The 57,671-nt window shown below is 34.0% G+C and carries 45 protein-coding genes and 1 riboswitch (1 of these 46 running past the window's edge); of the genes, 42 read left to right on the top strand and 3 right to left on the bottom strand.

The window, feature by feature from the left end:
- The 24 genes from PHE88_07920 to PHE88_07805 form a co-directional block, all read left to right on the top strand.
- Positions 1–327, top strand: the final stretch of a protein-coding gene (locus PHE88_07920) for an aspartate aminotransferase family protein (protein MDD5687740.1). Its footprint begins 879 nt before the window's first position; the window shows 327 of its 1,206 coding nt (coding positions 880–1,206); its start codon lies off the left edge, out of view; it ends in the stop codon at positions 325–327.
- 143 nt (positions 328–470) lie between these two features.
- Entirely contained in the window at positions 471–893 is a 423-nt protein-coding gene (folK, locus tag PHE88_07915) for a 2-amino-4-hydroxy-6-hydroxymethyldihydropteridine diphosphokinase (GenBank protein MDD5687739.1), read from the top strand.
- A 107-nt stretch (positions 894–1,000) separates the two neighbouring features.
- Positions 1,001–2,158 (top strand): sensor domain-containing diguanylate cyclase, encoded by a 1,158-nt coding sequence (locus tag PHE88_07910; protein ID MDD5687738.1) that lies wholly within the window; start codon positions 1,001–1,003, stop codon positions 2,156–2,158.
- A gap of 63 nt (positions 2,159–2,221) precedes the next feature.
- Positions 2,222–3,427, top strand: coding sequence for an argininosuccinate synthase (locus tag PHE88_07905; GenBank protein MDD5687737.1), 1,206 nt, complete (start codon positions 2,222–2,224; stop codon positions 3,425–3,427).
- A 100-nt stretch (positions 3,428–3,527) separates the two neighbouring features.
- The gene (gene argH / locus PHE88_07900; protein ID MDD5687736.1) at positions 3,528–4,838 is read left to right on the top strand and encodes an argininosuccinate lyase; all 1,311 of its coding nucleotides are present in this window, start codon (positions 3,528–3,530) and stop codon (positions 4,836–4,838) included.
- On the top strand, positions 4,835–6,121 hold the full coding sequence (locus tag PHE88_07895) for a TolC family protein (GenBank protein ID MDD5687735.1): 1,287 nt from the start codon (positions 4,835–4,837) through the stop codon (positions 6,119–6,121). Before argH ends, PHE88_07895 begins: the two co-directional genes overlap by 4 nt.
- Positions 6,114–7,079: a patatin-like phospholipase family protein gene (locus tag PHE88_07890; protein ID MDD5687734.1), complete on the top strand. Its 966-nt coding sequence runs from the start codon at positions 6,114–6,116 to the stop codon at positions 7,077–7,079. Before PHE88_07895 ends, PHE88_07890 begins: the two co-directional genes overlap by 8 nt.
- Complete coding sequence (locus PHE88_07885; protein ID MDD5687733.1) at positions 7,076–7,942, top strand: tetratricopeptide repeat protein; 867 nt, start codon at positions 7,076–7,078, stop codon at positions 7,940–7,942. The genes PHE88_07890 and PHE88_07885 overlap by 4 nt, the downstream gene beginning before the upstream one ends.
- A gap of 242 nt (positions 7,943–8,184) precedes the next feature.
- On the top strand, positions 8,185–9,396 hold the full coding sequence (gene lysA / locus PHE88_07880) for a diaminopimelate decarboxylase (GenBank protein MDD5687732.1): 1,212 nt from the start codon (positions 8,185–8,187) through the stop codon (positions 9,394–9,396).
- A gap of 86 nt (positions 9,397–9,482) precedes the next feature.
- Positions 9,483–10,292: a diaminopimelate epimerase gene (gene dapF, locus PHE88_07875; GenBank protein MDD5687731.1), complete on the top strand. Its 810-nt coding sequence runs from the start codon at positions 9,483–9,485 to the stop codon at positions 10,290–10,292.
- Positions 10,293–10,368: 76 nt separating this feature from the next.
- Positions 10,369–10,905, top strand: coding sequence for a nitroreductase family protein (locus PHE88_07870; GenBank protein ID MDD5687730.1), 537 nt, complete (start codon positions 10,369–10,371; stop codon positions 10,903–10,905).
- A 148-nt stretch (positions 10,906–11,053) separates the two neighbouring features.
- Complete coding sequence (locus PHE88_07865; GenBank protein MDD5687729.1) at positions 11,054–11,311, top strand: YbaB/EbfC family nucleoid-associated protein; 258 nt, start codon at positions 11,054–11,056, stop codon at positions 11,309–11,311.
- Positions 11,312–11,393: 82 nt separating this feature from the next.
- Entirely contained in the window at positions 11,394–11,924 is a 531-nt protein-coding gene (locus PHE88_07860) for an O-acetyl-ADP-ribose deacetylase (GenBank protein ID MDD5687728.1), read from the top strand.
- A 223-nt stretch (positions 11,925–12,147) separates the two neighbouring features.
- The gene (dapA, locus tag PHE88_07855) at positions 12,148–13,026 is read left to right on the top strand and encodes a 4-hydroxy-tetrahydrodipicolinate synthase (GenBank protein MDD5687727.1); all 879 of its coding nucleotides are present in this window, start codon (positions 12,148–12,150) and stop codon (positions 13,024–13,026) included.
- Entirely contained in the window at positions 13,023–14,417 is a 1,395-nt protein-coding gene (locus tag PHE88_07850; protein ID MDD5687726.1) for an ArsB/NhaD family transporter, read from the top strand. Before dapA ends, PHE88_07850 begins: the two co-directional genes overlap by 4 nt.
- A gap of 135 nt (positions 14,418–14,552) precedes the next feature.
- Entirely contained in the window at positions 14,553–15,311 is a 759-nt protein-coding gene (dapB, locus tag PHE88_07845; GenBank protein ID MDD5687725.1) for a 4-hydroxy-tetrahydrodipicolinate reductase, read from the top strand.
- Between the two features lie 43 nt (positions 15,312–15,354).
- Complete coding sequence (locus PHE88_07840; GenBank protein ID MDD5687724.1) at positions 15,355–16,011, top strand: fumarylacetoacetate hydrolase family protein; 657 nt, start codon at positions 15,355–15,357, stop codon at positions 16,009–16,011.
- Between the two features lie 69 nt (positions 16,012–16,080).
- Entirely contained in the window at positions 16,081–16,458 is a 378-nt protein-coding gene (locus PHE88_07835; GenBank protein ID MDD5687723.1) for a hypothetical protein, read from the top strand.
- Between the two features lie 2 nt (positions 16,459–16,460).
- A complete protein-coding gene (locus PHE88_07830) occupies positions 16,461–17,474 on the top strand; it encodes a PDDEXK nuclease domain-containing protein (protein ID MDD5687722.1) in 1,014 nt (337 codons plus the stop codon).
- A gap of 49 nt (positions 17,475–17,523) precedes the next feature.
- Positions 17,524–18,594, top strand: coding sequence for a tetratricopeptide repeat protein (locus PHE88_07825; GenBank protein MDD5687721.1), 1,071 nt, complete (start codon positions 17,524–17,526; stop codon positions 18,592–18,594).
- A gap of 149 nt (positions 18,595–18,743) precedes the next feature.
- Positions 18,744–19,457 (top strand): hypothetical protein, encoded by a 714-nt coding sequence (locus PHE88_07820; protein ID MDD5687720.1) that lies wholly within the window; start codon positions 18,744–18,746, stop codon positions 19,455–19,457.
- Positions 19,458–19,535: 78 nt separating this feature from the next.
- Positions 19,536–20,702 carry an LL-diaminopimelate aminotransferase gene (locus PHE88_07815; protein ID MDD5687719.1) on the top strand — a complete coding sequence of 389 codons (1,167 nt, stop codon included), beginning with the start codon at positions 19,536–19,538 and terminating at the stop codon, positions 20,700–20,702.
- A 187-nt stretch (positions 20,703–20,889) separates the two neighbouring features.
- Positions 20,890–23,517: a GH116 family glycosyl-hydrolase gene (locus tag PHE88_07810; protein MDD5687718.1), complete on the top strand. Its 2,628-nt coding sequence runs from the start codon at positions 20,890–20,892 to the stop codon at positions 23,515–23,517.
- Between the two features lie 104 nt (positions 23,518–23,621).
- Positions 23,622–24,155, top strand: a complete 534-nt coding sequence (locus PHE88_07805; protein MDD5687717.1) for a biotin transporter BioY — start codon at positions 23,622–23,624, stop codon at positions 24,153–24,155.
- Here PHE88_07805 and PHE88_07800 read toward each other — a convergent pair.
- The gene (locus PHE88_07800; protein ID MDD5687716.1) at positions 24,127–25,506 is read right to left on the bottom strand and encodes an ATP cone domain-containing protein; all 1,380 of its coding nucleotides are present in this window, start codon (positions 25,504–25,506) and stop codon (positions 24,127–24,129) included. The genes PHE88_07805 and PHE88_07800 overlap by 29 nt on opposite strands.
- Positions 25,507–25,692: 186 nt before the next feature.
- On the opposite strand from PHE88_07800, the gene PHE88_07795 reads away from it, so the two are divergent.
- The 13 genes from PHE88_07795 to PHE88_07735 all read left to right on the top strand — a co-directional run bounded on the left by PHE88_07795 (position 25,693) and on the right by PHE88_07735 (position 47,036).
- The gene (locus PHE88_07795) at positions 25,693–26,958 is read left to right on the top strand and encodes a zinc ribbon domain-containing protein (GenBank protein ID MDD5687715.1); all 1,266 of its coding nucleotides are present in this window, start codon (positions 25,693–25,695) and stop codon (positions 26,956–26,958) included.
- A 164-nt stretch (positions 26,959–27,122) separates the two neighbouring features.
- Complete coding sequence (locus PHE88_07790) at positions 27,123–28,151, top strand: Fic family protein (GenBank protein MDD5687714.1); 1,029 nt, start codon at positions 27,123–27,125, stop codon at positions 28,149–28,151.
- A gap of 82 nt (positions 28,152–28,233) precedes the next feature.
- Complete coding sequence (locus tag PHE88_07785) at positions 28,234–29,760, top strand: bifunctional UDP-sugar hydrolase/5'-nucleotidase (protein ID MDD5687713.1); 1,527 nt, start codon at positions 28,234–28,236, stop codon at positions 29,758–29,760.
- A 118-nt stretch (positions 29,761–29,878) separates the two neighbouring features.
- Positions 29,879–30,838, top strand: a complete 960-nt coding sequence (locus PHE88_07780) for an ATP-dependent 6-phosphofructokinase (protein MDD5687712.1) — start codon at positions 29,879–29,881, stop codon at positions 30,836–30,838.
- A gap of 126 nt (positions 30,839–30,964) precedes the next feature.
- Entirely contained in the window at positions 30,965–31,684 is a 720-nt protein-coding gene (locus tag PHE88_07775; protein ID MDD5687711.1) for an isoprenylcysteine carboxylmethyltransferase family protein, read from the top strand.
- 114 nt (positions 31,685–31,798) lie between these two features.
- Positions 31,799–32,653, top strand: coding sequence for a radical SAM protein (locus PHE88_07770; protein ID MDD5687710.1), 855 nt, complete (start codon positions 31,799–31,801; stop codon positions 32,651–32,653).
- Positions 32,654–32,698: 45 nt separating this feature from the next.
- A complete protein-coding gene (locus PHE88_07765) occupies positions 32,699–34,852 on the top strand; it encodes a YfhO family protein (GenBank protein MDD5687709.1) in 2,154 nt (717 codons plus the stop codon).
- A 56-nt stretch (positions 34,853–34,908) separates the two neighbouring features.
- Entirely contained in the window at positions 34,909–36,660 is a 1,752-nt protein-coding gene (locus PHE88_07760; protein MDD5687708.1) for a tetratricopeptide repeat protein, read from the top strand.
- Between the two features lie 103 nt (positions 36,661–36,763).
- Complete coding sequence (locus tag PHE88_07755) at positions 36,764–38,719, top strand: tetratricopeptide repeat protein (GenBank protein ID MDD5687707.1); 1,956 nt, start codon at positions 36,764–36,766, stop codon at positions 38,717–38,719.
- 132 nt (positions 38,720–38,851) lie between these two features.
- Positions 38,852–41,518 carry an Ig-like domain-containing protein gene (locus PHE88_07750; GenBank protein MDD5687706.1) on the top strand — a complete coding sequence of 889 codons (2,667 nt, stop codon included), beginning with the start codon at positions 38,852–38,854 and terminating at the stop codon, positions 41,516–41,518.
- Positions 41,519–41,622: 104 nt separating this feature from the next.
- Positions 41,623–43,530 carry a PorV/PorQ family protein gene (locus PHE88_07745; protein MDD5687705.1) on the top strand — a complete coding sequence of 636 codons (1,908 nt, stop codon included), beginning with the start codon at positions 41,623–41,625 and terminating at the stop codon, positions 43,528–43,530.
- 114 nt (positions 43,531–43,644) lie between these two features.
- A complete protein-coding gene (locus tag PHE88_07740; GenBank protein MDD5687704.1) occupies positions 43,645–45,093 on the top strand; it encodes an ATP-binding protein in 1,449 nt (482 codons plus the stop codon).
- A gap of 11 nt (positions 45,094–45,104) precedes the next feature.
- A complete protein-coding gene (locus tag PHE88_07735) occupies positions 45,105–47,036 on the top strand; it encodes a response regulator (GenBank protein MDD5687703.1) in 1,932 nt (643 codons plus the stop codon).
- Positions 47,037–47,162: 126 nt separating this feature from the next.
- Here the strand turns inward: PHE88_07735 and PHE88_07730 are convergent, their stop codons facing one another.
- Positions 47,163–48,176, bottom strand: coding sequence for a PorV/PorQ family protein (locus PHE88_07730; GenBank protein MDD5687702.1), 1,014 nt, complete (start codon positions 48,174–48,176; stop codon positions 47,163–47,165).
- Between the two features lie 226 nt (positions 48,177–48,402).
- Positions 48,403–53,166, bottom strand: coding sequence for a T9SS type A sorting domain-containing protein (locus PHE88_07725; GenBank protein ID MDD5687701.1), 4,764 nt, complete (start codon positions 53,164–53,166; stop codon positions 48,403–48,405).
- A 130-nt stretch (positions 53,167–53,296) separates the two neighbouring features.
- Positions 53,297–53,376: riboswitch (cyclic di-GMP riboswitch) on the bottom strand.
- 225 nt (positions 53,377–53,601) lie between these two features.
- On the opposite strand from PHE88_07725, the gene PHE88_07720 reads away from it, so the two are divergent.
- The 5 genes from PHE88_07720 to PHE88_07700 all read left to right on the top strand — a co-directional run bounded on the left by PHE88_07720 (position 53,602) and on the right by PHE88_07700 (position 57,323).
- A complete protein-coding gene (locus PHE88_07720) occupies positions 53,602–54,504 on the top strand; it encodes a hypothetical protein (GenBank protein MDD5687700.1) in 903 nt (300 codons plus the stop codon).
- Positions 54,505–54,524: 20 nt separating this feature from the next.
- Positions 54,525–55,130 carry an HAD family phosphatase gene (locus PHE88_07715; GenBank protein ID MDD5687699.1) on the top strand — a complete coding sequence of 202 codons (606 nt, stop codon included), beginning with the start codon at positions 54,525–54,527 and terminating at the stop codon, positions 55,128–55,130.
- 91 nt (positions 55,131–55,221) lie between these two features.
- A complete protein-coding gene (locus PHE88_07710; protein ID MDD5687698.1) occupies positions 55,222–55,602 on the top strand; it encodes a PilZ domain-containing protein in 381 nt (126 codons plus the stop codon).
- Positions 55,603–55,637: 35 nt separating this feature from the next.
- Positions 55,638–56,117, top strand: coding sequence for a prepilin-type N-terminal cleavage/methylation domain-containing protein (locus PHE88_07705; GenBank protein MDD5687697.1), 480 nt, complete (start codon positions 55,638–55,640; stop codon positions 56,115–56,117).
- 27 nt (positions 56,118–56,144) lie between these two features.
- Positions 56,145–57,323, top strand: coding sequence for a hypothetical protein (locus PHE88_07700; protein ID MDD5687696.1), 1,179 nt, complete (start codon positions 56,145–56,147; stop codon positions 57,321–57,323).
- Positions 57,324–57,671 lie beyond the last annotated feature (348 nt).

The raw sequence follows: 57,671 nt of genomic DNA, 5'->3' as shown, positions 1-57,671 counted from the left end.
ATTGAAGTTTTAAAAATTGTAAGTAACAAGAAATTACTGAAAAACATCAAAGAAGTCGGGGAATATTTTATATTAAAACTAAAAGGGCTTCAGAATAAACATAGTAGTATCATAAAAGATGTCAGGGGCATCGGGTTAATGATTGGGATTGAGCTTAAGATTGAAGGTAAGGGAATTGTTAGTAAATGTCTGGAAAAAGGGCTTCTAATAAATTGTACGCAGGATAAGATTCTTAGGTTTTTACCGCCGCTTATAATTAATAGAAAAGATGTAGATACAGTCATAGATATTCTTGATGATGTATTAAATGCACAGACGTCTGTTTAACCCCTCACCTCTCTCCTCTCCCCATAGGGTAGAGGAGGAAAAGCGAGGTGCCTTCTCCCCTGTGGGGAGAAGATGAAAGATGAGGGGTTAATAATAAGGTTTTTAGCGTACGGGACTGTTATCCAACTATTTAATAAATACTAATGGCGAATGTTTTTTTAGGACTTGGTTCGAATAAAGGGTATAGAAAGAGGAATATTTTAAAAGCTATAGAACTTCTAAAGAAAAGCGGGCAGAAAGTATTGAAAACATCTTCAATATATGAAACTAAACCTTACGGTTATAGAAAACAAAAGAAATTTTTAAATGCAGTTATAAAATTGAAAACGGTGTTATCGCCCGGATATTTTCTAAACCTTTGTAAAAGAATTGAAAAAGAAATCGGCAGGAAAAAAAGTTTCAGGTGGGGACCGCGGGAAATTGATTTAGATATTTTGTTTTTTGATAATAAAATTATAAAAAGTAAAAAACTTACAATTCCACATAAGGACTTATATAACAGAGATTTTGTTCTAATTCCCCTATCAGAAATTGAACCCAAATTTGCAAAACTACGCAAATTTTGAAAACCGGTTGCATAGATATGTCGTAAGATTTTAACCTGCCTACCGTCAGGCAGGTTTATGAAATCATAGTTTTTGTATTTCTTCAACAAAAACTAATTAAAAAATATATGAGCATGATACCATATTGGTTACAAAATGTCGTTTTAATATGTATAGCTGCCTCCGTTGTATATATATTATGGCTTTCCATTCTTTTCTTTAAAAAGAAAGCAAGAGAACTCGAACGGCTGAATAGCGATTTAAAATTAATACAGAATCTTTCAAAGGATATTACAGCTACACTCGAAATGAGAGACCTTTTGCCTCAGATAATGGATGCATTTGCTAAAGCAAGCAATGTAACCAAAGGCTCGATAATGCTCATGAACGAAGAAACACAAACATTGGAAATAAAGGCAGGTATTGGGCTGTCACCGCATGCTTATGATGTTGTTAAAATGAGACTTGCCGAGGGAGTAGCAGGTGTAGTTGCTGCAACTTGTGAATCAATACTTATTGATGACACAAGCAAAGAAAAATATCTTTATATGGATTTTAAATCAGATGAACAAAAACCCCGCCCAAAAGAGACGCTTTTATGTTTGCCGTTAATTTTTAAGGGACATGTCTTAGGGGTCGTATCGCTTGATAAAAAAATAGGCGGAGAGAAATTTTCAGAATATGATAGGAGGATAACAGCAATACTTGCTAACCAGGCAGCCGTTGCAATCCAAAATGCGAGATTATATGAAAACGCGATTACTGATGGTCTGACAGAACTTTATATACACAAGTATTTCCATAACCGTCTTGAGAAAGAAATGGATCGTGCCAAAAGGTTTAACCAGACAATTTCGTTAATTATGTTTGATATAGATTATTTTAAAAATTTTAATGATGTTTATGGTCACCAGGTTGGCGATCTTGCATTAGTTCACTTGTCTAAAATATTAAGAAATACAATGCGATTAAGCGATATATTAGCAAGATATGGCGGAGAAGAATTTGCAGTTATACTTATTCCTGACCCTAAAATGGAACAGACAGTTGAACTTGTAAAAAGTATTGCAGAACGGCTTAGAAAAAATGTTGAAAATTCACCGCTCGAGATTAAAGGTCAAAAACTTAAAATTACCATAAGTATTGGTATTGTTTCCTGGCACGGGGAAAAGAGGATTGATAAAGACAAACTGATAAAAATGGCGGATGATGCTCTTTATACTGCAAAGAGAAGCGGTAGAAACCGTGTTTGTGTTTGGGAAGAAATGATTGTAAATATGCCCTAACCGGCAGTTTTTCATTGTTTTTTATGGTTTTTTTGATATAATATCAAAGATATTTGGAGGATTATCGTGAAAATCGTTCTTGCATATTCAGGCGGGTTGGATACATCTATTATTATAGAGTGGCTGAAAGAAGTGTATAATGCTGAAGTAATTGCCTGTATTGTTGATGTGGGGCAAACAGATGAAAAGCTTTCAGAAATCAAGAAAAAGGCAATAAAAACCGGTGCTTCAAAAGCATACATTATTGATGCTAAAAAAGAATTTGTTGAAAAATACATTTTTAGAGCGGTAATGGCAAATGCAATTTATGAAGGCAAATATTATCTTGCCACCTCGCTTGCAAGACCCCTAATTGCAGAAAAAATTATAGATATTGCTAAAAAAGAAAATGCAGGTGCAGTCGCTCATGGTGCAACAGGTAAAGGTAACGACCAGGTAAGATTTGAACTTACATTTAAAGCATTAATGCCTTCAGTGAAAATTATTGCTCCATGGAGAGAGTGGGAATTGAAATCAAGACAGGATGAAATAGATTATGCAAAAAAGCGCGGTATTCCGGTTCCTGTTTCTAAAGAAAAACCATATTCTTCTGATGCAAATATCTGGCATATTTCATATGAAGGCGGAATTTTGGAAAACCCGGACAATTCGCCGGATGAAAATATGTTTCAAATGACAGTTTCACCGGAAAAAGCGCCTGATAAACCTACTATAATTGATGTTTATTTTGAAAAAGGTGTTCCTGTGAAAATTGACGGTAAAAAGTATGGTCCGGTTGAAATTGTGGAAAAATTAAATTTACTCGGTGGCAAAAATGGTGTCGGCAGGTGCGATATTGTTGAAAATCGGCTTGTCGGTATAAAATCCAGGGGTGTTTATGAGTCACCGGCTGCGGTAATACTTTATACTGCGCACAAGGAAATAGAATCGCTGGTTTTAGACAGAGAAACCGCTCATTTTAAGGAGATTTTAACTCAAAAATACTCTGAAATAATATATTATGGTTTATGGCACTCGCAATTAAAGAAAGCGATAGATGGATTTATAGACCAGACACAAAAGAATGTTACCGGTTCGGTCAGGTTAAAACTTTATAAAGGTAATTGTATTGTAATGGGAAGGACTTCCAAGAACTCGCTTTACTGGGAGAAACTCTCAACATTTGAAGAAGAAGATATTTATAACCAGAAAGATGCAGAAGGATTTATAAATCTTTTCGGTTTGCCGTTAAAGGTAGAAGCAATCCTAAGAAAAGGCGCTCAGAAGTAAGAATCGTCGTAGAGTCATAGAGTCGTAGCGTCATAAGATCGAAGACGCAAAGACTCAACGACACTAAGACCCAACGACCCTATGACGCAAGAGGTTTTTTATGGATTTCAAAAACTTTGTTTCGTCTATTAGTTATGATGTTAAGCTTGCTAAATATGATATTTTAGGGAGTGTTGCTCATACAAAGATGCTTGCCAAGTGCAGAATTATATCTCAAAAGGATTCTGCAAAAATAGTTAAGGGGCTTCTTTCAATATTGAATGATTATGAGAAGGGGAAGGTAAAATTTACCGGCGAAGATATTCATACTTCTATTGAAAGTGAACTTAAAAAAAGAATCGGTGAAATTGCCGGAAAAATGCACACTGCAAGAAGCAGAAACGACCAGGTAGTGCTTGCTGAGCGGTTATATGTTAAAGATGAAATAAAAATAATTATTGGAAAGATTGATAATTTAATAGAAGTTGTTAAAAAAGTTGCAAAAAAATACCAGAATGTGATTATGCCGGGTTTTACACACATGCAAAACGCCCAGCCGGTGCTTTTTAGCCATTGGTTTTTGGCATATGGATGGATGTTGAAAAGAGATAAAGAGCTGTTGTCTGATTGTTATAAAAGAGTGGATGTTCTTCCGTTGGGTTCGGCTGCTTTCGCTGGGACGGAATTTCCGATTGATAGAAATTTTACAGCAAAACAGCTTAATTTTTCAAAAATATCCCAAAATTCAGTGGATGCTGTTTCAGATAGGGATTTTATAATTGAATTTTCATTTGACTGCGCGTTGTTATCAATGCACTTATCAAGACTTGCCGAGGAAATTATAATCTGGTCATCACAGCAGTTTGGATTTATTGAGTTGTCGGGTAAATTTGTTACAGGGTCATCAATTATGCCCCAGAAAAAAAATCCTGATTTTGCCGAGCTTTTAAGAGGGACAACAGGTCAGGTTTACGGGAATTTAATTTCACTTTTAACAATGATGAAAGGATTGCCGTTATCCTACAACAGGGACATGCAAAAAGACAAAGAACCGCTTTTTAGTTCTGCTGAAACCATAGAAAATATGCTGGATGTTTCCGCCGGGATGATTGATTCTATGAAAGTCAATCAGGGGAAAATGCTTACTGCCTGCAAAAATGGTTTTATTCTGGCGACTGACATTAGCAATTATCTTGTGTTAAAAGGGATTCCTTTCAGGAGTGCACATGGTATTGTAGCAAAGGTTGTCGAGTATTGTATTAAGAACAAAAAATCATTTGATGAATTATCGATTTCTGAATGGTCAAAATTTTCAAGTAAATTTGATTCATCTGTATTTAAGGTTCTGGATTATAAAAAAGCGATTGAAAAGAAAAAATCATATGGTTGTACATCTTTTGAATCAGTAAAAAACCAGTTAAAGAAATTATGAAAAAACTTTGTCTAATATCTTTGTTATTGATTTCAACTTGTCTTTATTCTCAACAACTCACGGAGAGAGTTTTATCTTTAGAAGATAGTATTAATCTTGCTATTTCTAACAGCCAGCAGCTTCTTTCTGCTGAACAAGATATAAATATTGCAAAACAACGGCTGAAAGAAGCGCGGTCAATAATGTACCCGCAGCTTGAATTTAATACAAATTTTTCAAGATTTAAAGCTGAAAGCCCGCTTCTTCTTTCTCCGGTTCTCGGTAATACGATTTTACCTCAAAAAATATATAATAATATCGGTGAAATAGAAAATTATTATACGACAAAAATTTCATTGTCCCAGATAGTATGGAGCGGGGCAAAACTAAGTACGACAAAAAAATTTGCAGATGCAGAACTCAAAGCAGCTGAAAGTGATTATGAAGCGACAAAAAACAGGACGAAAGCTTCCGCTCAGGAAGAGTTTTACAGGCTTTTATCAATTCAAAAAAAAATGGATATTTGTAAGTCTGTAACAGAGTCTATGGCAGATAAAAAAAGCAATGGATTAAATAATAAAGATAAGTTTTTAACTGAACGAATTTTAGAAAGAATAAGGTCAGCTGAAGAAAAAATTAAAAAGGATTTTGAGGTGACAAAAATAGATTTTCTTAATGCTATCGGAATAGAATTTAGTACTATATTTACGATAAAGGGTGATTTGGAATACAAAAAAGAAAAAGTAAGTGTGGATTTAAATAAATGTATTGCATGGGCGATGGAATATAGACCCGAACTTAAAAAAACAGAGATACAGGAACAGATGGATGCTTTATCGGTTAATTTATCGCTTTCCGGAAGATACCCGACAATTGCAGTCGGGGGAAATTATCAGCTTGAGGACACTCAATTACCTTTCGAAAAAAAATCCTGGAATGCAACAGTTAACTTGACACTTCCTATATTTGATGGTTTTGGTCAGTTCGCCAGAATTAAACAAAGGAAATATCAATACAGAAAAGCACAGATTAACAAGGCGAATATTTCAGATTCTATAAGAGCCGAAGTAAGAAAAGCTTTTATTGAGTACGAATATACTATAAAGCAGTATGAACAAAAAAGTAAAGATATGGAGTCGGGTTCTGTTTCAACGGAAGAAATGCTGAAAAATCTTTCATATCAGGATTATGTCGAAATTTCCGAAGTAGTTATGAATTCGAAAATAGAGTATGTCGATACGATTAAAGATGTTATTATTGCAAAAATTGAACTTGAAAATGCCATCGGAAGAAGTATTGACTGATAATGTGTTTAGCCGTTATCTATTAAAACTTTTACTGCTCACTGGCTGCTATTTATTACTCACTTCTTTTTGTTTTCCTGCCCAAAATGATAATTTAATTAGAGAATTGTTATGGAAGGATTTTCTATCTTTAAATAATAATCGTCCTAAAATTGCTGTTGTGTTGGGTGGAGGCGGTGCCCGGGGTTTTGCGCATGTCGGTGTTTTGAAAGCACTCCTGGAAAATAAAATTCCTATTGATATTATTGTAGGTACAAGTGCCGGTGCGCTGGTTGGAGGACTTTATGCGTCGGGCATGGAAATACCGGAAATAGAAAACATGGGGCGTGATATTGGTTGGAATAAAATATCAAATCTTTCTTTAATTAGACTTTTTACGCTTATAACTTCTGAATCGCTTTTAAGTACTGAAAAATTAGAAAAATATCTTGAAAAGTATATCGGCAAAAAGAGATTTGATGAATTAAAAATTCCGTTTGCATGTGTCGCTTGTGATATTAAAACCGGCGAAAGAATAGTTTTTAAAGATGGTGAAGTTGCTTTTGCAATGAGAGCGTCATCAACGTTTCCGGGGGTTTTTAAACCAGCTGAATACAGGCACCGGTTGCTTATTGATGGCGGCATAGTAGATAATTTGCCTATTGATATTGCAAAAGTTATGGGCGCTGATTTTATAATTGCTATCTATCCGCAAATGGATTATTCTTTGTTTGAAATAACAAATGTTTTAACAACATTGAATCAGGTCATAAACATACAGGGTGGTTTTTTAGTATCTAAACAGTTAAATGACGCTGATTTTCTTATAACCCCAAATGTGAAAAATGTCAGTCCGATAGATCTTGATAAATCGCAGGAATGTATTGAGGTAGGGCTTACTACTACAAGGAGTAAGGCGACTGATATAAAAGATAAGATTCTGGAAAGATTTATCAGTGAAGTAGCTTTAAAAAAATGATGAGAAAAATATTTTTAATTTTTGGTTTTATGTTTGCACTTTTAGTTTATCTTCATGCTGATATGGAAAAAACAGCAGAAGAAAAAACAACGGCAATATATACAACCGGGGCAAAATCAAAAAAAGAAAAGATTGCATTTTATGTTTCAAAAGGTGACGAATATTTGCTGCGTAGCGAGTATAGTTACGCGATTGATTTCTACACTAAAGCAAAAGAAATAAAAGAAAAAAATTCAGAAGTACTTTTTAGATTAGGTGAGGCGTATAGATTGGCTGATATGAAAAATGAAGCGATAAATTCATATAATAAAGCATTGAAGTATGGAGCGAAAGATACGCGAATTTTTCTTGGGTTAGGTGCCATTTATAAAGTGAAATATTTATATGAAAAATCTGAAGAATATTATAAGAAAGCATTGGAAATGGAAAAAAACAATATAATCGCGATAAAAGGTTTAGCTGAAATTTATGGAAACGAAGGAAAATATTCCGAAGCAATCAATTTTTATCATAAAGAGTTTCAGATAATGCAATCTGATGAGATAAAGTTAAATCTCGCACTACTATACATTTTAAGCAATAATTATGAAGAAGCAAGGAAATATGTTAATACTATATCCGGCCAGTCTTCTGACCGTCAGGAAGGAAATAATATTTTAAACGGCTATTTAAGCATAGGGAAAAATCTAAATAGTGCAATTTCACAGTTAAGTTCTGCTAACGAGCATCTTCTATTAGCGATGACATATATAAAGAAAAATGATTTTGTAAATGCAAAAAGTAATCTTAATATTTTGATAAATCAGACGGAAGATACTCTTTCCAGAAAACTTGCAATAGTACTTTATAAAAGTATTAAGTGAGTATTTGATTTACTTTCTGTAGCTGCCCGCCAACGGTTCAGTGGCGGGCTTAATTTGATGTATAGGAATTTCAATGTTATCACGCCGAGAGCGTGAAACTACAATTTAATTATAGGTTTGTAGTTGTCGCCAGACCCTTGGCAAGCCTAATTTGAAAGACGTAGGCGCCACTACAATCCTGATGTAGTTGCCGACCTTGGTCGGCATTGGTCTGATGTATATTTTATCACAAAGAGGTGGTTATGTTAAAATATAAAAATAGTATATTGTTTGCTGACGGTGTATTGGTATCGGGTATCGCAGAAAAAGTCGGTACTCCATTTTATCTTTATAGCAGGGAAAAACTTCTTGAAAATTATAAAGAATTTGATAAAGCATTTTCTAAAACAAAACATATTGTATGTTTTGCGGTAAAGGCAAACGAGAATCTTCAATTGCTAAAAATTCTTGCTAAAAATAGCTGTGGGTGTGATATCGTTTCTCTTGGTGAATTAAAACTTGCAATTTCCGCAGGCGTCAATCCTAAAAAAATAGTTTTTTCAGGTGTCGGTAAAAGGGACGATGAAATCAGAGAAGCAATTAAGTCGGATATTTTGATGTTCAATGTTGAATCAATACCCGAATTATACAGAATTGATAAAATTGCAAAATCCCTTAAAAAAATTGCCAGAATATCATTCAGGATAAATCCGGATATTGATGCCAAAACACATCCGCATATAACTACCGGTCTTGCACATAATAAATTCGGATTGTGTTTTGACGAGGCTTATAGCGGTTATCTTTTAGCAAAGAAACTTAAAAATATCGAAATCGTCGGTATTTCACTTCATATCGGTTCACAGATAACAGATATAAGTCCATTCAGCCTTTCTTCAAAAAAGGTATCAGAATATATTAAGAAACTTTCCAGTTCAGGTATAAAATTAAAATATATTGATATGGGTGGAGGGCTTGGTATAAAGTACAAAGATGAAAAAATCATCAGCCCGTCGGATTATGCAAGAGCCGTCGTTTCACATTTGCCTGAGAATCACACTGTTATATTAGAACCCGGAAGGTTTTTGGCGGGCAATGCCGGTGTATTGGTTGCAAAAATAATTTATATTAAGAAAACTTCAAAAAAGAATTTTCTGATACTGGATGCCGGTATGAATGATTTAGTCAGACCTGCTATCTACGATGCATATCATGAAATAATTCCTGTTACATTGAGAAAAGGTCCAAAGTATAACTGGGATATTGTCGGTCCGATTTGCGAGTCATCAGATGTTTTTGCAAAAGACCGCAACATGTTGCCGGTTTTGGAAGGCGATTTACTTGCTATCTTGTGTTCCGGTGCATATGGTTATTCTATGTCGTCAAATTATAATATGCGTCCTCAGCCGCCGGAAGTGCTTGTGGAAAGTAAAAAATGGAGAATAATAAGAAAAAGGGAAAAGGTGTCGTTTTGAACCCCCTCAACTCTTTCTTCTCCCCTAAGGGGAGAAGATGAAAGATGAGGGGAAGATTATAAGATTTTTAATGGACAGGGGTGGTTATGAATGTAAATTTTACAAAAATGTCAGGCAGTGGAAATGATTTCATTGTAATTGACAACAGGGAAAAAATCGTAAAAAATCCGTCAGATTTTGCTAAAAAGTATTGCCACAGGAAATTCGGTATTGATGCTGACGGACTTTTACTAGTTGAAAAATCAAAAACAGCGGATTTTAAAATGCGGTATTACAATTCTGACGGTTCTTTTGCATCATTTTGCGGAAACGGGTCAAGATGTATTGCTTTATTTGCATATCTTAAGAAAATTGCACCACAAAAAATGAGATTTGATTCAGATGCCGACATAATATCTGCTGAAATTGTGTCTAGCTGCAAAGAAGAGTTTTGTTATGATGTAAAGGTTAAAATGCCTCAGCCTAAAGATATAAGACAGGATTTGAATGTGAATGTTGAAAATAAAATATTCAAAGTATCATTTATAAATACAGGTGTTCCTCATGCAGTAATTTTTGTCAAAAACATAAAAGATATCGATGTTAATGATTTAGGCAAAAAAATTAGATGGCATAAAGAGTTTAAGCCCGAAGGTACTAATGTAAATTTTGTTCAGGTTACCAATAAGAGTAGTTTGCATGTCAGAACCTACGAAAGAGGCGTGGAAGCTGAAACCCTCGCTTGCGGGACAGGTGTGGTTGCGTCAAGCGTCATTTCAATTTTGAAAGAATATGTTTCATCAAAGGTAAACGTTTTAACCCAGGGTGGCGAAATTCTTAAAGTATATTATGAAGAAGGAAAAATACATTTTGAAGGTAAAGTATCTTCGATATTTGAAGGACAAGTAAAGATATAACAATATTATTTGAATCGCTGATGTAATTCGCAGTTTAAATATTTCAATGTAGCTGCATTAAGGTAAGGATATAATTATGAATTTTTTAGAACTTGTTAAAAAAAGACAGAGTGTAAGGAAATATTCTACTAGACCTGTCGCAAGGGAAATAATAGACCGGTGTTTGGAAGCAGCTCAACTGGCTCCGTCAGCCTGCAATTCCCAGCCCTGGAGTTTTATAGTTATAGAAAATGAAGAAACCAGAAAAAAAGTTGCCGATGCAGCATTTTCAGGTATTTATTCCTCAAATTCTTTTGCAAAATCTGCACCTGTTTTAATAGTTGTTGTTACAGAACATTCAAAATTTATCGCAGCTCTCGGTGGTTATTTCAGAGGTACTCAGTATAATCTTATTGATATCGGGATTTCTTGTGAACATTTTATTCTTCAGGCAGCTGAGGAAGGAGTAGGTACCTGCTGGCTGGGATATTTTAATGAAAAAGCAGTGAAAAAGGTTTTAAATATACCTAAGGGAAAAAAAGCAGATATTATAATAAGCATGGGTTATCCCGAAAATGAAAAGTTAAGGGAAAAATCAAGAAAATCAATAAACGAAATAAGAAAATACATATAATGCATTAATTAATCTAAAAAATTTAGTTTTTCACTATCCGCCACCGAATCAATGGCGGACAAAACTAAATTTTTCAGCAATACGTTTCAATAAAATTTAACCTTATAAAAGGGTAGAGGTAAAGATGAGGAGAAGAGAGGAGTAAAAAATGTTTGATAAATTAAAGCAGTTGAAACAAATTAAAGAATTACAAACTGCGCTTTCTAATGAAAAGGCAGAAGTTGAAAAGAATGGAGTAAAAGTAGTTATAACCGGTAGATTAGAGGTTGAAAGTGTCCAGATTAATCCTGCACTAAACAAAGAAGAACAAGAAAAGATTTTAAAAGATTGCTTCAACGAAGCAGTAAAAAAAATTAATCTTCAAATTGTCCAAACAATGTCAAAAATACCCGGGTTAAATCATTGATTTAACCCGCCCCCCCGTCATGCTTTCAAAGAAAGCAGGGGGGAACCAAAGTAATTCTATCTTTACAAAATGCAGTTTTAATGTGTATTCAAAAATTGAACTAATTATCGGTGATATTACCAAAGTTGAGGTTGATGCAATTGTCAACGCAGCAAATAAATCACTTCTCGGGGGTGGCGGCGTTGATGGTGCGATTCACAGGGCAGCCGGACCAAAACTTTTGGAAGAATGTAAAAAACTCAACGGTTGTAAAACAGGTGAAGCAAAAATAACAAGTGGTTATAACCTGCCGGCAAAATATGTTATCCACACTGTAGGTCCGGTGTGGAAAGGCGGCACTTCCGGTGAAGAACAGTTACTAAAATCTTGTTATAAAAATTCTTTGGAATTGGCATTAGAAAACAAAATTAAATCCATTGCCTTTCCGTCAATTTCAACCGGTGTTTATAGATTTCCAATAGAAAAGGCAGCACCTGCCGCTTTGGAAGAAGTAAAAAATTTCATTATAAATACAAAGAGTATTAATTTAGAAAAAATAGTTTTTGTTTTGTTCTCAGACAAAGATTTTAAGATATATAATAGTTTCTATAGTGAAATTATTGGCAGTATGTAAGTTATTCTAAAGACTGTCATTGGCATGCGATTGTGTTGCAATGTCATTGCGAGCGTTAGCGAAGCAATCTCATAAAATGTAGTTTGTCTAAGACGGGATTGCCACGCTCCCTTTGGTCGTTCGCAATGACAAACTGAGTAGTTTTTAGATATCTATAAGATGTTTGAGTTTAGCTTGACCAACAGATAACAAATTTTGTAGAATATAGACATTAGGGGGTTGTATGTTTGAAGGAAGTTATGTTGCTATTGTTACTCCGTTTAAAAATGGAAAAGTTGATTTTGAAAAATTGAAGGAATTAGTTGAATTCCATATCAAAAATGGGATGACCGGAATTGTGCCTTGCGGAACAACCGGAGAGTCAGCTACGCTTTCATATGAAGAGCATGAAAAGGTCATCGATGTTGTTGTAAAGGCCGTAGCCGGTAGAATCAAAGTTATTGCCGGAACTGGTTCAAACAGCACATCCGAGACGATTGAGATGACAGATTTTGCAAAAAAAGCCGGTGCTGATGGAGTGCTTATTGTAGCTCCATATTATAATAAACCAACTCAAAAAGGGCTTTATCTGCATTTCAAAAAAATAGCGGAAGAAATTAATATTCCGATAATGATGTATAATATACAGTCAAGGACGGCCGTCAATATAGAACCTGAAACAATTGCCAAAATTCATTCAGATTGCAAGAATATAGTTGCTGTAAAAGAAGCAAGCGGTTCTCTTGAGCAGATGACAAAAATTCGTTTGTTGTGTCCAAAAATGGATATGCTTTCTGGTGACGATGCGTTAACGCTTCCAGTATTGTCTATTGGCGGAAAAGGTGTTGTCTCTGTTGTAGCTAATATTGTTCCTAAAGACATTTCGGACATGGTTGGAGCTTATTTAAGCGGAGATATTGAAAAAGCAAAAAATCTTCATTACAAGCTTTTTGATTTAGTAAAAGCTATGTTTATTGAAACAAACCCGATTCCTGTAAAAACAGCAATGGGGCTTGTTGGTTTGTGCTCTGATGAATTGCGGCTTCCTATGTGTTCTATGGATGAAAAAAACAAAACAAAACTTGTTAAAACAATGAAGGACTACGGATTGAAAGTTAAATGATACCGGGACAAATTTTTTCAGTAATAATTTTTTCAGTAATGTTTATTGCTATTATGGCTGAGAAATGGCACAGGTATATTTCTGCTTTAGTTGGTGCGATTTTAACAATAATTTTTGTTTTTAAGACACCTGATGCTATTCTTTGGGTGCTTAACTTAAAAGAAATTTTTCAATCATCTTTTTGGATAATAAAAGGAATTAAGGGAGAAGCTTCACACGGTATCAACTGGCAGACAATAATTTTTATTGCCGGTATGATGACAATGATAGAAGGACTTACAAGAGTAGGTTTTTTCAGGTGGTTATGTCTTTATGTAGCAAAACTGGTTAAATATAAGGTAATTCCGATATTTATAGCATTTATGCTGCTTTCAGGTTTTTTGTCAATGTTCATTGACAGTATTACCGTGTTATTGTTCCTTGCATCAGTTACGATAGAACTTGCAAAACTTTTGAAATTTGACCCTGTACCTGTAATTATAGCGGAAATCTTTGCTGCCAACACAGGCGGAAGCGCAACAATGTGCGGTGACCCGCCTAATATTATTATAGGGACCTCATTTGGATTCTCGTTCTTTGATTTCTTAAAAAACACAGGAGTAATTGCCTGGATAGGAATAGTTTTTACGATAATTTTCTTTTACTTTGCATTTAGAAAATTGCTAAAATCAAAGAATGCTGATGACAGCAGTTATCAGCATAAATCTGCGGTTAACGGGTTTCAAATCAGCGGTAATCAGCGTTTTAATAAATATCCTGAACCCAGGAAAGCGATTGCACATTATCAATTGTTTGTAGTTTATTCTGTTGTGTTTTTAGTCATAGTAGTTTTACTTGTTACGCATAGCTGGACAGGGCTTTCAGTTGCTTTTATAGGTTGTATTGCAGCAGCTCTTACCCTTGCTTGTGCGTATAAATCGCATCACAAGATTATTCGTAAAATTGATTGGAAGACATTATTATTCTTTGTCGGGCTTTTTGTCTGTGTCGGCGGGATGGAATATACGGGTGTACTGAAATTACTTGCCGACTGGATAGGCAGAGTATCAAAAGGCAATGCCTTCCTTGTTGTTTCAATAATTTTATGGACTTCCGCATTTGCGTCTGCAATAATTGATAATATTCCTTTTGCAGCGACAATGGTACCTGTAGTATTTAATCTATCAAAAACAGGGATCCCTTTAGGGTCGTTAAGCTGGGCGCTTGCATTAGGGACTGATATAGGCGGTAATGGTACACCGATTGGTGCCTCAGCAAATGTTGTTGGAATTGCAATTGCAGAAAAGAAAGGTTATAAAGTCGGCTGGCCTAGATATTGTAAATATGCATTCCCCGCAATGGTAATAGTTGTAGCGCTTTGTAATGTGTATTTATATTTAAGATATTTTTGACCGAATTGAAAGAACCCCTCAACTCTTTCTTCTCCCCATAGGGGAGAAGATAAAAGATGAGGGGGATTATAAGATTTTTAGCGGTCAGGTCTAAAACATAGATTACTTAATAGATAATCAAATTAGGAGAATATTATGCTGAAACTTACTGTTTGTGGTGCTGCCGGGAAAATGGGGAAAATGATTATTGAAAGAGCGCTTGCTGACGGCAGTTTTGTTTTGTCAGGTGCAATAGAATCACAGGGGCATCCCGCTATCGGTCAAACAATTGACAAGATTAAAATTACAGATAATTTTGATGCAGCTGTAAAATTATCGGATGTAATAATTGATTTTACATCTCCGGATGCAACGTTAGAGCATTTAGAAATTGTGCGTGTAAACAAAAAAGCGCTCGTTATCGGGACAACAGGAATTTCAGAAAGCGGAATTAAGAAGATAGAGAATACTTCTAATGAAATCCCGATTATTTTTAGTCCTAATATGTCTATTGGTGTAAATTTGTTATTCAAACTGGTTAATGAAATAGCGGATGTTTTACCTGACTATGATGTTGAAATTATTGAAGCACATCACAATCAGAAGAAGGACTCACCGTCAGGCACAGCACTGAAACTCGCAGATATTATTTCTAAAAAACTCAAATTATCAAAAGTTTACGGCAGGTTTGGTAACGTGGGCCTGCGTAAAAAGGAAATTGGAATCCATTCTGTGCGTGCCGGTGATATAGTCGGTGACCATACTGTAATTTTTGCAGGAGCCGGCGAGCAGGTTGAAGTTGTCCACAAAGCACATTCCCGTGAAACATTCGCAGTAGGTGCTGTTAAAGCCGCAAAATGGCTTTCCGGAAAGAAACCCGGTCTTTACAGTATGCAAAACGTATTAGGATTGTAATAAATGGAAAAAGCAGTTCTTTCTTCTCCCCCTGTGGGAGAAGATGAAAGATGAGGGGAAATATAAAGTCCTTATTATGATTTATAAATTTACAAAGAAACCATCAAAAGTTGTTGCTGTCGGGTTAAACTACATTAATCATGCGACAGAATTAAAAATGAAACTTCCGGATGAACCTATAATATTTATTAAACCGGTAACATCCGTAATCTGGAACAACCAAAAAATAAAATACCCGAAGATGTCCAAACAGGTTGATTACGAAGCAGAATTGGGTATAGTTATCGGAAAACAATGCAAAAATATTTCAGAAAAAGAAGCCAAGAAATATATTCTCGGATATACCTGCGTTAATGATGTTACAGCGCGGGACTTGCAAAGAAAAGACGGCCAATGGACAAGAGCGAAATCATTTGACACATTTTGTCCAATCGGACCGCACATCGTTTCCGGGATTGCAAATCCGAATAATCTGAATATTGAACTTTTCCTGAACGGCGAATTAAAACAATCTTCCAATACAAAAAATCTTATTTTTAAAGTCGAAGAACTCGTTTCGTTCATATCAAAAATTATGACACTTGAAAAATACGATGTAATAGCAACCGGAACCCCTTCAGGTATAGGTCCCGTGAAAACCGGCGATAAAATAGAAGTAAAAATAGAAAAAATCGGCACCCTAATTAATTGTGTTGAATAAATTAGGAATATTCGTTGGTTTTTGTAGTCGCAGAGCTTGCTCTGCTTCCGTTGTCGGAGGCTAATTAACATGAAAGAATTTTTAAAAAAAACTTGGTTATATTTACAAAGCATTTTTTCTGATGAAGAAGACCCTAACGAACCAATTTATGACCCCGTTCACATTGCTTCTATGGTTGTTCTTACGCTTTTTGGGATTACTATTTTATTCTGGCTTTTCTGGTCATTACTCGTTTATAAAGGCGGGCTCATAGAAAAAGTCCTCCCGTTTTTAAGCGTTATTTTCACATCTAAAACACTCGCCAGTTATGGTTACGAGGGTTATCCATACGAGATGGGCATATTCGACGGTTGGATAACAAATGTAGTAGCACTTTTATTTTTATGCCTCCTGGTTTGGCGCATAGTGTATATATTGGGAAGAAATAAAAACGTTACACAAGATTGAGTATGACAAAAAACGTTCAAACACAACATTATCAGACACTTATTAAAAGTATTGGAGAATTACTTAACCAGGGTCGTCAGCGAGCATATTCTCAAGTTAATAATATTCTTGTTGAAACTTATTGGGATATTGGCAGAGAAATTGTGGAATATGAACAAAAAGGAAATGAACACGCAGAATATGGTTCAGAATTGTTAAACCGGCTTTCGTCCGATTTGCGCACCAAATACGGGAAAGGTTTTAGTAGAAGAAATGTATTGGATATGAGGCGATTTTATCTTGTGTATCCGATTCGGCAGACACTGTCTGCCAAATTAACATGGAGTCACTATGTTTTATTGTTGAGTGTTGGAAATGACTTGGCTCGAGGATTTTATATGCAACAATCAGTTAAGGAAAACTGGTCGGTACGTGAACTTGAACGCCAGGTAAATTCCATGCTTTTTGAACGTCTTGCGCTAAGCAAAAAGAAAAAAGCCGTGCTTGATATGTCCAATAAAGGACACATAGTAGAAAATGAAAAAGATATCATAAAAGAACCATATGTGCTTGAATTTCTTAATATTCCTCAAAGTCATAAATATTCCGAAAAAGAACTTGAACGAAAAATCATAGACAATATTCAAATGTTTCTTCTTGAATTAGGTAAAGGTTTTGCCTTTATAGGCAGACAATACCGTTTAAGTTTCAGCAGTAAGCATTATTATGTAGACCTTGTTTTTTATCACAGAATTCTTAAATGTTTTGTTTTGATTGATTTAAAAATAGGGCATGTTAACCACATTGATATCGGACAAATGAATATGTATCTGAATTACTTCAAAAAAGAAGAAATGACACAAGGGGATAATGAGCCTATCGGAATAATACTTGCGGCTGATAAAGACGATGTTCTTGTAGAATATGCTTTAGGGAATATTTCTAATAAATTATTCGTTTCAAAGTACCAGTTATATTTGCCGGAAAAGAAATTGCTTGAAAAGAAATTAAAAGAACTGCTAAACAAAGAGCAGTAAAAGCGTTAATAAATCCACCCGAATCAAAACGAAAAAAGATAGATTTTTTATGAAAAAAATATTTTTAACTATTATTTTCTTATTTTTAACTTGTCCTGTATTTTCAAAAAATATTGCAGTAATTCCTTTTCAAAATATAAGCGGCGATAAGGAAAAAAACTGGATAGGCGCGGGTTTTTCAGAAACTTTAACTACAAAACTTGTTAAAGTAAAAGAAATAACCGTACTTGAAAGAGAACAATTATCCAAAATATTAGAAGAAATCAAATTCCAATATTCAGGTGCTGTTGATGAAAAAACCGCAGTTAAAATGGGTAAAATGTATGGCGCCGATGTATTAGTTTTCGGTTCTTTTCAGGTAATGGGAGAAAAATTAAGAATTACCGCGAGATTTGTGGATGTTCAGACCCGAAAAGTAATAGACACAGCAGAAGCAAACGGAAACATTTCTGATATTTTTAAACTTCAAGATGAAATTGCCTTTAGTTTAATGGATAGTTTGAAAATAGTCCTGGGTGAAAAAGAAAAAGAAGAAGTAAAAGTTAACCCAACCGATAATTTAACCGCTTATCAATGGTTAAATAAAGGGAATGAAGTACTACTTGACTCAGATTTAGATATAGCAATAGAGGAGTACGATAAGGCAATAGAATTGGATCCAAAATATATTGAAGCCTACATTATGAGAGGTTTTGCTTATTTTGAAAAGGACTTATATGATAAAGCAATAGAAAATTACACAAAAGTAATTGAAATAAATCCAAAAAATGCAGAATCTTACCGAATGCGTGGGCTTGTTTATGAGAGAAAAAAGTTATACGTCGATGCAATAAAAGATTTTAGTAAATTAATTAAATTAAATCCAAAATTTGCGATAGCATATAGCATTCGTGGCGATGCTTATTCTGAGCAAAGCTTATATGAAGAAGCAATAGAAGATTATACAAGAGCAATTGAATTAAATTCTCCTTCAAGTGGGAGTAACTATTTTTTCCGAGGAGTTGCATATTATAAAAAAGGTGATAAAGAAAAAGCAATAAAAGATTTTAAAAAAGCATCAGATTTTTTAGGGGAAGAAAACGTGAGGCAGGACTTAAAAAGTTTTAACATTAATTATTAGATAATATTCTTGAAAGATCAAAGTCATCCCAATTTTTTTAGCAAATATAATGTGTATTTGATTAAAAAATATTTTTAATACTGATTATTAGAAAAATATTTTAACCAAATGATTATGATAGATAAAAATATTGATTTTTAACTTTTGAAATGATAAAACAAATTCAGTCAGACGAAATATATCTGCTTTTAACAAGTGGTAATGGTTTTAAAAAGTTAGGGAAGTTGGGTTTTCTCAAGGATAATAGTGTTTTTTTTGTTTTTCCAGAAATGTCAGTTCCAGGTATTTTATCTGAATCTTTAATCGATAGGAATAAATCAGATGTTCAGAAAGTTGATTTGGGTAATGGGGGTAAGGTTACCAACGAAACAGTAAAATTCATGTATCACCCAGACGGCAATATTCATTTTTCAATGGAAAAACGAATACGCACGGAAATTAAAACAAATAATGTTAAGTTAGAGAATCAAGCCGACTGTTTGTTTGAATGTTTTTATGAGAATTTTGGTACTTTTAAAAATATTTCTTCACAAGATTACAATAAGTATAAAAAACGTGGTTGTTTTAGATTAGGCTATAACACTATACCCAGGGTTTTTAGAATATCAATCAGAAGATGTATATTGAAAAATGTTAACTGGGCAGGAGCAGGTGTTGTATTTTACTCAAAAAACAAAGAAATAGCTTTGACCATGGCTATTTCTGAAGAAAAAAACATTACATTTAACTATAATAAACCCATTTTTGTTTTTCGTAGTAGTGTAATCCAACAACAAGATAAAATAAAATTTTTAGCTGCAATGTATCCTGCTAGTAATTACAAAGAATTAAGGAAGAAAATAGGGACTGTAGATATAGTTTAAGAAGGAATTCTTCGGGACACAATACTAAATTATTAAAATAGTGCAATAATTTAATTAAATAAAAAAGTTGAGGTTATTATGAAAATTGATTATTCTGAACGGTTGAAGAAACTTCCGCCGTATCTGTTTGTTGAAATTGACAGAAAGAAAAAAGCGGCTATTGAGAAAGGGGTTGACATTATTTCACTGGGTGTTGGCGACCCGGATTTACCCACACCGAAACATATTATTGATGCGGTTAAGATAGCGGTTGAAAAATCCAAATATCACCAATACCCGTTTGGTGCGGGGCTTATTGAGTTTAGGAAAGCAATTGCTGATTGGTACAAAGGCAGATTTAATGTAGACTTGAATCCGCAGAACGAGATATACACTTTAATCGGTTCAAAAGAGGGTATCGGACACATTCATTTGGCGTTTATAAATCCTGGTGATACTGTTTTGGTTCCTGAACCGGGTTATCCTGTCTATAACTGCGGGACAATTTTTTCAGATGGCAAGTCATATTTTTTACCTCTGACAGAAAAAAATAATTTTTTACCTGATTTAGAAAAAATACCGGAAAAAATTGCTAAGAAAGCAAAAATGTTGTTTATCAACTATCCCAATAACCCAACTTCTGCGACAGCGACGCTGGAATTTTATGAAAAAGTTGTTAAATTTGCTAAGAAATATAATATTATTGTCTGCAGCGATGCCGCGTATTCAGAAATTTATTATGACAACCAAAAACCGCCGAGTTTTTTACAGGTAAGAGGTGCAAAGGATATTGGTGTTGAATTCCATTCACTTTCCAAAACATATAATATGACCGGTTGGCGTTTAGGTTGGGTTTGCGGGAACAGCGAAGTTGTTAAAGGTCTTTCAAATATAAAAGATAATTACGATTCCGGCGTGTTTGGTGCTATTCAGGAAGCAGGTGTTGTTGCACTTACATCTTCACAAAAATGTGTAGAAGAAATGAGAGAAATCTATCAGAGACGAAGAGATGTTTTTATTAAAGAATTGAATAAAATAGGTTGGTCAGTAAAAAAGCCACAAGCGACTTTTTATGTTTGGGCGAAGGTTCCTAATGGTTATTCATCCGCTGAAACAGTAAGCAAACTTTTAGATAGTGCGGGAATTGTTTCAACGCCGGGTAATGGATTAGGTCCTTCCGGCGAAGGTTATTTAAGATTTACTTTAACAGTATCAGAAAACCGTCTTAAAGAAGCAGTCGGAAGAATATCAAAGATTAAATGGTAAATTGAAAGATAGAAAGATTTAAGATTAAAGATTGGAAAACCAGGGAAATATATTGAAACTGATAGAAATATATAGAAATAAAACAACAAATTTCCATAAATTTCAATAAGTTTCGCGAAGTAAATTTCTGTATTTATTAATTTCTTATTTCTTGAATCTAAAAGAACATTTGGAGGGTATAATTAGAATGAGTAAAGATAAATTGGCAAAAAATGGTAAAGCGGCAAAAAAAGTTTTATATAGCGACAAGGAATTATTTACATCAAACAAACAGAAAACATATGTTGGTGAATACCAGAAAGAGGTAATATTTCCTATAGGTGGAATAGGTACCGGTTCAATCGGTTTATCCGGTAGCGGGGCATTAGTCGATTGGGAGATATTCAACAGACCGAATAAAGATTATGCACTTCCATTTTCTTTTTTCAGTATATGGGCAAAGGAAAAAGGCAAAGAATCCATTGCCAAAGTCCTGCAAAGTCCTGCAACCCCACCATATTACAGGTACAGGGAAATTGATGGTGTCAATCGTGAAACAGGTGCCGGCTTACCGCATATGGATTCTTGTGTGTTTAAAGGAGAATATCCGTTTGCTAACATTAAATTTAAAGATTCCCAGGTTCCGTTAGAAGTATCTCTTGAAGCATATAACCCTTTTATCCCGCTTAATGCAGATGATTCAAGTATTCCCGTAGCTATTTTTAATTTCACCTTGAAAAATACAAAGAAAACAGAAGTAGAAGCTACTATTGCTGCAAATATTTCTAACGATGTCGGTCATTCTAATTATGAAAAAAATGAAAATAAATATTTAGGTCAAAACGTAAATAAATATATTAAAGAAAAAGGACTTTCTGGACTTTTTATGACTTCCAAAAAATATGATGAGAATAGCCCTAATTTCGGTTCATTGGCGTTAACTACTTCTCATAATAATATAGTCTATCAGTCATACTGGTTCCGCGGTGCATGGTTTGATAATTTTCATTATTTCTGGGATGAATTTTCCAAAGATGGCATGTTAAAAGAACGCAACTACGATGAGCCTTCTCCTGATAGAAAGTCTGATGTTGGTTCAATCGGGCTCAGGGTAAAGTTGAAACCGGGCGAATCAGTAACGCTTCCTATATATATTTCCTGGTATTCGCCAAATTTCCAGAATTATCATGAGACCTACTGGGGTAACCCTGAAGATTGCAAAAATAAAACATGGAAGAACTATTATGCCACACAATTTAAGGATGCTTTTGATGTAGCGAAGTATACAGCGAAAGAATCGGACAGGCTTTACAGGGAAAGTAAATTATTCCATGATACATTATTTAGCTCTTCACTTCCCGATTATGTAATTGATGCAATTTCAAGTCAGGCGTCTATTTTAAAAACTACTACTTGTATCAGGTTAGAAGACGGAACTTTTTATGGTTATGAGGGCTGCAAAACTTGTAGCGGGTGTTGCGGGGGTTCTTGCACTCATGTTTGGAACTATGCTCATACATTGGCATTTCTTTTCCCGTCACTTGAAAGAAGCATGCGGGAAGCAGATTATGAATATAACCAGGCTGAAGACGGAAGAATGAGATTTCGGCTCCCGTTACCGCGTATAAAATTAAACACCTGGCCTGAAAAAGGTCGTCCTGCAGCAGACGGGCAGATGGGTGGAATAATGAAATTTTACCGTGATTGGCAGTTATGCGGTGACGATAAATGGCTTAAAAAACTCTGGCCTAAAGTAAAACTTTCGTTGGAAAGTGCGTGGATAGAATGGGATAAGGATAAAGACGGCGTAATGGAAGGTATCCAGCATAACACGTATGATATTGAGTTTCACGGCGCTAATTCATTAATGGGTGGTTTTTATCTTGGTGCTTTGAAAGCGGCAGAAACAATAGCGCGTTATTTAGGTGAAGAAGATAAAGCGAACGAATACCGTTCCATTTTTGAAAAAGGAAAAAAGAAGATGGACGAAAAATATTTCAACGGCGAGTTTTATATCCAGGACTATGACCCCAAAGAAGGATTAAAATACCAGTACGGAAAAGGTTGTTTGTCCGACCAGATGATAGGACAATGGTTTTCGCATATAATAGGGCTCGGTTATTTATTTAAAGAAGCGAATGTTAAAAAGTCCATGGAATCAACCTTTAAATATAACTGGAAAACAGATTTCAAAGACCACGCCAATTGCCAGAGAATATACGCTATCAATGACGATAAGGGACTCTTACTCTGCAGCTGGCCCAAAGGCGGAAGACCTGCAATTCCTTTCCCGTATTCAGATGAAGTATGGTGTGGTATTGAATATCAGGTAGCCAGCCATCTTATTTATGAAGGATATTTGAAAGAAGGACTTTCTATTGTCAAAGGTGTCCGTGACAGACACGACGGTAAGAAACGGAACCCGTGGAATGAATTTGAGTGCGGGTATCATTATGCGCGGTCTATGGCGAGTTATTCGGTTTTGAATGCGCTTTCCGGATTTCTTTATTCCGCCCCGCAAAAGAGTATCAGTTTTAACCCTCAACTTAACGCCAAAGATTTCAATGTTTTCTTTTCTGTCGGTTCCGGGTGGGGTTTATATTCCCAGAAAATCAGCGGAAATAAAATGAAAATATCACTTGATATTAAATACGGCAATCTCACAATTTCAAAGTTAAATATAAACCCGACCCATTCGGTAAAGAAAATATCCGCTGAATGTAATGGTTCTGCAATAAAAGTAAGTTTCGAAAAAGACAAAAATAATTGTTCTATTGTTTTTGAAAACCCAATAAGTATCAAGCCGGATAGTTCATTAAAAATTTTAGTAGAATAAAAGAAAAGCGTTATAGAGTTATAGAGTTCGTAGAGTTATGGAGTTAAAAACCCTTAAACCCTATAACCCTAAAACTCTAAAACCCTATAACTTGGTAGGTTTTTATGTCCACAGCAGTTCTCAACCGTAGCATTACTAACGATGCAAAAGTTGTAAAAGCAATCGGTGTTTCATTTTTTGTTTTGGCGACAACATTTGGTGCGTATGTCCGTATCCCTTTGCCATTTACCCCGGTCCCGATAACATTGCAGACATTTTTTGTTCTTTTAAGCGGGTTAGTAATGGGCAAAAAGTTAGGCGGAGTTTCACAGATATCGTATTTATTACTTGGCGGACTCGGTCTTCCTTTATTTACAAACACAGGCGCGCTTTTAGGACCGACCGGCGGTTATATTATCGGTTTTATTGTAGCATCCTGGCTTACCGGGTTTCTATTAGAAAAAAACTGGAAGATATTTTATATTTTATTGCTGAGTGACTTCGTTCTCCTGTTTTGCGGGGCAGTAAATCTTGCTTTCTTCGTAGGTAGTTTTAAGCGGGCGATAATTTTAGGTATGCTTCCATTTGTGGTAGGCGATATAGTTAAAATTTTTGCGGCAATTTCTGTCTTTAATATTTATAAGAACTTCCGCCGATAAACTCCCTCAATAACGAGTTTTTAGGCACAAGCGATTCATCCAAATCTTCAAACTCACCAAGAAGTTTGTAAACCCTTTTTGCCCTGATGTAAGCATCAAGCTTATGCGGGTCGCTTTCATATGCTTTAATAATTTCCGGGAACTTATTCATCATAAACTTTCTATGTATTGGCAGTTCAAATGGTAGCGCACCGTTAAAAACATAATCAACCTTGTTAATAAACGGGACAATATATTTCATCTCGCTTCTTCGAACATAGTGCCAGTGCCCGACAGTCCTGACCGGGTCATACGACCTGTGCCACGAGTCGCGCACCATTCTTCTAAGCATTCTTAAATCAGACCATCTCACAAATTCACCTTCTTTATCTCTTATCTGGCAGATTGCTTCTATGTAGAACTTGAATTTCATGCTGTGCGGTATACTTTTGGTTAATTCATCATATAACCCGTGCAGGGAATCAATAAGAAGTATCTGGTTTGGTTCAAGTTTAAACTCTGTTTTATTAAGAAATCTTTTGCCCGTTTTGAAATCATAAAAAGGCATTTTTACTGTCTTGCCTTCTATTAAAGCAGACAAATGTTCATTTATTAAAGCCAAATCCAGTGCCTGCGGGGCTTCAAAATCATAATCACCATATTCATCTTTCGGGTGTTCTTCAATATCCTTAAAATAATTGTCAAGATTAAGCAGAATAAAATCCAAGTTTTCCTTTTTCAGAACTTCCCCGATTTTAGTAGTAGTTGTCGTCTTCCCGCTTGATGATGGTCCTGCTACTATAACCATCCGTATTTTATCTTTATCGGCAACAATCCGTTGTGCAACTTTTTCAATTTCCGAATGATATAATTTCTCTGCGTCACTTATAAGTTTTTTAATAGTCCCATCTTTTACCTGTTTGTTAAGTTTTTCAGCCGAATCGCAGTTATGGTCGACATTCCATGTAAAAAACTTCCACAAAATTTTGTACGGTATGTTATCCTGAACAATTATTTTTTCCTGCTTGCCTTCACGCAGCCGTTTATGTTCTGCACGATACAAAATAAACGCTTTCGCAGTTGTGTAATGCCCATTTTCAACAAGTGCCTTTTCAACTAAATCCTGTATTTCTTCTACTGACGGTATCGCATCCTGTGAATATGTCCGGTTAATCATAGCGACAACTTTATTAGCAAGACTGTCCGCTAATTCCCTGTTGCCCCCGCCGACTTCAACAGCCGCCCGGAAAATCGCATCTATAATTTTATCCTTATCAAAAGCGACAATCCTACCGTCCCGTTTGATAATCCGGTTTATCTTAAAACTAGTAATCTCATCTTCCGGAAACATCATATTAGTTTCTTTCACCATAAAAAAATTATAGATAAAAAATGCTAAGATGTCAAATGAATTAAGATAAATATGATTGATTTTCCGGTTAAAAATTGTAAAATTATAATATTAGTATCCTGCAATAAGTCAAAACAATTAAATTGCAGAAGATTACTCCATCCCTGAACAGTAATCAATACTAATATAACAAGAAGGATTAATAAAATGATATGCCAGAATTGTGGTAAAGAAATAGATAATGATTCTAAATTTTGCTCTTTTTGTACATATGAAATAGGTACAACAATTGAAAAGAATAATATTAAAAAAGTTGATAAATTAAGAACATCTTCATTAGGGTTTTTAAAAGATATCGGAAACGCATATCTATTGTTATTAGCATGCGGGTATATTTTGGCAACTATACAAAACAGTGGACATTTTCTAATAGGACTATTGAGCCCATATATTTTAATATTTGTGTTTTTTATTTCGTTATTTACTACAATCCCAATCTATTTTATTAGATTTTTTATACACAAATATACTGAAGATAAACTTATTGGATTATTATTTACTTTCTTAGGCTCATTATTATTATGGTTTACCATTGCCTTTTTTAGTACGAAGGGTATTATAATAACAAATAACAAAAATTATAGAAAATATTATTCAGAAAGTGAATTTAAAGATTCAAGGAAAGTAGTTAAAGATGTGGTAGAAACAATTAAAGGGAAGAAATACTTTTTTGACAGTTCGGTGAATAAAATATTATCATCAGAAATTAAAAATGAGAATTTGTCAAAATATGGTAAATCCATTATTCCATATGCCATTTATTTAGAAGGTGAGAGAAAATTTCATCTAATTTTTATTGGGCATGGGATTGGTTACTTTTATAGTACGTATCCTTATAGATTCCTTTCGTACCAAATTATTCAGAATATAAGAGATAAAGAAGCAATTCCTATCTTAAAAAAAATGATTACAGATCCATATGAAAAGTTACCTGCTTTAGAAGCGCTTTGCGGGATGGAAGCATCCTTAAATAAATCTGAGGTTTTATTGTTATTTAACGATAAGTATGTTCGCGATAAATTCTGGTCATATTTAGTAAAAAATATTACAGATCTTGACTCAATTGATTCTGCAGAAATACTGCTGCTTTATTTGAAACCAAAATTTATAGATGGATCTGTTGATCTTGAAGGTGGTGGACGCAATTTGCATTATATATATGACAAGATAGAAAAAATTAAAGAAATTACAATATTACTAGGAAATACAAATTCAAAAGTAGCTTATGAATGTATTAACAGACAATTAATAGGTTTTAAATATTTTGTAAATGATCAATATCCTGTTCAGATAAAGCAAAAATGGAGTGATACTGGTTATGAAAGATTACATGAACATTTGAAGATATGCAAAGAATTGATTGTAGAATACGAAAAATCTATAAAAAAAATGTCTAGTAAAACATTGGAATAGATCTTTAGAAATAGGGGACAACGGTTTTGGTTTCTTTATAAAAAAACATATAAAAATGCTAAAGGCATTCTTACATTTCCCAAATCGTATTACACGATTATTACACGATTTTATGCTTGATAATTATTCTTATTTATCGTATAATATATACTAAAATATGATATATGGCATATAAACCAAATTACACGATTACCAACCGCATATTAAACGCTATTTCAAAGATAGAGTCGTTGAACTCTTACATATCAAAAGCGGATATTCTTCCAATCTGGGAGAAAAAACTTCGACATAAAGCGAAAATTAAAAGCAGTCATTATTCTACCGCGATTGAAGGCAACCGTCTGACATTAAATCAAGTGGAAAAGGTATCAAAAAACGAGAAAGTTACAGGAGCAACTGAAAAGGACGTAAAGGAAGTGCATAATTATTTTAATGTGCTTGATTATATAGAAAAAATCAGTGAGATAGAAAAAACGATAAGTCATAAAATAATTTTAAAAATGCATTACATTACAATGGACGGAATCCTTTCAGGCAGTCTGAAAGGTGAATATCGCAACCAACAAAATGTCATAAAAGACACTTCGACCGGTGAAGTAGTTTATTTACCGCCTGCAGCTGAACATGTTTATGGCATGATGGATGAGTTTGTTACTTTTTTAAACGCAGAAAAGGAAATACATTTATTGTTGAAAGCGGGAATCTCTCATTATGAACTCGTGAGGATACATCCATTTATGGATGGCAACGGTCGTTGTTCACGCGCACTTACAATGTTGGTTCTTTACTTAAACAGTTATGACATCCGTAAGTTATTTGCTCTTGAAGAATATTATGAGAGAGACAGAGAAAGGTACTACTGCGCGATAGAGTCCGTACAAAAAAATAACGGGGATTTAACTGAATGGCTTGAATATTTTCTGGAGGGAATGGTTTTTGAACTTGAAAGGGTAAAAAATGAAATAGAAAAGATAAAGGAATTAAAACAGGAAGGAGTCCCAAAAGACTTAAACCCTAGGCAGATTTCTGTTGTTTCGTATATCCAGCGAAATGGGAATGTAACAAATAAAAATTATAGAAAACTTTTTCATGTTTCCAATAAAACCGCTCAAACTGACCTGCAAAAATTGGTTGATAGGAGTATTTTAATAATTGAAGGCAAAGGACGGTCAGTCAAATATAGACTTAAGTAGTGGAGAATGAAAATGCTTCACACATATTTGATTTTTCCGGTTTCTAATAATATATGAAGAACGAGATGCTAAATTAACATATATGAAAAACTTAAAAAAGTTATTATTTTGGTGTATAACAATAATTTTTGTTGGTGTTTTGTATTTTCTGTATCTTGGATTAACAACTACACAAATAACTATTCTTAATACAAATGATGTGCACGGGCATATTTTATCATCACCGGACAATTTTGGTGGGGATATTGGCGGCAGTGCCATTCTGTCCAATTTCCTGAAAAAACAGAAGAAACCGTATATGTTATTGGATGCCGGTGACATTTTCCAGGGGACACCGGAGGGTGATTTAGGTGACGGTGAAATTATAATAAAGATTATGAACGAGCTCGGTTACGATGCGATGACAATTGGTAATCATGAATTTGACAAGGGCCAAACACAGCTGAAAAAACTTATTGAAATGGCTAATTTTTCGGTATTGGGCGCAAATATTGTTGATAAAAAGACCGGGCAAACGCCTAAATGGATGGAATCGTATTTTATAAAAGAAATAAAAGGTATTAAAATAGCCGTTTTGGGCTTAACGACTTCTGCAATGCCATATATAACAATACCGGAAGTGAGTAGAGGACTGCAATTTAAGAGAGAAGTAGATGTCGCCAAAAAATATATTCCTCAACTAAAGAAAAAGGCGGATATAATTGTATTACTTACCCACATAGGTCTTTCAGAAGAAAATGATTTTGAAGACGACGTATTCCTTGCCAAAAATGTTGAAGGTATTGATATGATTATTGGCGGGCATACCCACACATTTCTAAAAAATCCTATAAAAGTCAAAAATACTATTATTGTTCAGGCAGGTGGTAACGGTAGATGTGTAGGTCAAACAATACTTAAAATCAGGAATAAAAAAATTGTTAATTTAAAATGCAAATTGGTCTCGCTTACAAAGAAAAAATACGGCGAAGACTTAGAATTTAAAAAAATAATAGACAATTTGACAAAAGACATTTCTGGAAAAATGGAGACTGTTATCGGGACCTCGGAACAGTTTCTTTCACATTCGCTTACAAAAAATTTACTAAAAAACGGTGAGTTGCCGCTTGGTAATTGGCAGGCAGATGTATTCAGAAAAATCACTGATTCTGATGTTGCATTCCAGAATATAGGCGGTATTCGTGCCGACCTTCCCGAGGGCAAAATTACAATACGAAATATTTATGAACTTTCACCGTTTAGGAATACGATTTTTACATTACAGCTCACAGGTGCTCAGATAAGAGGAATTTTAGAAAAATCTGTTTCCGGCAAGGCAGTTACATTACAAGTTTCCGGGTTAAAGTATAAATATGATATGGATAAAGACGAAGGCGAAAGGATAATAGAAGTTAATATTGGTGATAATCCGATAGATCTAAAAAAGTATTATAAAGTTGCTACGAATTCATTCCTTGTTAAGGGCGGCGATAGCTTTAGCGTGTTTAAAAAAGGAAAAAATACTCACGATACCGGAATTATTGATACAGAAGCGCAAATTCAATTTGTAAAAAGCCATTCACCAATAAAAGCCCAGGTTGAAGGTAGAATTGAAAATATAACAAAATAAGAAAAAGCGTTAAAGAGTTATAGAGTTATAGGGTTATAGAGTTCATAGAGTTAAAACCCTAAAACCCTAAAACTTTTCTTTACATATTACACATATTTAGTTAAGAGAGGACTCAAAAATGAAAAGAATAGCAATAGTTACACCCGGAGGTGATGCCCCGGGAATGAATGCCTGTATAAGGGCGATTGTCCGTCGTTCCGGTACTGAAGGGCTTGAAGTTTATGGAGTGTTGAACGGTTATGAAGGACTTATTAAAGAAAATATTTTTAAGATGGGACCTCGTTCTGTCAGCGGAATAATTTACCATGGCGGCACAATTCTAAAAAGTTCAAGATGTAAGGAAATTAGAACAGATTCAGGTTTACTAAAAGCAGTAAAAACTCTGAAGGATAACGATATTGATTATCTAGTTGCAATCGGCGGTGATGGTTCAATTACCGCGGCAAAAAGAATTTCAAAGTATGGTATTCCTGTTATTGGTATTCCGGCAAGCATTGATAATGATGTTTACGGGACAGATGAAACAATAGGATTTGATACTGCAATTGACACGGCAGTTGATGCTATTGATAAAATAAGAGATACAGCCACCAGTTTTGACAGAGTTTTTATAGTTGAAGTTATGGGCAGGGAACATGGATTTCTTGCTTTAGAAATAGGACTTGCATCAGGTGCCGAATTTGTTTTTATACCTGAGGTTAAATACAATATTGAAAATATTTGTGAAGAATTAAAAAAAGACCAGAAAAAGAAAAAGACATCAGTAATAATAGTTTTTGCTGAAGGCTGCGGGGATGCTAAGCAGGTTGCAGGTCAAATTAATAAATGTACCGGTATTGAAGTAAAAGTAAGCAATCTTGGCTATATCCAGCGCGGTGGTAATCCATCCGGGAGGAGCAGAAATCTTGCATCCAAGTTTGGGAGTTACGCAGTGGATTTAATTTTAAAGGGAATTAAGAATAAAGTAGTTGTGTTACAGAAAGGAAAAATAAAATCACTGCCGGTAGAACAGGTAGTTTCCGGAAGGAAGTCAATCGATAAAGACACATTAAAACTAATAGAAAAACTCGCAGTGTAAGGAAAGCGTTATAGAGTTATAGAGTTCGTAGAGTTCATAGAGTTAGAACCCTATAACCCTAAAACTCTAAAACCCTAAAACTTTTCTTTACACATTTCATATTTAATAAAGTGAGGAAACAAAAAAATGGAAATTGATAATTTGACAATTGCAATCGGTAATTGGTTTTTTAAGTACAGGAGTTATTTGTTTGTCCCGATTTTGATATTGCTGGTAATATTTATGGGTCCCGTGATGCCATTCGATTCTATGAAAATGGATTACATTACGGATATTTTTGGTGTTTTGGTGGCGTTAGTCGGTTTTTCTTTAAGGGTGTTAGTTATAGGGTATAAAAAACCGGGAACAAGCGGAAGGGGAACGGTAATTTCCGTGTCAGAAGTTGTTACTGACGGTGCTTACCTGATGTGCAGGAACCCGTTATATTTTGCAAATTTTCTGATATGGCTGGGATTTATGATTATCTGGTGGGAAATAAACTTTTTCTTTACGATAGTCCTTTGGTTTTTTGTTGAATATTATTTTATAATAAAAGCAGAAGAGTCCTATCTTTTTCTTAAGTTCGGTGTTGCTTATGATAATTATAGGAAATCAGTCACTGCTTTTTTCCCTAAGATAAAAAATTTCAGAAAACCCAATAGATTGTTTAATTGGAATAAAGTATTAAAAAATGAGACAAATTTATTATTGCTGATTTTACTTTTCCCATTGTTTTTTGAAATGTATGAAGATAAACTATGGGGTAAAGTAAGTTTTGGAAAAAATATAATTTTAGTTCTTATCGCTCTGATTATTTTAGTTATTTGGAGTATTATTTTTTATAAAAATAAAAAGTCTTCTGCTTGAAATACCCCTCAACTCTTTCTTCTCCTCACAGGAGAGAAGATTACTCATTTATTTCCTCTCCGCCTATGGGGAGAGGATAAAAGGTGAGGGGATTAGTGAATAGGTCTGATAAAAATGACAATAAGACCTCCGGCTGAGAGAGATAGCTTTCTGTTGCCTGTAACAACGGGGTGTTCTGCCAATACCTGCAGTTTTTGCGGGGCATATCAGGGAATGCCTTTTAGTATTTTAGAATATCCGGAAATAGAATCTGAAATAGAAAAATATAGTCGGGTATGCCCGAATACCAAGCGCGTGTTTCTTTTAGACGGCGATGCACTGGTTTTATCAAACAGCAAACTCCTGCCTGTTTTAGAAAAACTCAATAAAACCTTCCCCGAACTTTCGCGTGTCTCCAGTTATGCTAACGGTTATAATATTACAAAAAAAAGCGATACTGAACTAAAAGAGATTTCTGACAATAAATTAACTTTAATATATATGGGGCTTGAAAGCGGTAATCAGAATATATTAAATAGATGTAAGAAATCTTCAAGTGTCCAAGAGATGATAGAAGCAGTAAGCAGAGCTTCTGATGCAGGAATAAAATCTTCGGTTATTGTCCTGCTCGGATTAGGTGGCAGGAAATATTCTAAAGAACACGTTACTGATACAATAAAAGCTCTTAATAAAATGCAGCCCAGGTATCTTTCTTTTCTTTCTCTTATGCTTATCCCCGACACACCTTTATATAAAGAAGCTAAAAAAGGTGATTTTGAAGAATTAACCCCCGCTGAATTAGTAAAAGAAACATACGATATTATTGAAGGTCTTGAACTGAAAAAAACTATTTTTCGCAGCAACCACGCATCAAATCATTTGCCTCTCGAGGGCCGGTTCCCCAACGATAAAAAGAATTTATTGAATATGCTTGAATCCGCCATTAAAGGCAAAAAGAAATTAAAACCCGAATGGTTAAGAGGATTATAGAACGGGGATGTCCTTCGTTTTATAGATTTAAAATAATTTAAAATTATGAATAAGACAAAAGAATATTTTCTCGTATCCTTTTTATTATTTATTTTAGTATTCATTTTCTTTTGGAAAGCAGCCACTTTACAAGAAATATTCATAACACCTGATATATATTCAAATGACACAATGGGTATCAATTACCCATATAAGAATTTTCTGTCTGAATGTTTGAAACAAAATAAATCTTTTTTATGGACATCTGATATACAGTGTGGCTATCCAATACATGCAGAAGGACAAGGTGGGTTTTGCTATCCTCTGAATCTATTACTTTTCCGGATTTTACCTTCACCTATTGCTTTTAATTATAGTGTTATATTAACATTTTATTTGGTAGGAATATTTACATATTTCTATGTTCGCTTATTGGGTTTAGGTAAAACTGCTTCGCTTTTTTCAGCGATATCATTTATGTTTTCAGGCTTTTTTATTTTGCATGTAAGACATCTTAATATGATACAAGCAGCATGTTGGGTACCACTTTTGTTTTATTTAGTAGAAAAGTATTTTAAGACGGATAAAATAATTTATATAATTTTAACCGGAGTAGTTTTTTCATTTCAAATATTAGCAGGGCATCCACAGATACCATATTATTCTTTTATAGCGATTTTAATCTACTTTTTATTTGGTATTTTTAGGAAAAAGAGGATTACCCCCATATTGTTATCTATAGGTATCATTATGGTGATTGGAATAGGTCTTTCCGCGATACAATTGGTTCCAACATATGAGTTGGTTCGAGAAAGTTATCGTGCTACAGATTCAAAAATAATAGGGGACTTATCAAATAATTATCCATATAAAATTAAACATATTATCCAATTTATTCTCCCATTTTATTATGGAAATATTGTTGACGGCACTTGTCCTTACCCGTACGAAGGCGTTCTTTTCTGGGAAAATATATTTTATGTTGGGATTTTGCCAATAATATTTATGATAATTGCGTTAATGTTTAAGTTTAAGGATAATTTACAGTTAAAATTATTTTTAGTTTTAATAATAGTTTCTATTACCATTGCATTACACAATGCATTTCATTTAACAAATATATTCCAAAATATACTTCCTGGTTTTAAGTATTTCAGGATTCATCAGCGTATTTTATTCATAAATGCTTTAGTGGTTTGTATTATTGCAGGATTCGGTGTAGAGATAGTTCTTGAAAAAATCCCGAAAAAATATCACAGATATTTGATTATATTGATTTTATTTGTAGTAATTGATTTATTTAAATTTGGAATAAAACAAAATCCAACATATGATATCCGAAAGTGGTTTTCAGTTCCTAAAAGTGCTGAGTTTTTAAAATCAGATAAAGATGTGTTTAGAACAGAAAGTTTCACAACAGAAGTGCAACAAAGATTGTTTAAGCGATTTAAAGGATATTCTTCAGGAATGCATCCTTATTTTTGGATGAGAAATTTCATAATTCCTAATTTTAACATGGTATACCATATATCTTCCGTGTCGGTAGCTACTGTGCTTTCAATGAAACGAGTAAATATATTTAATGAAAAATATTTTAATTCGCTTATATTTGGTAATTTTGAAGGTTATAAAAAAATAGTTTTACCATTTTCTGCTGCGCGGTTTTTAGGACTACAAAATGTTAAATATATAATTAGTGGATATTCAGTAGATACAAATTATTTAAAAGAAAAACCTGAGATTGCAGGTGATTTCTATTTTTATGAAAACAAACAATTTACTCCAAAATCGTATATTATACCTAAAGCAGAGATTATTTCTGACGATACAAAAATTTTAGAAATTCTACAATCTGATAAATTTGACCCGTTAAAAACTGTAATATTGGAAGAAAACATAAATCATGGTTCTATCTCTACAAAAGGGTCAGTAGCGAAAATAGAAAAATATGAAAACACCGATGTATTAATAAATGCAAATCTTACAGATGATGGATTTTTAGTTTTAAGTGATACATATTATCCCGGGTGGAAGTGTTATGTTGATGGAAAAGAAAGCAAGATATTAAGAGCGAATTATTTATTTAGAGCAATTGCTTTAAACAAAGGGGAACATATAGTTGAATTTGTTTTTAAACCAATTTCGTTCAAAATTGGAATGTATATAACTATTTTTACTGCTCTATTGATATTTGGCATGTTATTTATCAAGGTTATATAAAAAATGGGAACGTTCTTAGTTTTGTAATGAGTTATGGGATTTAATGTAATAAATATATGAAGAAACTTATTGAAAAAAAGTGGTTTTTACCTGCAATTATATTTTTATTTGCATTAATAATTCGGTTAATATATTTTTATCAAATAAAAGATAATATTTTATTTAAGAATTCAATTCTTGATGCTAAATTTTATGATATTTGGGCACAAGAAATATCGAAAGGTGATTGGTTAGGCAAAAGCCGAGGGGTTTTTACTATGAGCCCAGGCTATCCATATTTATTAGGTATTATCTATCTAATATTTGGTTATAATATTGATATACCAATTATGCTACAGTTCATTATGGGCAGTTTGATATGTGTATTTATTTATTTTTTAGGAAAGAAAGTTTTTAATTTAACGATTGGTATTTTATCTGCCTTTATAATGTTATTATATAGTATTAGTATTTTTTATGAAGGTCTATTAGTAAAAGCTACAGTAATAAATATTTTTAACCTGCTCATGCTTTTGATGTTAATTAATTGGATGAATAAAAAATTAAATGTATTTCTCTTCCTTTCTGGTATTTTCCTAGGGTTTTCCGTACATTTTCGGCCAAATATATTAGGATTAATACCATTGCTTATTATATGGGTATGGATAGTAAGTAAAAAAGATGGGATTGATAAAAAGAAAATTGTTGGTTCTATTGTAACTCTTGTTTTGGGTGTATCGTTGATAATAATTCCCGTAGCTCTAAGGAATAAACATATAGGAGGAGAGTTTGTATTATCAACCGCACATGGTGGAATGAATTTTTATACAGGCAATAATCCTTATATCAATGGGGTGTACTTATCGGTGCCATTTTGTAGAATGAATACAGAATATGAACAACAAGATTTTATTAGGGAGTCAGAAAGGAGGGCAGGGAGGGAATTAACACCAAAAGAGTCGTCTAAATTTTGGTATGCAGAAAGCTTTAAATTTATTAGGAATGAACCAAATCGTTGGTTAAAAAGCATATTAAACAAATTTTTAATATTTTGTAATTCTTATGAAACACAAATAAATTTAAATTATTATTTTTTTAGGGAAAAATTTACGTTATTGAGAATGTTGCCTTTTTCTTTTGGAATAATTTTTCCTCTTGCACTTTTGGGTATAATAATTCTAATTAAAAATAATTCTATAGATTACGGGATTTTATTATTTATTTTTTATATTATTTTCTATGTCCTGACACTTGTGCTTTTTTTTGTTGTTTCTGAATATCGATTTCCTATAACTCCGGTAGTAATAGTTTTTGCAAGTAGTGCACTATATCATTTATATATAATAATAACAAAAAATCAGTATAAGCAATTGGTAAAATATATCCTTGTGCTAATTTTGCTTTATTGGGGAGTTAATAAAAATATTTATGAAGATTTATTTGGTATGAATTTATATAAAGAATCTCAATTAAGTGTTTCACATTTTAATTTAGGTGTTTTATATGAAGAAAAAGGTGATTATGAAAAAAGTATCAAAGAATATGAGATTGCTATTAAAATTAATCCTATAGGTGGTAATCCATATATAAATCTTGCATATATTTATTTAGAAAATAAGATGTATTCAAAAGCAATTGATATATTGCAAAGACAGATAGCGATTAACCCTCAATATGCAGAAGCATTTAATAATTTGGGAAGTATTTACTATAAATTAGGTAAATATGAAAATGCAGTTAATTTATTTAAGAAAGCAGTTGAAATGGAACCGAATATTAAAGAATTTAATAAAAATTATAATTTAGCTATACAAAAATCTAAAAAATGAATGGGAAATTAAAATTATTGGAAAATGTGAGATAATTCAATGTTTTAATGTAAAAGTATAATATATTGCAAAGTTTAATCCAAATAAAAATATGGAAAGATTTATGAAAAATAACGTTCAAAATAACCAATGGAAACAATGGTTTGCTATTGGAGTAATAGTAATTGCTACAATAGTTGTCTATTATAACTCTTTTAAAGTTCCATTTTTATGGGACGATAGATCGAAAATTGTAGATAACCCGGATATTAAAAAATTGAGTAACATTACAACTAAGCTTATTTATCCTTCAGCTGCTAATAAAACTTTTGAAAGAAATGACCCGTCAAGACCATTGGTGTATCTAACATTTACATTGAATTATTATATTGGTAAATTAAATCCATTCGGTTATCATCTTTTTAACCTTATAATACACATATTTAATGTAATTCTAATATTCTTTTTAACTAAAAAAATACTTTCATATACTAATCTTTTAAATCTTTCAATTTATCATTCTTTTATTTTCTCTCTATTTGTATCTCTACTTTTTGCAATTCATCCTGTAAATACAAATTCAGTAACATATTTGTTCAGTCGGTCTGTTCTTTTAGCCACCTTTTTTTATTTACTATCAATATTATTTTTTATTAAGACATTTGAAAAGAATAAAACTTTTTATATTCTTTCACTGCTGAGTTTTATTCTGGCATTATTTGCAAGACAAGATGTTGTTACTTTACCTGCAATAATCTTATTATTTGATTATATTATTTTAAGTGATTTTAGTGCAAAAAAAGTTATCGAAAATAAATATTATCATGTGCCATACTGGATATTGTTTGTTGGTTTTTTACTATTCAGATATTTTTATTTTGGCAGTATAGGTGATTTAGAAGCAGAAAACCTTCCGGGGCGGCTTATATATTTAATAAATCAACCATATGTGATAGTGAAATATCTCTGGTTACTTTTTGTGCCTATTGGATTATCTATAGATCGTGGCCAATTCTTGATAATAAAATCAATATACGAGTTAAAAGAAATATTATCAATTATCATTATCATAAGTATCTTTATATTTGCATATCAACTGTACAAAAGAAAATCTGATACATCAAAAATAATCTTATTTTCTATACTTTGGTATTTTATAACATTATCGCCAACATCAAGTTTTTTCCCTACAACCAGCACCATGGTTGATAATAGACTATATCTTGCAGGATTTGGTTTTTATCTTATTCTTATATTTTCTTATCTTTCATTTTTTAAATCTTTAAAATTTCCTAACTTTTCAATTATTTTAATATGTATTAATATACTTATTCTTGGTATAATAACTGTAAAAAGAAATCAACTTTATCAAAAATCTATTCCTTTATGGCAAGATGTTGTTTCATATTATCCACATAGTAGAGCATATAACAATCTTGGTGTTTCATATTGTGAACAAAAAGAATATGAAAAAGCACTTAATGAATACCAAAAGGCTATATGTTTAAGTCCAAAATATAAGGATGCACATTATAACCTTGGTTTTTTATTTTATATTCAGAAAGATTATAATAATGCAATACAGCATTTCAAAAAAGTCATCGAGCTAGAACCAAATTATGCGAAAGTACATTTTGAGCTTGGTAATTTATATCTTGATATAAAAGAATATGCTAAAGCAATTCAGGAATATCAAAAAGTTATAGAAATAAGTCCAAACGAAGCGACGGTATATAATAATCTTGGGGTTTTATATCGTATTCTGAAAGACTACAATAGCGCGATTCAGGAATATCAAAAAGCTATAGAATTAAATCCAGACGATGAAAAAGCACACAACAATTTAGGTGTTTTGTATTGTAATCAGAAAAGCTATGATAAAGCAATTCAGGAATATCAAAAAGCACTCAAAATAAACCCAAATTATTTTGAAGCATACTGTAATCTTGCTACTGCGTATTGTGGTCTGAAAAGATATGATGAAGCACTTCAAGGGTTTGAAATTGCCTTGAGTTTATCACCAAATGACAAAGATATTCAAAATAAAGTAAATTTTTTAAAACAAACGGTAACACATTAACTTGCTATTCAAAATATATAAATTCTGTACGATTCTAGTTATAAATGTGTATTTTTACAATGAAAAATGACTTGACAATGACTAAAATAGATTGTATGCTTATATTTATTTAGTAAATAAGTGATTATTGAAATGAAAAGAAAAATTATAATTAGTATCTTTAATGTTCCGGTTTTCATACTATTCTTTTGCTTTTTTACCTGCAATTTACATGCTCTGCCGGATTTAACAATATCCGATATAACTTTCAATGATAACACACCTTCAAATAATCAGGTACTCACAATTTCCGCCACGGTTAGAAATATTGACCAGAATTATTCCAACCAGGTAGTTCTCACACCGGCGACATCTTCTTATCAGGCATGGACCTCAAGCGGCACGACAGCGTTATCTTCTTCTGTATGGTATGCAAATTGTTTTGTTTTACCATATAACATGTATTTAGGAAAAGCAGAAATCATAATTAGAAATCTTACTGGTATAACAACAAATTATATAAATGTGACAATACGTCAAAACAATGTATATTTTGGTGCTTTAGTACCCAGTGGTGCATTAGTCCCTGTAGTAGGTACTTCCAATCCTTTGAACAATCCTACGACATATCAGCATTGGCAGGAATTTGTTTTTGATTCGCCTCCATATTTAAGTGCCTCGACGACGTACTGGTTATGCATAGAAAGTACTTCTACAGTATCATATGGAATAGGACTAAAAAGCGGTGTGGCAATAGATAAGGTAGGAGGAAGTATAGATATGGGGCTTAGTTGGGCTTCAACTACAAGCGTTTCAGGAATCAATGAGATTTACTATAAATTATATCAATGCACTCAAACTATTGTTAGTTTTTATGATGGAAATCCAACTGGTGGAGGAATATTTATAAGTTCAAATGTATTTGAAAAACCGCTGCTTAGTGAAGAATCAGTTGTTGTCTCAACCACTTGGACAGCAACAGCCGGTAGTCATAATATTTATTCTGTTGTGGATTATCCCAATTTAGTAAGTGAGTCAGATGAAACTAATAATTCACTATCTGGAAATTTAAATGTTGCGGCAGTACCTTCAATAGTTACATTTTCTCCGCCTGATAACGCGTCTAATGTCCATATAAGCACGTCAATCTATGTATATTTTAGTGAAAATATGGAAAAAACAACTACAGAGGGAGCAATATCTGTAAAAGCAATAAGAAACAATGAGGGTATTGTAGTAGATACAGGGGTAGCAGGAATCGCGGAGTATACAAGTAGCGATAAGAAGCTGTCTTTCACCTCAAATCTTTTAAAGAATAATTATACTTATGAAGTTGCCATATCAACCATCGCAAATGATATATACGGTAACTATTTGCAAAGTTCAATGACATGGACATTCAGTACTTTTACAAGTTCACCTGTGATAGTTTCATTTTTTCCACCTGATAACGCGTCTGATGTCAATGTAAGCACATCAATATATGTGTATTTTAGTGATGATATGGAAGAGATAACTACAGAAGGTGCTATATCCGTAAAAGCAATAAGAAACAATGAGGGTATAGTAGTTGATACAGCGGTAGCAGGAACTGTTGAGTATACAAGTAGTGATAAAAAGTTATCTTTTACGTCAAACCTTTTAAAAAGTAATTATACTTATGAAGTTACTATATCAACCATTGCTTATGACGTGTATGGCAAGCGATTAAGTGATTCGAAGACATGGACTTTTAGTACTTTTAGAAGTTTACCTGCAATAGTATCAGTTTTCCCTTCTGATAAAGCGTTGGGAGTAGATATAATCAAATCAATATATGTCCATTTCAGTGAGGATATGGAAAAAACAACTACAGAAGGCGCTATATCTGTAAAAGCAATAAGAAACAGTGAAAGTAGCGATGTTGATTTAGCAGTTACAGGGACGGCAGAATATGTAAGTAGTGAGAAGAAGTTATCCTTTACATCAAGTCTTTTAAAGAATAATTATATTTATGAAGTTACTATAACAACCACCGCATATGACATATATGGCAAGAGATTGAGTGACTCAAAAACCTGGACGTTCAGTACTATTTTGGATAATAGAGCTTCAAATATTGTTAAAGACCCGGTAAATCCTGAATTATTCAGCGTGACTATTTCACCGGGAGCGTTTCCTGAAAAAGTATATGTTATAGGAAGTACGGCGACAACTAAGATTTCGCTGGTTGAACGGGCAAATGCTAAACTCCCAAGTTTTAATGACCCATTTTATTCTTTTATACAAGGAACAGTGCGTGAATTTACTGCCTATAACGTTTCCGGTAATTTTGTGACTAATAATTTTTCTTCAGATGTAACAGTTACTATTCCTTACACTGAAACAAATGGAATTGTAACCGGCATGTCTTTCCCGGTAAGAGAGAATATGCTTGCAATTTATTATTTAAATGAAAATGATAATCTTTGGGTAAAATTACCGGATTATATTGTAGATGCAGCCAATAATAAAGTTACAGCAAATGTCCCGCATTTCTCTACTTTCGCATTGATGGGAACAAATACAACCGACCTTTCTAATGCTTATGCATATCCGGTCCCGTTCAGGGTGGGTACGGATACCGCGATAACATTCACGAATATATCGTCTTATGCGACAATAAAAATTTTCACGATAAGCGGGGAATTAGTCAAACAAATTGAACACACTGACGGCAACCCGCTTGAAAGGTGGGATGTCCGGACTGACGATGGCAATGTTTTAGCGAGTGGTGTATACATTTATCACATAAAAAACGAAAGAGAAAAGAAGTTCGGGAAAATAGTAGTGATAAAATAAGAGACAACTAAAAGATTGAAGGGTGTAGGCAGAGCAAGCTCTGCCACTACAATGTTGGTGTAGTTGCCGACCTTGGTCGGCACTGTTTTGTGAATATTGATAACATGAAATTGAAAAAAACATATTATAATCATAATATCCTTTGTTTGTTGTTTGTTATCTACTTCCTACTTCCTACTTCCTACTTCCTATACGGGGAGCCCGGAACGACTGCGTTTAATTTTCTTAAAATTGCAACAGGTGTTCGTGGCGCCGGTATGGGTGAAGCGTTTACTGCTGTTGCAGACGATATGAACGCAATTTATTGGAATCCCGCAGGGCTTTCACAGGTAAAATATAAAGGGGTAAGTGCAGAATATCTTAAATGGTTCCAGGATATCGATTACCAGACGGTATCTTTTGTGCTGCCGCTTAATATCGGTACTTTCGCAGGGAGTTTATATAATTTATCTTTTGGTAAAATTGAGGGATATAATGCCGGGGGTGTTCCTACTGATAAAATAAGTACGTTTGACCGGGCTTTTATTGTTTCATACTCAAATATCTTATATCAAAAACTATCCGCCGGTGCAAACATCAAAGTAATTCAGGAAAAACTGGATGATGACGAAACTATATGTTTAGCCGGTGATGTTGGATTGCTTTTTAAAGCAGAAAAACCGGCACCTGTTAATTTAGCGGTTGCAGTACAGAACATAGGGAATTCAGTCACAGAAGACCCATTACCGCTCAATATTAAGTTAGGTGCCAGTTCTAAATTTCTTAACGATGATTTAACATTTGACGTGGACTATAATATTCCAAAAGACAGGGTTGGTTATTTTAATGTAGGTACTGAATACCAGTTTCTTGATTTGCTTATGTTAAGGGTCGGGTATAAATTCAGGGATATAAACGGAATCCGTTTCGGGTTCGGGGTAGGGAACGAAAAAATATCTTTTGACTATGCTTTTGCCCCTTACGGGCTTCTTGGCGATACTCATCATTTCGGTATGAATATTTATTTTGGAAAAAGTCACGAGCTTGATGTAATAAATGAGAAAATTGAAAAATATCTGAAAAAAGGGAAAAGATATTTTGAAAAGAAGGACTTGATAGAAGCGCAGGAAGAATTTAAAAATGTTTTGGTTTATGACCCGACCAATCAGGAAGCCAAAGATTATCTGGATAAAATCACGGTTCATATAAGTGAAGCAAATATTGAAAAACACCTGGTTTCCGGAAAGAAATATCTTGAAAAGAACGATTTTTTAAAAGCAGAACAAGAGTTTACAAGTGTCTTATTGGTGGATAAAGAAAATGTTCAGGCAAAAAAATATCTGGCTGAAGTTCAGGAAGGGCTTCTTAAAGAAAAAAAACAAAGATTAGAGATATTGTTTAACCAGGGGCTTGAATTTTATAATAGAGACGAATTTGAAGATGCAATAAGTATCTGGGAAAAAGTTATATTGCTTGACCCGGAACATGCGTCAAGTAAAGAATATATTGTTAAAGCGAAAATAGATATTGAAAAGAGGGAAAGAAGGAAACTCGATGAACGGTATAAGATTCTTTATGAAAAGGCGTTGGAATTTTATAATAAAGGTAATTATAAAAAAGCACTGGGATTGTTTACTGAAATATCTCAAAAATCGGATGGAACTTTGAAAGTAGATGACTATTTAACCAAGACAAAAGAAAAGGTTGCTAATATGTATTTAAAAGAAGGGCAGAAACTTTTTGAAAACGGTTTTTATAAAGAAGCGATAACTGTTTTGAATAAATCATTGGAATGTGTGCCGGATTATAAGGAAGCTCTGGATTATATAAAGAAATGCCAAGAAAAAGTTAATGAAGAATTTGAAAAAAATAAAGTTTTGGCGGACGAATACAATAACAAAGGTTTGATAGAATACAATCAAGGAAACCTGAAAGAGGCGATTAAATTCTGGGAAGACGCGCTAAAATTAAATCCCGGACATGAATCTGCCGCCAAAAACCTGGAAAGAGCAAAAAAAGAATTGAAAAAATAAAGTAAAGCGTAGCAAAGCGAAGTTTAATGAAAGCCCCTCACCTCTTTCCTCTCCCCTAAGGGGAGAGGATGAAAGGTGAGGGGAATATTATAAAGCTTTTTGTGGACAAGTCCAATGAAATTAAGAACAAAATTTAGTTTATCAGCAGTTTTATTAGTGCTTTTAATTGTTTCAGGGATAAGTATTTTTCTTTTCATTGCTGAGGAACAGCATTTAATAAAAGAAATGAAACAAAGTAAAGTTACTATGGTTAAAAGTTTCGCTCAAGTCTGTAAAGAGTCATTGATTATAAAAGACGAGATACTGCTTTTGAATTATCTTAAGATGATTAAGGAAACAAAAGGAGTAGTTTATGCGATGCTGGTTGATAATAACAATAAAATACTTGCACACACGGATTTAAAACTCTTAGGTAAGACATATAGTGCCACAAGCGGTTTACACGCTCGTGGTAAAGATGAAAAAGACGAAAAAATTCAGGATATGTCCGAACCGGTAAATGTTGATGATAAGATTATCGGTATAGCAAAAGTGGGTTTTTCCCGCGGAATTATAGATGATGAAATTAAAAAAGTTTTAATCCAAACCCGTGACAGGATTTTTGGGATAGCTATTATAGCATTGGTTGTCGGGGTTATTTGCGGGTTGATACTTGCCGGTATGATGACAGGTCCGATAAAAAAAATATCTGATGGGGCGGAACTGATAGGTCAGGGTAAGCTGGACCAGGTTATTTTTGTTAACAGTAAAGATGAATTAGGCACTCTTGCAAAACAGTTTAACAGAATGGCAGAAAAACTGAAAGAACTTGACCAGATGAAAAATGATTTTGTATCAAGCGTAACTCACGAATTGCGTTCTCCGCTGACATCTTTGGGTATGTATATTAATCTTTTCTTTAAGGGAGCTGCAGGAACACTTACGGATAAACAGAAAGAATTCTTAAATATTATGAGCCAGAATACAGCCCGTCTTTCACGTTTTATTGATGATTTATTGGATGTTGCTAAAATTGAAAGAGGGAAAATGGAAATAAACAAGGAATCCTGTGAATTGCTACCAATAATACAGCAGATTGTCCAGCTTTTCGAGCCGCAATTCAATGATAAAAAAATAGAACTGCAATTGGATATTTCAAAAGGTTTGCCGCATATTTTTGCCGATGCCGAGAGAACCAGACAAATAATTACAAATCTCTTAAGCAACGCAATAAAATTCACCCCGGAAGGCGGAAAGGTAAAAATAACAACAAAAGATGTCCGAAGTCCAATGTCCAATGTCCAAAGTAGTTCGACCTCGGACCTCGGACCTCGGACCTCGGACTTTATTTATGTTTCCGTTACCGATACCGGTGTTGGGATTCCTCAGGATGACTTAAATAGAATTTTTAATAAATTTGAACAGGTACGGGGAATAAAGGAAAAAATCAAAGGTCAAAAAGGAACGGGACTTGGACTATCAATTGTAAAAGGGATTGTAGAAGCACAGGGTGGCAAAATACGGGTTGAAAGCGAACTCGGCAAAGGTTCTACATTCACTTTTACAATACCAATAGCTAAATAGGAAGGAGTTCTATGAGTAATGAACTGATATTAGTTGCTGATGATGACCAGAATATAAGAAATGCTTGTGCAGAATCTATGAAAATGGAAGGTTACAAAGTGCTAACAGCGGCATCAGGTGAAGAAGCATTGGGGATTATTAAAAAAACTTTTTGTAACATTGTTCTTTCTGATTTGAAAATGCCCGGTATGGATGGAATGGCGTTATTAAAACAGATAAAAAAAATGTCTCCTGCAACAGAAGTAATTTTGTTTACTTCATATGGTACAGTTGAAACTGCTGTGGAAGCGATGAAAATAGGCGCCTATGATTTTGTTACAAAGCCGATTGATTTAGCCGAACTGGATTTAATGATTATACGGTGCCTGGAAAAACAGCGGCTGCTTGTTGAGGTCGGTGAATTTAAGGAACTGGTGAATCTTTACGAGGCAAGCAGGGCGATGAGTTCGGTTATGAAACTCCCGCAATTATTGGATTTTATAGTAAAACTTGCCTGCGAGGCTTTAATAGCAGACGGCGGTTCTATTATGTTGCTTAATAAAGAAACAAATGAATTAGAAGTAAAAGCATCTACAGGACTTAGGGGAGATTTGGTTTTAGATAAGAAAATTAAACTTGGTGAAAGAGTAGCAGGTTATGTAGCTTTAGAAAATCAGCCGGTTTTAATAGATGGGGATATCAAAAACGATACACGTTTTACCGGTTTAGAAGGTTTCGACGGTATAAAATCAGGATTGAGTGCGCCACTAACAAGAAAAAATCAGGTTATAGGCGTTATCAATCTAAATCGAATGGATGCAGAAAAAAAATTTACTAAACGTGACCTTAACCTTTTATCTATTTTCACGTCTCAGGCTGCAATCGCTATCGAAAATACTATTTTATTTTCTGCTTTAGAAGGGGAAAAGGAAAAAATCCAGGCTGTATTTTCAGGCATGCGTGACGGTGCGATTCTTACAGACAATAAATTTAGAATAATTATGCTTAACCAGTCAGCAGAAACTTTACTTAATCTTAAAAAAGAAAACTGCATATCACTGTCTGCCGGGCGGCCGGGGAAAAATTTATTTGAATGTATTCCCGATATTAAGCCGTCGGTGAAAATTGACGAAAATATTGTTGATTTTGATTTAACAAGGGAAAAAGGCAAATTACTCACCCTTTCTGTTTTAATGACAAAAATTCTGGATGAGAATAAAAACATTACAGGATATATTTTTGTTTTGCGTGATGTTACTAATGAAAGAAAAGAAGAAAAGATAAAAAGGAATTTTATTGATTTCATATCCCATAAACTAAGGACACCTTTAACCGGTATTACGGGTTATTTTTCGATTTTACAGAAGCAGGAAACGTTTAAAAAGTTGAACGCAGCTGAGAAAAAAGCATTTGAAATCATAGAAAAAGAAGCGCAAGAACTTTCCGGTTTAATAGACAAACTACTCAGGTTCAGTTCAGTTGAAACAGATTCTTTAGGATTAAATAGAGAGAAAATAAATTTAACAGAACTTATAAAAGAGTGCATAAAAAATATTCCTGTAACTCCAGGCAGCGGTATTTCTATAAATGTTTCCCCGATGTTTGGGTCATTACCGCCTGTTAGCGGAGATAAAACAAGAATTATGCAGGTTTTTCAAAATCTAATAACCAATGGCATAAAGTTTAACGAGAATAGTGAAAAAAACATAGAAATTTCCGGGATGCGTATGGGTGAGTTTATCCAGATTTGCGTAGTTGATAACGGCGACGGCATCCCTTCCGAAGAAATCCCTAAATTATTCCAGAAATTTTATCAAATAGAGGAATCTTTTACAGGTCAGGTTGAAGGCGCCGGTTTGGGATTAGCACTTGTTAAAAGAATAGTCGGTGAACACGGCGGAAAAGTCTGGGCGGAAAGCGAAGTAGGAAAAGGCAGCCGATTTTATTTTACCCTGGCAATATGATATAACCAGTATTTATTTTCAATAGGAAAACCCTCTTTTTGTCATTCCGAACTTGTTTCGGAATCTTGTGTTTTGTAAATGTTTAATCTGTGTAATCTCACTTTTATTCTGCGTAATCTGCGTAACCTAAAACCTAACAATTAACGAAATCCTATTGTCCCGTGTCCATCCTACAAGCTCACTAACCGGTACGTTACTATAATCCAACTGGAATCCTTTTACATTAATTCCAAACCCGTATGTTATACCTTTTATATTCCCTTCTTTAGTAAGATATCCAAACCTTATAAAAACCGGTTCTCTAAGTTTGTATTCCGTACCAAACCCAAATCCTAATTTTTCATCCAATATTTTGTTAACTTCACTCAAAACAATTATAGCATTTTCATTGTTCGGGTGGAACTCGTATGCAAAACCAAGTCTTGTTGTTTGCGGGAGGTTATCTTTTTTTGTTTCACCGCTCATTTGTATTTTGTTTCCCAAGTTTGACATTGAAAACCCCAAATTTAATTTTTCATCTTTTTCAGCAATAAAATCCGGGTTCAGTTGATATATAAAACCGAAATCACCTGCATACGCGGTTCCTTTCGTATCAAATATAGGGCTGCTTTCTTTCCGGTGAATTATTTTAAATCCTATTCCTGCTGAAAGGTTATTTATAATATCTCTTCCGTATGATAATGTAAAAGCCACATCCAGCCATCTTAATTGTCCTTCCGTCTCCTCGCTTGTTGTTGTTATGGGAACAGATTCAGGAATAAAGAGTGTACTACCAACTCCAAAATTCCCAAATTTTTTATTCGGGTATGCAAAACCTAAAAACCCGAAAGTAGCGTCCATAACCGTCTGGCTGTGAGCAGCTACCAATTCCATTTTTTCTATTTTAGCCAGACCGGCAGGATTCCAGTAAATTGCTGTTACATCAGAAGATAAAGCAGCCCCACATTCTCCTAACGCCGATGGTCTCGCTCCAATCCCAAGCTTAAGAAAATCAGCCCCCGTATTAACTGCATAAAGGGAGGAACAGGAAGCAAGAAATAAGAAGCAAGAAGCAAGAAGCAAGAAATCAGAAATAAGGAAAGAACGAAATATATAATAATTAGAATGCAAGTTATTTATTTTTTGTTTTTTTAATTTCATTTTATCGATTTTTATAAATTATATCGTTATAAACAAAGTTTTTCATTTGTCATTGCGAAAGAGTTCCGATATATCGGAACGACTGAAGCAATCTCATTATAAAATAATATTACGCTACTGTCAAATGTTTAAAAGGAATTGTTAGAAAGTATCAGGAAAATCAAAAAATAAAGCAGAGTAAGACTCTGCCGCTACATTGATTCACAGACTTAGGACACCTTTATTCCTACTTCAACACGACCATTTTTTTGGTGTTAACGAAACTTCCTGCTATTATCTGGTAGTAGTAAATTCCCCTGGACAGCTGTGCTCCGCCGTCATAGTAAACCGAATATTTTCCGGCAGTTTTAAATTCATCTACTATTGTTGCAACAAGTTCCCCGACAACATTGTAGAGCTTTAATGATACATGACAATCACGTTCTATGGAATAGTTTATTGTTGTCGCTGGATTAAATGGGTTCGGATAGTTTTGACCCAGTTGCGATTTAAGAGGTGCTAAAGTTTTTATTATAACAGGTGCCATGATTTGAAATGTTGACAATTTTGTCGTTTTAGCGCTGATGTTTTTCTGGCTAACATTTACTTCGCAGTTAGCAAGCGGTTGCCATTTAGATTCTTTTTCATCATAATAAAAGATTTTCAAATCTTTTTCATTCGTATCATTTAAAACAACATCGTTATAGGATAAGGTTATTACGGCCTCTTTAGTAAGTTCAATTTTTTCACTCGGTTCGAAAGTTCTGGAAATAGGTTTAAGGTTCTGGGGTATAGGTTTTGCTTCAGCATTTTCTTTCATTGTTATTTCGCTGTTTAAGCCGGCAGGAAGGACTATATTCCCGCCGCTAAATACTACTATTTTTTCTTTAGAAGATTCTTTTCCATACACAACTACTAACACATAATCTGATATTATATCTTCATTAAATTTTACCAAAATCGATATTTCTTTATTTTGATTTCTATCTTCTGTTACGCCACCTGTAATATCCCATCCCATTCCGGGTTTTAGCATATACTTATTATGAAATACATATTTATTCTGGAATGAATTGTGATAGTAAACCTCCGGGGTTTCTTTCTTATCTTTAAGTCCAAGCCAGAGAACTGCTTCTAATATATTGGATGTTTCCGGTAATTTTTGTGCTAAAACAAAATGAATTTCTTTTTCTTTTAAAGTAACAGTTACGCTTTTTTCTGAAACAACAGGTGTGTTAGGTTTTTCCGGTTCAGTTATGTTAACGATTTTTTTAGGTTCTTCAATTACTTTGTATTCTGCTGGTTTTTCAGATACATTAGGTTTTTCCGGTTCGTTCTTATCTTTCTCAGGTATGGATACTTCCACGATTTTTTTAGGTTCTTCAAGTTCTTTTGGTTCAACAGGTTTTTCAGATACTTTTTCTTCAACAATTTTAGGTAGTTCGGGTTCAAATACGTTAATGATTTTTTTAGGTTCTTCAAATCCTTTAGGTTCTTTAGGTTCCACAGGTTTTTCGGATACTTTAGGTTCTTCAGAAGCCTTAGATTTTTCCGGTTCGGTTATGTCAACGATTTTTTTAGGTTCTTCAAATCCTTTGGGTTCTTTAGGCTTCTCAAATTCTTTTAGTTTCTTGTGGTTTTTTACTTCTACCGGGTTTTCAATTTTTTCCGGTTCAGTTACTTCTACGGTTTTTTTAGATTCTTCTGATTCTTTTGGGCCCTTACCGGGTTCAATTACTCTTATAGTATCACTTGCAATAAGTTTTTTCCCGTCAACAAGCGAACCTGTAAGTGTCAGGGTAACATCTTCACCGGTACAAAGTATCTTTTGCGCTTCCTCTCTTGAAAACTTGACCATTAGATCAGGTATTCCATCGGAATCGTGATCACCGGTAGATGTTGATTTTTGTTCTGCGGAAATTTTATCATTCAACAGTAAGGAAGAGATGTTAATGTTTTGTACATTATATCTTATCGGTAATTCTATATATGCTGTTATCCAGTTACCTTTACTTTTAAGATTTAAGGTGTTTGGATTAATGTCTATTGTTGCCGCTATTATTGTTTCAAGAGTAATAGTGTCACTAAATTGTGCTATATTTCCGGATTTATCTTTTACTTCGTAGTATACAGTTTTCAATCCGTCACCTGATGTTAATTTCCAAATTTTAGTCGCAGAAGCTAATTCCCAAACAGTCCATACATCTCCATCATTGCCATATCGGACCATATCAACACCGGAGCCGTTATCAGAATATGTCAGGGAAAGAGTAACATCAACTGAATCAGTATACTCGGGATTGCTATTGTTGATAACTATTGACCCTGCCGGTAAAGAAGTATCGAGACTAATTGTGTCAGTAAATTGTGCAACGTTACCTGCCTTATCTTTTACTTCATAATATACAGTTTTAACGCCATCGCCTGTTACCAGTTTCCAATTTTTAGTAGCAAAAGGCGATTCCCATGATGTCCAGATAGAATTATCATTACTATATCTAACTGTATCAATATCAGAGTCAGTATCTGAATAAGTTAAACATAGTGTAACATCTATTGAATTAGTGTATTCAGGATTGCTATTATTAATTACAATTGACCCTGATGGCGGTGTTGTATCAAGAGAGATAGTATCACTGAATTGAGTTACATTTCCTGCTTTATCTTTGATTTCATAATATACTGTTTTAATGTCGTTATCTGATGTTAGTTTCCAGATTTTAGTAGCAGAAGGTAATTCCCAAGGAGTCCATACATCGCTATCATTGCCATATCGGACCATATCAACACCTGAACCGCTGTCCGAGTTTGTCAGGTAAAGTGTAACGTCTATTGAGTTTGTATATTCAGGATTTCCACTATTAATTACTATTGAACCTGCAGGTAAAATAGTGTCAAGACTGATAGTATCATTTACTAACGTTTCCAGTTCTTGGCCATTCTTAAATTTTACATTGACAGTTTTTATTCCGTCTTCTGATGTTAAGTTCCAATTTTTAGATATAGCATAAGGTTCCCAAGTGGCTGGTTCTGTATTTCCGGTATTCCATATTTTCATACCTGTAATACCTGATTCATTATCAACTGCGGAAAGTGTCAATATTATTGATATTGTATTTGTATAAGCTGCGTTATTATTTATTAAAACAGAAGCAATCGGAGGTGTAGTATCCGGTACTTTAAACGTGATTGTATCAGTAAGTTGGGTTACATTTCCTGCTTTATCTTTTATATGGTAGTATACAGTTTTAACACCTTCACCTGATGTTAACTGCCAGATTTTAGTAGCAGAAGGTAACTCCCAGGAAGTCCAGACATCCCCGCTATTGCCATATCTCACCATATCAACACCGGAACCGTTATCCGAGTATGTAAGGTAAAGAGTAACATTTACTGAATCAGTGTTATCAGGGTTATTATTATTTATAGCTATTGAACCTGCCGGTAAAATAGTGTCAAGAGTGATAGTATCATTTGCTAATGTTTCCAGTTCTTGGCCGTTCTTAAGTTTTACATTGACAGTTTTTATTCCATTTTCTGATGTCAAGCTCCAATTTTTAGATGTAGCATAAGGTTCCCAAGTGGCTGGTTCTGTATTTCCGGTATTCCATATTTTCATACCGGTAATACCGGTTTCGGGGTCAGCAGCAGAAATTGTTAGCGTTACTGATAGAGTATTTGTATAATCAGCGTTATTATTTATTAAAACAGAAGCAATCGGCGGTGTAGTATCCGGTGCTTTGAAAATAATAGTATCAGTCAATTGAGTTATATTTCCTGCTTTATCTTTTACCTGGTAGTATACAGTTTTAACACCTTCACCTGATGCTAATTGCCAGCTTTTTGTAGCGGAAGGTAACTCCCATGGAGTCCAAAAATCTCCGCTATTGCCATATCTGACCATATCGACTCCGGAGCTGTTATCAGAATATGTCAAACAAAGCGTAACATTAATAGAGTTTGTATATTCAGGATTTCCACTATTAATTACAATTGAGCCCGCTGGCAAAGAAGTATCAAGACTGATAGTATCATTTGCTAACGTTTCCAATCCTTGGCCGTTCTTAAATTTTACATTGATAGTTTTTATTCCGTCTTCTGATGTCAAGTTCCAATTTTTAGATATAGCATAAGGTTCCCAAGCGGCTGGTTCTGTATTTCCAGTATTCCATATTTTCATACCTGTAATACCTGATTCAGGGTCAGAAGCAGAAATTGTTATAGTTACAGGTATAGAATTTGTATAAGCTGCGTTATTATTTATTAAAATAGAAGCAATCGGCGGGGTAGTATCCGGTATAAATGTTTTAAGAATAATAGTATCAGTAAATTGAGTTACATTACCTGCGTTATCCTTTACTTCGTAATATACAGTTTTAACACCGTCGCCAGATACCAATTGCCAGTTTTTAACAGCAGAAGCTGATTCCCATGATGTCCAGATAGAATTATCATTACTGTACCTGACCATATCAATACCGGAACCGTTATCTGAATATGTCAGGTAAAGAGTAACATTTACCGAATCAGTATTATCAGGATTATTATTATTTATAGTAATTGAACCTGTAGGTAAAGTAGCGTCAATTGTTATTGTATCGTTAAATTGTGCTACGTTCCCTGCTTTATCTTTTACTTCGTAATATACAGTTTTAAGACTGTCACCTGATACCAATTGCCAGATTTTAGTAGCAGAAGGCGATTCCCAAGAGGTCCAGACAGAATTATCATTACTATACCTGACCGTATCAACACCGGAGCCGGCATCGGAGTAAGTTAAGCAGAGTGTAACATTTATTGAATTGACATAAAGAGGATTTCCATTATTAACAATTATTGAACCTGTTGGCGGTGTTGTATCGGGTACTGGTGGAGTGTCGTCTACTGGAGTTATTATGGGATCTGGTTCCGGTTCGATTATGATGTACCCCTCATCTTCGCTGTATAGATAGCACATACCTAACAAGAGGAGTATAAATAGTATAAAATATAGTTTTTTTTCGGTTTTCATTTTAGTTCACCAGAAAACGAAAACCGGTATGCTGATAAAGACGAAACCAGAACCTTGAAAAAGGCTCTAAATCCCGTGCTTTTCGGCAACCGGCAGCTCATCTGAGTTTGATACAAAATCTCTCGGAAACTTCGACAGCCCACTACTCAAATAATGAGTTCTTGGCTTTGCGTCTGCTGATTGTTACATCAGCATTTGCCCTTATCGTTCTTCCTACTAAAAGTATAACGTAAAATCAGTATTTTGTCAAGTACTATTTATAAACTGCAAATTTATTGTTTTTTAACCAAAAAAAGGTATAATTATCTTGATTAATAATAGGATTTAACATAATTGGGATGCTATCAAAAAATAGATAAAAAGCATTTTTTGATTGTTTCATCACACTTGTCACATTAAACATTACTCAATCTTTTTGAGGGGAGGGGTATTTTTATGAAAATTCAGGAAAAAGAAATAAACGGGTTTAATATGAAGGTTTTTAATCTTAATGGCATTATAATTGGTGTTACAACTGATATAGGTCCGAGAATATTATATCTTGCGAGTTCCAAAAAACCGGATTTTAACCTTCTTGGTGTACTGCCAGACGGGGGTGTTGAAACATCGGAAGGTTTTTGGAGGATTATTGGAGGTCACCGGCTTTGGAGTTCGCCTGAAGCTATGCCACGTTCATATTCGCAAGATAACGAGCCGATAACTATAGATATTGAAGCAGATACTGTTAGAATGTACGGGAATCCGGAGACTGCAAATTCAATACAAAAAGAGATTATAATAAAGCCGTTTGGGAAGAAAAGCATACAAGTTATTCATAAAATAAAAAATATAGGCAGATGGCCTGTAGAATTGGGTTGTTGGGCAATTTCTATAATGAGAAAGCATGGTTTTGCAATTATACCTGTTAAACCGCCAAAAGTGGATAAAATAGGGCTTCTTCCTGACAGGCATATAACGCTTTGGCCTTATACTAATTTATCGGATAAAAGAATAATTTTTGGTAACGAATATATATTCATTAAGCAGGACACCAAAGCAAAGGGTCCGATTAAAATTGGTACTATGGTAAATCCAAATTGGACCGCATACTGGGTAGAAGGTTTGTTGTTTGTGAAAAAATTTAGCGAAGAAAAGAGCAAATATCCTGATTTTGGGTGCAGCGTTGAAATATATACTAACTCAAATATGCTGGAACTTGAAACAGTCGGACCGTTAAAACTAATAAATCCTTCCGAATCTGTCCAGCATACGGAAATATGGGATATTTTTAGTGTGGGGAATCTTAATCCGAACGCGGATGAAGTGGAAAAGAAAATATGCAGTAAGATTAGTTTTTAAAACTATACTTCATAGCAAATATGATTAAAGCGATAATATTTGATTTCGGGAAAGTAATATGCACTTTTGATAATAGAATATTTTACAAGAGTGTTTCGGAATATTCAGGTAAAACAAAAAATGAATTATATGTTATATTTCATAAAGCCCATAATATATTTATTAAATATGAAACCGGCTTGATAACTTCCGATGAATTTTTTAAAATAATCGTAAAATTGGCAGACTTGAAAATAACAAAACAGCAGTTTATAAAGTGCTTTGCCGATATCTTTACTCCAATACCTGCCACTTTTAGAATTATAAAAAAACTTAAAAAAAACTATAAACTTGGGATACTATCAAATACAAGTGAATGGCACTTTGAATATGGAATAAAAAAAATAAAAATATTTAAAATGTTTAATGCTGTTAGTTTATCATATAAGGTTAAGGTAATGAAACCCGGCAAGAAGATATATTTAGACGCTCTAAATAAATTAAAAGTAAAACCGTCCGAATGTATTTTTATTGATGATATTAAAGAAAATGTAACAGGTGCTGAAAAAATAGGAATTACAGGAATACAATATACGACATCTAATAACTTGATATCTTCACTGAAGAAATTAAATGTCGTGATTTAATAAAAACTAAAAGAAACAGGCGATGTTCAAAATCTTGTAATTTTATAAAATAATTGTAAAATTATCCGTGTATACTTAAAGAAAGGGCAAAATGATTAAATCATTGTTAAAAAAAATATTTGATTATTTATTATTAGGTAATGTCGGACCTCACAGAGGGAATAAGCGTATTTCTACCAAGATAGTTGTTTCTATGGTTTCCAGCAGGGACCAGTTTAATATTGATGAGTATGTTTCTGCGGCGATGTTAAACATATCAATAGACGGTATTTGTATTGAATCTCAAAAGCCTTTTATTTTAGGTGAGAGTATTTTCATTAATATATCTTTACCAAGCGGGCAGCAGTTTCAGGTATCAGGCACTATTATCCGTATTGAAGATTTGCAGTGTTCATATTTATATGGTGTAATAATTCCTCCTTTATACGAGAATACGATGAAGCAGTTAATATATTTTTTCAGATTAAAATAGTAATAAACCGAACTGATAGTCGAAGGTGAAAAACTATGAAAAATAAAGGTTTTACATTAATTGAACTGATGATTGTTGTTGCAGTTATAGGGATATTGGCAGCAATTGCAATTCCTAAATTTGGAAACCTTTTAAGAACTGCCAAAGAAGGAGCAACAAAAGGATCGCTTGGTTCTATCAGGAGCGCGATTACCATTTATTACGGCGAGATGGAAGGAGAATATCCTGTTGCTGTAAAAGCAGACGGTTCTTCCCCGGTAAATAATGAAAGTATATCAACGTTTGATAGTGCACCTATGATAACAAAATATATTGATAAATGCCCGTCAGTCAGACTTGGCAGACCCGGACTTATTGATAGTAACGAGTGCATATATTGTTTATCTCTTGGAGCGCTTACTGTTGTTGCAGGTCAATCGGGTAAATGGTGGTATCGCGGCCAACAAGTTGGAGATTTGTTAATAGCAGCAAGTGATTTCAAGGATATAAGAGGTAATTATATCACCAATTGGTAATATAATTTGGAACAAATCTTGACAAAGATGACATATAAAGAAAAAATGTTACTGGCTATAAAGGGTGAATCTTTAGGTAAGATTCCGTATGCACCACGTCTTGATTTATGGTACAATGCCAATAAAAGAGCAGGAACGTTACCTGTTAAATACAGGAATGCAACTTTGGTAGAAATTACAGATGAATTGAATATCGGATATCATGCAATAATACCCAATTTCAAGGATTTACGTAACCAGGATGAAGATATTCACCGTGCTTTTGGGATTTATAATTTATGGACTATGCCGTATAAAACACAGATTGAAAATACAAAAATTACAGTAAATTATAGTGGTGAAGAAACCATTGTAGAATATCATACACCGGCAGGAAATATAAGGACAAAGGTCCTATATGATGAAGGCATGAAAAAGGCAGGGATTACAATAACACATGTTACCGAATATGCGATAAAAAGTCATGAAGATTTTAAAGCAATAGGATATATTTTTGATAATGCGGTAGTTGTCCCTAATTACGAGGGTTATAGTGAGTTTGCCGGTAAAATCGGAGGGCGGGGAATATCAGCCGGTTTTATAAGTCTGTCAGGTTCCCCAATGCATCTGTTACAGCGGGAACTGATGCCCATGGACTTGTTTTTTTATGAATTACATGACCATCCTGATGAAATCAAGCAATGTGCAGATAGTATCGGGAAATATTTTGATAAGGTGTTTGATGTCTCAGCGGAATGTCCGGCAGAAGTTTTATTGTTCGGGGCAAACTATGATTCCAGGGTGACATATCCTCCGTTCTTCACAGAATATATCGAGCCGTGGCTAAAAAAATATGCAGGAATATTACATAGTAAAAAAAAGTTTCTTATAACCCATACTGACGGGGAAAATACCGGCCTTTTGGATAATTATATAAATAGTGAAATTGATATAGCAGATTCGATCTGTCCTGCTCCTATGACAAAGCTTACTTTCAGACAGGTAAGAGACTATTTTAACGGCAGGATAACGATAATGGGTGGAATTCCGTCGGTATGTCTATTAAAAAATTCCATGACAGATAACGAATTTGAAAAATATCTTGATAATTTCTTTACAGAAATAGGTTCTAAGAATCATTTGATTCTTGGTATATCGGACACAACTCCTCCCGATGCGGTATTTGAAAGAATTATAAAAATCGGGGAATATATCCAGGCGTTGTAATTTCTCAATTGCAGCTGTCGTGTCAGTAACTCGCGTTAAGTCTGTTTTTATGGTTTAAAGCCATAGTAAACAATATAGCCGGTTACAAAACTAAAGGTTAAGAATATAGGTTGTTGTTGAAGTCAAAATCAGATTACTATTGGTGTCATTGCGAACCGAAGGTGAAGCAATCTCGTAGTTTTTAAATAGAGATTGCCACGCCCGCCACAAAACCGTTGGCGGGCTCGCAATGGGCTTAATAGTATTTTTGTGTTGTTTTTTTAACCCTTAAAATATTGTATAATCGTCTGAAAAAGTAAAAAATAGACTTTACAATATCAAAGGGGTTTAATAATGAACAAAAAAACA

The organism is Elusimicrobiota bacterium (genome assembly GCA_028718185.1).
GTDB lineage: Bacteria > Elusimicrobiota > UBA8919 > UBA8919 > UBA8919 > JAQUMH01.
Note: the sequence above shows the minus strand (reverse complement) of the source record. Positions and strands in the feature narration are given on the sequence as shown.

What these genes read in the sequence shown, in the direction of transcription:
- folK (MDD5687739.1), top strand. Translation starts at nt 471, where the DNA reads ATGGCGAATGTTTTTTTAGGACTTGGTTCGAATAAAGGGTATAGAAAG.
- PHE88_07910 (MDD5687738.1), top strand. Translation starts at nt 1,001, where the DNA reads ATGAGCATGATACCATATTGGTTACAAAATGTCGTTTTAATATGTATA.
- argH (MDD5687736.1), top strand. Translation starts at nt 3,528, where the DNA reads ATGGATTTCAAAAACTTTGTTTCGTCTATTAGTTATGATGTTAAGCTT.
- PHE88_07895 (MDD5687735.1), top strand. Translation starts at nt 4,835, where the DNA reads ATGAAAAAACTTTGTCTAATATCTTTGTTATTGATTTCAACTTGTCTT.
- PHE88_07885 (MDD5687733.1), top strand. Translation starts at nt 7,076, where the DNA reads ATGATGAGAAAAATATTTTTAATTTTTGGTTTTATGTTTGCACTTTTA.
- lysA (MDD5687732.1), top strand. Translation starts at nt 8,185, where the DNA reads ATGTTAAAATATAAAAATAGTATATTGTTTGCTGACGGTGTATTGGTA.
- dapF (MDD5687731.1), top strand. Translation starts at nt 9,483, where the DNA reads ATGAATGTAAATTTTACAAAAATGTCAGGCAGTGGAAATGATTTCATT.
- PHE88_07870 (MDD5687730.1), top strand. Translation starts at nt 10,369, where the DNA reads ATGAATTTTTTAGAACTTGTTAAAAAAAGACAGAGTGTAAGGAAATAT.
- PHE88_07865 (MDD5687729.1), top strand. Translation starts at nt 11,054, where the DNA reads ATGTTTGATAAATTAAAGCAGTTGAAACAAATTAAAGAATTACAAACT.
- dapA (MDD5687727.1), top strand. Translation starts at nt 12,148, where the DNA reads ATGTTTGAAGGAAGTTATGTTGCTATTGTTACTCCGTTTAAAAATGGA.
- PHE88_07850 (MDD5687726.1), top strand. Translation starts at nt 13,023, where the DNA reads ATGATACCGGGACAAATTTTTTCAGTAATAATTTTTTCAGTAATGTTT.
- dapB (MDD5687725.1), top strand. Translation starts at nt 14,553, where the DNA reads ATGCTGAAACTTACTGTTTGTGGTGCTGCCGGGAAAATGGGGAAAATG.
- PHE88_07840 (MDD5687724.1), top strand. Translation starts at nt 15,355, where the DNA reads ATGAAAGATGAGGGGAAATATAAAGTCCTTATTATGATTTATAAATTT.
- PHE88_07835 (MDD5687723.1), top strand. Translation starts at nt 16,081, where the DNA reads ATGAAAGAATTTTTAAAAAAAACTTGGTTATATTTACAAAGCATTTTT.
- PHE88_07830 (MDD5687722.1), top strand. Translation starts at nt 16,461, where the DNA reads ATGACAAAAAACGTTCAAACACAACATTATCAGACACTTATTAAAAGT.
- PHE88_07825 (MDD5687721.1), top strand. Translation starts at nt 17,524, where the DNA reads ATGAAAAAAATATTTTTAACTATTATTTTCTTATTTTTAACTTGTCCT.
- PHE88_07820 (MDD5687720.1), top strand. Translation starts at nt 18,744, where the DNA reads ATGATAAAACAAATTCAGTCAGACGAAATATATCTGCTTTTAACAAGT.
- PHE88_07815 (MDD5687719.1), top strand. Translation starts at nt 19,536, where the DNA reads ATGAAAATTGATTATTCTGAACGGTTGAAGAAACTTCCGCCGTATCTG.
- PHE88_07810 (MDD5687718.1), top strand. Translation starts at nt 20,890, where the DNA reads ATGAGTAAAGATAAATTGGCAAAAAATGGTAAAGCGGCAAAAAAAGTT.
- PHE88_07805 (MDD5687717.1), top strand. Translation starts at nt 23,622, where the DNA reads ATGTCCACAGCAGTTCTCAACCGTAGCATTACTAACGATGCAAAAGTT.
- PHE88_07800 (MDD5687716.1), bottom strand. Translation starts at nt 25,506, where the DNA reads ATGGTGAAAGAAACTAATATGATGTTTCCGGAAGATGAGATTACTAGT.
- PHE88_07795 (MDD5687715.1), top strand. Translation starts at nt 25,693, where the DNA reads ATGATATGCCAGAATTGTGGTAAAGAAATAGATAATGATTCTAAATTT.
- PHE88_07790 (MDD5687714.1), top strand. Translation starts at nt 27,123, where the DNA reads ATGGCATATAAACCAAATTACACGATTACCAACCGCATATTAAACGCT.
- PHE88_07785 (MDD5687713.1), top strand. Translation starts at nt 28,234, where the DNA reads ATGAAAAACTTAAAAAAGTTATTATTTTGGTGTATAACAATAATTTTT.
- PHE88_07780 (MDD5687712.1), top strand. Translation starts at nt 29,879, where the DNA reads ATGAAAAGAATAGCAATAGTTACACCCGGAGGTGATGCCCCGGGAATG.
- PHE88_07775 (MDD5687711.1), top strand. Translation starts at nt 30,965, where the DNA reads ATGGAAATTGATAATTTGACAATTGCAATCGGTAATTGGTTTTTTAAG.
- PHE88_07770 (MDD5687710.1), top strand. Translation starts at nt 31,799, where the DNA reads ATGACAATAAGACCTCCGGCTGAGAGAGATAGCTTTCTGTTGCCTGTA.
- PHE88_07765 (MDD5687709.1), top strand. Translation starts at nt 32,699, where the DNA reads ATGAATAAGACAAAAGAATATTTTCTCGTATCCTTTTTATTATTTATT.
- PHE88_07760 (MDD5687708.1), top strand. Translation starts at nt 34,909, where the DNA reads ATGAAGAAACTTATTGAAAAAAAGTGGTTTTTACCTGCAATTATATTT.
- PHE88_07755 (MDD5687707.1), top strand. Translation starts at nt 36,764, where the DNA reads ATGAAAAATAACGTTCAAAATAACCAATGGAAACAATGGTTTGCTATT.
- PHE88_07750 (MDD5687706.1), top strand. Translation starts at nt 38,852, where the DNA reads ATGAAAAGAAAAATTATAATTAGTATCTTTAATGTTCCGGTTTTCATA.
- PHE88_07745 (MDD5687705.1), top strand. Translation starts at nt 41,623, where the DNA reads ATGAAATTGAAAAAAACATATTATAATCATAATATCCTTTGTTTGTTG.
- PHE88_07740 (MDD5687704.1), top strand. Translation starts at nt 43,645, where the DNA reads ATGAAATTAAGAACAAAATTTAGTTTATCAGCAGTTTTATTAGTGCTT.
- PHE88_07735 (MDD5687703.1), top strand. Translation starts at nt 45,105, where the DNA reads ATGAGTAATGAACTGATATTAGTTGCTGATGATGACCAGAATATAAGA.
- PHE88_07730 (MDD5687702.1), bottom strand. Translation starts at nt 48,176, where the DNA reads ATGAAATTAAAAAAACAAAAAATAAATAACTTGCATTCTAATTATTAT.
- PHE88_07725 (MDD5687701.1), bottom strand. Translation starts at nt 53,166, where the DNA reads ATGAAAACCGAAAAAAAACTATATTTTATACTATTTATACTCCTCTTG.
- PHE88_07720 (MDD5687700.1), top strand. Translation starts at nt 53,602, where the DNA reads ATGAAAATTCAGGAAAAAGAAATAAACGGGTTTAATATGAAGGTTTTT.
- PHE88_07715 (MDD5687699.1), top strand. Translation starts at nt 54,525, where the DNA reads ATGATTAAAGCGATAATATTTGATTTCGGGAAAGTAATATGCACTTTT.
- PHE88_07710 (MDD5687698.1), top strand. Translation starts at nt 55,222, where the DNA reads ATGATTAAATCATTGTTAAAAAAAATATTTGATTATTTATTATTAGGT.
- PHE88_07705 (MDD5687697.1), top strand. Translation starts at nt 55,638, where the DNA reads ATGAAAAATAAAGGTTTTACATTAATTGAACTGATGATTGTTGTTGCA.
- PHE88_07700 (MDD5687696.1), top strand. Translation starts at nt 56,145, where the DNA reads ATGACATATAAAGAAAAAATGTTACTGGCTATAAAGGGTGAATCTTTA.